The sequence below is a fragment of the Nocardioides alkalitolerans genome (genome assembly GCA_038184435.1).
Taxonomy (GTDB): domain Bacteria; phylum Actinomycetota; class Actinomycetes; order Propionibacteriales; family Nocardioidaceae; genus Nocardioides; species Nocardioides alkalitolerans_A.
On sequence record CP116227.1, the window covers coordinates 622938 to 678945 of the forward strand.

Annotated in this window: 57 protein-coding genes and 1 tRNA gene (2 of these 58 only partly in view); 41 read left to right on the forward strand and 17 right to left on the reverse strand. The window is 73.4% G+C overall.

Annotation, left to right across the window (positions count from 1 at the left end):
- The 4 genes from PIR53_03075 to PIR53_03090 form a co-directional block, all read left to right on the forward strand.
- Nucleotides 1-1187 carry the 3' portion of a protein meaA gene (locus PIR53_03075; GenBank protein WZH52981.1) on the forward strand. It extends 877 nt beyond the left edge of the window, so only the last 1187 of its 2064 coding nucleotides appear in the window; the start codon falls outside the window, past its left edge; it ends in the stop codon at nt 1185-1187.
- Between the two features lie 46 nt (nt 1188-1233).
- Nucleotides 1234-1425, forward strand: coding sequence for a hypothetical protein (locus PIR53_03080; GenBank protein WZH52982.1), 192 nt, complete (start codon nt 1234-1236; stop codon nt 1423-1425).
- 103 nt (nt 1426-1528) lie between these two features.
- Nucleotides 1529-2053, forward strand: coding sequence for a ferritin (locus PIR53_03085; protein ID WZH52983.1), 525 nt, complete (start codon nt 1529-1531; stop codon nt 2051-2053).
- Nucleotides 2054-2087: 34 nt separating this feature from the next.
- Nucleotides 2088-3005 (forward strand): FAD-dependent oxidoreductase, encoded by a 918-nt coding sequence (locus PIR53_03090; protein WZH52984.1) that lies wholly within the window; start codon nt 2088-2090, stop codon nt 3003-3005.
- A gap of 4 nt (nt 3006-3009) precedes the next feature.
- On the opposite strand, the gene PIR53_03095 is transcribed toward PIR53_03090, so the two are convergent.
- Together PIR53_03095 and PIR53_03100 are read right to left on the reverse strand one after the other, a co-directional pair.
- Nucleotides 3010-3333 (reverse strand): DUF952 domain-containing protein, encoded by a 324-nt coding sequence (locus PIR53_03095; protein WZH52985.1) that lies wholly within the window; start codon nt 3331-3333, stop codon nt 3010-3012.
- A complete protein-coding gene (locus PIR53_03100; protein WZH52986.1) occupies nt 3333-3791 on the reverse strand; it encodes a hypothetical protein in 459 nt (152 codons plus the stop codon). Before PIR53_03100 ends, PIR53_03095 begins: the two co-directional genes overlap by 1 nt.
- An 87-nt stretch (nt 3792-3878) precedes the next feature.
- Here PIR53_03100 and PIR53_03105 point away from each other — a divergent pair, with 87 nt between their 5' ends.
- The gene (locus tag PIR53_03105; GenBank protein WZH52987.1) at nt 3879-4199 is read left to right on the forward strand and encodes a hypothetical protein; all 321 of its coding nucleotides are present in this window, start codon (nt 3879-3881) and stop codon (nt 4197-4199) included.
- 19 nt (nt 4200-4218) lie between these two features.
- Here PIR53_03105 and nucS read toward each other — a convergent pair whose 3' ends face one another.
- Nucleotides 4219-4893 carry an endonuclease NucS gene (nucS, locus tag PIR53_03110; protein ID WZH52988.1) on the reverse strand — a complete coding sequence of 225 codons (675 nt, stop codon included), beginning with the start codon at nt 4891-4893 and terminating at the stop codon, nt 4219-4221.
- A gap of 134 nt (nt 4894-5027) precedes the next feature.
- Here nucS and PIR53_03115 point away from each other — a divergent pair, with 134 nt between their 5' ends.
- From PIR53_03115 to PIR53_03130, 4 genes are all read left to right on the forward strand, one after another.
- Nucleotides 5028-6248 (forward strand): 3-hydroxyacyl-CoA dehydrogenase NAD-binding domain-containing protein, encoded by a 1221-nt coding sequence (locus PIR53_03115; GenBank protein ID WZH52989.1) that lies wholly within the window; start codon nt 5028-5030, stop codon nt 6246-6248.
- Between the two features lie 94 nt (nt 6249-6342).
- On the forward strand, nt 6343-6867 hold the full coding sequence (locus tag PIR53_03120) for a hypothetical protein (GenBank protein ID WZH52990.1): 525 nt from the start codon (nt 6343-6345) through the stop codon (nt 6865-6867).
- Entirely contained in the window at nt 6867-7670 is an 804-nt protein-coding gene (locus PIR53_03125) for an endo alpha-1,4 polygalactosaminidase (GenBank protein ID WZH52991.1), read from the forward strand. Before PIR53_03120 ends, PIR53_03125 begins: the two co-directional genes overlap by 1 nt.
- A gap of 9 nt (nt 7671-7679) precedes the next feature.
- Entirely contained in the window at nt 7680-8492 is an 813-nt protein-coding gene (locus PIR53_03130) for an alpha/beta hydrolase (GenBank protein WZH52992.1), read from the forward strand.
- A gap of 4 nt (nt 8493-8496) precedes the next feature.
- On the opposite strand, the gene PIR53_03135 is transcribed toward PIR53_03130, so the two are convergent.
- A complete protein-coding gene (locus tag PIR53_03135) occupies nt 8497-9030 on the reverse strand; it encodes a CGNR zinc finger domain-containing protein (GenBank protein ID WZH52993.1) in 534 nt (177 codons plus the stop codon).
- 38 nt (nt 9031-9068) lie between these two features.
- Here PIR53_03135 and PIR53_03140 point away from each other — a divergent pair, with 38 nt between their 5' ends.
- A complete protein-coding gene (locus PIR53_03140) occupies nt 9069-10076 on the forward strand; it encodes an EamA family transporter (GenBank protein WZH52994.1) in 1008 nt (335 codons plus the stop codon).
- Nucleotides 10077-10301: 225 nt separating this feature from the next.
- On the opposite strand, the gene PIR53_03145 is transcribed toward PIR53_03140, so the two are convergent.
- On the reverse strand, nt 10302-11540 hold the full coding sequence (locus PIR53_03145; protein ID WZH52995.1) for a hypothetical protein: 1239 nt from the start codon (nt 11538-11540) through the stop codon (nt 10302-10304).
- Nucleotides 11541-11692: 152 nt separating this feature from the next.
- Between PIR53_03145 and PIR53_03150 the strand changes: the two genes are divergently transcribed.
- Genes PIR53_03150 through PIR53_03160 form a run of 3 tightly spaced genes read left to right on the forward strand, consistent with a single transcriptional unit; the run spans nt 11693 to nt 13988 of the window.
- The gene (locus tag PIR53_03150) at nt 11693-12457 is read left to right on the forward strand and encodes a LamB/YcsF family protein (GenBank protein ID WZH52996.1); all 765 of its coding nucleotides are present in this window, start codon (nt 11693-11695) and stop codon (nt 12455-12457) included.
- The gene (locus PIR53_03155; protein WZH52997.1) at nt 12454-13122 is read left to right on the forward strand and encodes an allophanate hydrolase subunit 1; all 669 of its coding nucleotides are present in this window, start codon (nt 12454-12456) and stop codon (nt 13120-13122) included. Before PIR53_03150 ends, PIR53_03155 begins: the two co-directional genes overlap by 4 nt.
- Complete coding sequence (locus tag PIR53_03160; GenBank protein WZH52998.1) at nt 13119-13988, forward strand: biotin-dependent carboxyltransferase family protein; 870 nt, start codon at nt 13119-13121, stop codon at nt 13986-13988. Before PIR53_03155 ends, PIR53_03160 begins: the two co-directional genes overlap by 4 nt.
- 28 nt (nt 13989-14016) lie before the next feature.
- On the opposite strand, the gene mce is transcribed toward PIR53_03160, so the two are convergent.
- Entirely contained in the window at nt 14017-14469 is a 453-nt protein-coding gene (gene mce / locus PIR53_03165) for a methylmalonyl-CoA epimerase (protein WZH52999.1), read from the reverse strand.
- Between the two features lie 168 nt (nt 14470-14637).
- Between mce and PIR53_03170 the strand changes: the two genes are divergently transcribed.
- The 6 genes from PIR53_03170 (at nt 14638) to PIR53_03195 (ending at nt 19420) form a co-directional block, all read left to right on the forward strand.
- Nucleotides 14638-15825, forward strand: coding sequence for an acetyl-CoA C-acetyltransferase (locus PIR53_03170; protein WZH53000.1), 1188 nt, complete (start codon nt 14638-14640; stop codon nt 15823-15825).
- Between the two features lie 7 nt (nt 15826-15832).
- The gene (meaB, locus tag PIR53_03175) at nt 15833-16843 is read left to right on the forward strand and encodes a methylmalonyl Co-A mutase-associated GTPase MeaB (GenBank protein WZH53001.1); all 1011 of its coding nucleotides are present in this window, start codon (nt 15833-15835) and stop codon (nt 16841-16843) included.
- A gap of 96 nt (nt 16844-16939) precedes the next feature.
- Nucleotides 16940-17104 (forward strand): hypothetical protein, encoded by a 165-nt coding sequence (locus PIR53_03180; protein WZH53002.1) that lies wholly within the window; start codon nt 16940-16942, stop codon nt 17102-17104.
- An 18-nt stretch (nt 17105-17122) separates the two neighbouring features.
- Nucleotides 17123-17647, forward strand: coding sequence for a PH domain-containing protein (locus PIR53_03185; GenBank protein ID WZH53003.1), 525 nt, complete (start codon nt 17123-17125; stop codon nt 17645-17647).
- Nucleotides 17647-18135 carry a MarR family transcriptional regulator gene (locus PIR53_03190; protein ID WZH53004.1) on the forward strand — a complete coding sequence of 163 codons (489 nt, stop codon included), beginning with the start codon at nt 17647-17649 and terminating at the stop codon, nt 18133-18135. Before PIR53_03185 ends, PIR53_03190 begins: the two co-directional genes overlap by 1 nt.
- Nucleotide 18136: 1 nt before the next feature.
- Entirely contained in the window at nt 18137-19420 is a 1284-nt protein-coding gene (locus PIR53_03195) for a hypothetical protein (GenBank protein WZH53005.1), read from the forward strand.
- Here the strand turns inward: PIR53_03195 and PIR53_03200 are convergent.
- Complete coding sequence (locus PIR53_03200) at nt 19399-20496, reverse strand: serine/threonine-protein kinase (protein WZH53006.1); 1098 nt, start codon at nt 20494-20496, stop codon at nt 19399-19401. The genes PIR53_03195 and PIR53_03200 overlap by 22 nt on opposite strands.
- 32 nt (nt 20497-20528) lie before the next feature.
- Nucleotides 20529-21269 (reverse strand): SDR family oxidoreductase, encoded by a 741-nt coding sequence (locus PIR53_03205; protein ID WZH53007.1) that lies wholly within the window; start codon nt 21267-21269, stop codon nt 20529-20531.
- A gap of 123 nt (nt 21270-21392) precedes the next feature.
- Between PIR53_03205 and PIR53_03210 the strand changes: the two genes are divergently transcribed.
- Nucleotides 21393-22385 carry a tetratricopeptide repeat protein gene (locus tag PIR53_03210; protein WZH53008.1) on the forward strand — a complete coding sequence of 331 codons (993 nt, stop codon included), beginning with the start codon at nt 21393-21395 and terminating at the stop codon, nt 22383-22385.
- Nucleotides 22386-22662: 277 nt separating this feature from the next.
- Here PIR53_03210 and PIR53_03215 read toward each other — a convergent pair whose 3' ends face one another.
- Nucleotides 22663-23568: a LysR family transcriptional regulator gene (locus tag PIR53_03215; GenBank protein ID WZH53009.1), complete on the reverse strand. Its 906-nt coding sequence runs from the start codon at nt 23566-23568 to the stop codon at nt 22663-22665.
- A 73-nt stretch (nt 23569-23641) separates the two neighbouring features.
- On the opposite strand from PIR53_03215, the gene PIR53_03220 reads away from it, so the two are divergent.
- A complete protein-coding gene (locus PIR53_03220; GenBank protein ID WZH53010.1) occupies nt 23642-24592 on the forward strand; it encodes an EamA family transporter in 951 nt (316 codons plus the stop codon).
- Here PIR53_03220 and PIR53_03225 read toward each other — a convergent pair.
- From PIR53_03225 to PIR53_03250, 6 genes are read right to left on the reverse strand one after another with little or no spacing between them, the layout of a single operon-like run.
- A complete protein-coding gene (locus PIR53_03225) occupies nt 24547-25359 on the reverse strand; it encodes an NUDIX hydrolase (GenBank protein WZH53011.1) in 813 nt (270 codons plus the stop codon). The genes PIR53_03220 and PIR53_03225 overlap by 46 nt on opposite strands.
- Nucleotides 25360-25390: 31 nt before the next feature.
- Nucleotides 25391-27583, reverse strand: a complete 2193-nt coding sequence (gene glgB, locus PIR53_03230; GenBank protein WZH53012.1) for a 1,4-alpha-glucan branching protein GlgB — start codon at nt 27581-27583, stop codon at nt 25391-25393.
- Nucleotides 27580-29094 (reverse strand): hypothetical protein, encoded by a 1515-nt coding sequence (locus PIR53_03235; GenBank protein ID WZH53013.1) that lies wholly within the window; start codon nt 29092-29094, stop codon nt 27580-27582. Before PIR53_03235 ends, glgB begins: the two co-directional genes overlap by 4 nt.
- Nucleotides 29091-30875 carry a maltose alpha-D-glucosyltransferase gene (treS, locus tag PIR53_03240; GenBank protein WZH53014.1) on the reverse strand — a complete coding sequence of 595 codons (1785 nt, stop codon included), beginning with the start codon at nt 30873-30875 and terminating at the stop codon, nt 29091-29093. The genes PIR53_03235 and treS overlap by 4 nt, the downstream gene beginning before the upstream one ends.
- Nucleotides 30872-32863 (reverse strand): alpha-1,4-glucan--maltose-1-phosphate maltosyltransferase, encoded by a 1992-nt coding sequence (locus tag PIR53_03245; GenBank protein WZH53015.1) that lies wholly within the window; start codon nt 32861-32863, stop codon nt 30872-30874. The genes treS and PIR53_03245 overlap by 4 nt, the downstream gene beginning before the upstream one ends.
- Nucleotides 32864-32894: 31 nt before the next feature.
- Nucleotides 32895-33521: an ion channel gene (locus PIR53_03250; protein ID WZH53016.1), complete on the reverse strand. Its 627-nt coding sequence runs from the start codon at nt 33519-33521 to the stop codon at nt 32895-32897.
- Between the two features lie 99 nt (nt 33522-33620).
- Here PIR53_03250 and PIR53_03255 point away from each other — a divergent pair, with 99 nt between their 5' ends.
- Entirely contained in the window at nt 33621-34301 is a 681-nt protein-coding gene (locus tag PIR53_03255) for a GNAT family protein (GenBank protein ID WZH53017.1), read from the forward strand.
- A gap of 18 nt (nt 34302-34319) precedes the next feature.
- On the opposite strand, the gene glgX is transcribed toward PIR53_03255, so the two are convergent.
- Nucleotides 34320-36488, reverse strand: a complete 2169-nt coding sequence (gene glgX / locus PIR53_03260) for a glycogen debranching protein GlgX (GenBank protein ID WZH53018.1) — start codon at nt 36486-36488, stop codon at nt 34320-34322.
- A 207-nt stretch (nt 36489-36695) separates the two neighbouring features.
- On the opposite strand from glgX, the gene PIR53_03265 reads away from it, so the two are divergent.
- The 14 genes from PIR53_03265 to PIR53_03330 all read left to right on the forward strand — a co-directional run bounded on the left by PIR53_03265 (nt 36696) and on the right by PIR53_03330 (nt 48146).
- Complete coding sequence (locus PIR53_03265) at nt 36696-37475, forward strand: enoyl-CoA hydratase-related protein (protein ID WZH53019.1); 780 nt, start codon at nt 36696-36698, stop codon at nt 37473-37475.
- Between the two features lie 111 nt (nt 37476-37586).
- Entirely contained in the window at nt 37587-38006 is a 420-nt protein-coding gene (locus PIR53_03270) for a hypothetical protein (protein WZH53020.1), read from the forward strand.
- A gap of 133 nt (nt 38007-38139) precedes the next feature.
- The gene (locus tag PIR53_03275; GenBank protein ID WZH53021.1) at nt 38140-38922 is read left to right on the forward strand and encodes an electron transfer flavoprotein subunit beta/FixA family protein; all 783 of its coding nucleotides are present in this window, start codon (nt 38140-38142) and stop codon (nt 38920-38922) included.
- 19 nt (nt 38923-38941) lie between these two features.
- Nucleotides 38942-39895, forward strand: coding sequence for an electron transfer flavoprotein subunit alpha/FixB family protein (locus PIR53_03280; GenBank protein WZH53022.1), 954 nt, complete (start codon nt 38942-38944; stop codon nt 39893-39895).
- A gap of 123 nt (nt 39896-40018) precedes the next feature.
- Complete coding sequence (locus tag PIR53_03285; GenBank protein ID WZH53023.1) at nt 40019-41266, forward strand: glutamate-5-semialdehyde dehydrogenase; 1248 nt, start codon at nt 40019-40021, stop codon at nt 41264-41266.
- A gap of 43 nt (nt 41267-41309) precedes the next feature.
- Complete coding sequence (locus tag PIR53_03290; GenBank protein WZH53024.1) at nt 41310-41462, forward strand: hypothetical protein; 153 nt, start codon at nt 41310-41312, stop codon at nt 41460-41462.
- A gap of 1 nt (nt 41463) precedes the next feature.
- A complete protein-coding gene (nadD, locus tag PIR53_03295) occupies nt 41464-42090 on the forward strand; it encodes a nicotinate-nucleotide adenylyltransferase (protein ID WZH53025.1) in 627 nt (208 codons plus the stop codon).
- Complete coding sequence (gene rsfS, locus PIR53_03300) at nt 42087-42482, forward strand: ribosome silencing factor (protein WZH53026.1); 396 nt, start codon at nt 42087-42089, stop codon at nt 42480-42482. Before nadD ends, rsfS begins: the two co-directional genes overlap by 4 nt.
- The gene (locus tag PIR53_03305; GenBank protein WZH53027.1) at nt 42479-43174 is read left to right on the forward strand and encodes a histidine phosphatase family protein; all 696 of its coding nucleotides are present in this window, start codon (nt 42479-42481) and stop codon (nt 43172-43174) included. The genes rsfS and PIR53_03305 overlap by 4 nt, the downstream gene beginning before the upstream one ends.
- Nucleotides 43175-43217: 43 nt before the next feature.
- Nucleotides 43218-43293 (forward strand) — tRNA-Ala (locus PIR53_03310).
- A 183-nt stretch (nt 43294-43476) separates the two neighbouring features.
- Nucleotides 43477-45021 carry a molybdopterin-dependent oxidoreductase gene (locus PIR53_03315; protein WZH53028.1) on the forward strand — a complete coding sequence of 515 codons (1545 nt, stop codon included), beginning with the start codon at nt 43477-43479 and terminating at the stop codon, nt 45019-45021.
- A 43-nt stretch (nt 45022-45064) separates the two neighbouring features.
- Nucleotides 45065-45526, forward strand: a complete 462-nt coding sequence (locus PIR53_03320) for a Fur family transcriptional regulator (protein ID WZH53029.1) — start codon at nt 45065-45067, stop codon at nt 45524-45526.
- A gap of 42 nt (nt 45527-45568) precedes the next feature.
- Nucleotides 45569-47821: a catalase/peroxidase HPI gene (gene katG / locus PIR53_03325; protein WZH53030.1), complete on the forward strand. Its 2253-nt coding sequence runs from the start codon at nt 45569-45571 to the stop codon at nt 47819-47821.
- 121 nt (nt 47822-47942) lie between these two features.
- Nucleotides 47943-48146, forward strand: a complete 204-nt coding sequence (locus PIR53_03330) for a DUF2945 domain-containing protein (protein ID WZH53031.1) — start codon at nt 47943-47945, stop codon at nt 48144-48146.
- An 83-nt stretch (nt 48147-48229) separates the two neighbouring features.
- Here the strand turns inward: PIR53_03330 and PIR53_03335 are convergent, their stop codons facing one another.
- Nucleotides 48230-49303, reverse strand: coding sequence for a mechanosensitive ion channel (locus PIR53_03335; protein WZH53032.1), 1074 nt, complete (start codon nt 49301-49303; stop codon nt 48230-48232).
- 172 nt (nt 49304-49475) lie between these two features.
- Here PIR53_03335 and PIR53_03340 point away from each other — a divergent pair, with 172 nt between their 5' ends.
- The 5 genes in view from PIR53_03340 to PIR53_03360 are tightly spaced (at most 27 nt apart) and all read left to right on the forward strand, a layout consistent with a single transcriptional unit that may run on beyond the window.
- Nucleotides 49476-49607: a hypothetical protein gene (locus PIR53_03340; protein WZH53033.1), complete on the forward strand. Its 132-nt coding sequence runs from the start codon at nt 49476-49478 to the stop codon at nt 49605-49607.
- Nucleotides 49604-51268 carry a potassium-transporting ATPase subunit KdpA gene (gene kdpA / locus PIR53_03345; GenBank protein WZH53034.1) on the forward strand — a complete coding sequence of 555 codons (1665 nt, stop codon included), beginning with the start codon at nt 49604-49606 and terminating at the stop codon, nt 51266-51268. The genes PIR53_03340 and kdpA overlap by 4 nt, the downstream gene beginning before the upstream one ends.
- A complete protein-coding gene (gene kdpB, locus PIR53_03350) occupies nt 51265-53277 on the forward strand; it encodes a potassium-transporting ATPase subunit KdpB (protein WZH53035.1) in 2013 nt (670 codons plus the stop codon). Before kdpA ends, kdpB begins: the two co-directional genes overlap by 4 nt.
- A gap of 27 nt (nt 53278-53304) precedes the next feature.
- Nucleotides 53305-53931, forward strand: a complete 627-nt coding sequence (gene kdpC / locus PIR53_03355; protein WZH53036.1) for a potassium-transporting ATPase subunit KdpC — start codon at nt 53305-53307, stop codon at nt 53929-53931.
- A gap of 10 nt (nt 53932-53941) precedes the next feature.
- A protein-coding gene (locus tag PIR53_03360; protein ID WZH53037.1) for a DUF4118 domain-containing protein crosses the window boundary here: on the forward strand, nt 53942-56008 show its 5' portion. It continues 453 nt past the right edge of the window; only the first 2067 of its 2520 coding nucleotides appear in the window; its start codon is at nt 53942-53944; its stop codon lies beyond the right edge, outside the window.

The window sequence follows — 56008 nt, forward strand, 5'->3', positions numbered from 1 at the left end:
TCACGGAGTCGCAGCCCGAGAACAACGTGCAGCGCATCGTCCTCGAGATGCTCGCGGTGACCCTCAGCAAGGACGCCCGCGCACGCGCCGTGCAGCTCCCGGCCTGGAACGAGGCGCTGGGCCTGCCGCGGCCGTGGGACCAGCAGTGGTCGCTGCGCCTGCAGCAGGTCCTGGCCTACGAGTCCGACCTGCTCGAGTACGCCGACATCTTCGACGGCAGCCACGTGATCGAGGCGAAGGTCAGCGAGCTGGTCGAGGGCGCCAAGGCCGAGATCGACCGCGTGCAGGCGATGGGCGGCGCGATCGCCGCTGTCGAGTCGGGTTACATGAAGCAGGCCCTGGTGTCGTCGCACGCGGCCCGCCGCGCGCGCATCGAGTCGGGCGACGAGGTCATCGTCGGCGTCAACAAGTTCACGACCACCGAGTCCTCGCCGCTGACGGCCGACCTCGACGGCGCGATCCAGACCGCCGACCCCGAGGCCGAGCGCTCGGCGATCGCCTCGGTCGAGGCCTGGAAGGCGCAGCGCGACGAGGTCGCGGTGACGGCGGCCCTCGCGAAGCTCGCCGAGGACGCGAAGGGCGACGCCAACCTCATGCACGCGACCCTGGCCGCCGCTCGGGCGGGGGCGACGACGGGGGAGTGGGCGGCCACCCTCCGCGAGGTGTTCGGCGAGTTCCGGGCGCCGACCGGTGTCTCCGGCGCCGTCGGCGTGGCCGAGGCCGGGGCCGAGCTCACGGCGGTGCGGGAGAAGGTCGCGGCCACCGGCGAGGAGCTGGGCGGTCGCCTGCGGCTGCTCGTCGGCAAGCCGGGCCTCGACGGTCACTCGAACGGCGCCGAGCAGGTGGCGGTGCGTGCCCGCGACGCCGGCTTCGAGGTCATCTACCAGGGCATCCGGCTGACGCCCGAGCAGATCGTGGCCGCGGCGGTCGCCGAGGACGTGCACTGCGTCGGTCTGTCGATCCTGTCGGGCTCGCACATGGAGCTGGTGCCCGACGTGCTCGACGGCCTCCGGGCCGCGGGCGCGGGCGACATCCCGGTCATCGTGGGCGGGATCATCCCCGACTCCGACGGCAAGCGCCTGCAGGAGCTCGGGGTGGCGGCGGTCTACACGCCCAAGGACTTCGGTCTCACGGAGATCATGGGCGGGATCGTCGACGTCATCCGCGCGGCCAACGGTCTCGACTGAGGCAAGGCTTCGCTCATCTTCGTCGCCGTCGCGTAGCATCCACGCCGTGGGCAAGTCCAAGGGGAAGAAGAAGCTTCCCAAGCTGAAGTGCTGCGAGTCGAAGTCGAAGTGCAGCCGTTGCCCCCTCCGCATGCTCAAGGAGGGGACGTTGCCGGACGGCTACACCGTCAAGCACCGTCACCTCGTGCGTGTCGACGGCAAGAAGGTCAGCAAGAAGAAGCTGCAGAAGGCCGCCTGAGCCCAGCCTCTCCTGGGATGCCGCGACGTCGCCGCTCTGGCAGGATCGTGACCGCCGTCGTCCCGCGACTGCATCCCGACGAGATCGACCAGGAGACGCCCTCATGCCCGCAGCCCGTTTCGCCGAGCAGCTCAACGTCCAGATCGGCAACGAGCTCGCCGCCCACAACCAGTACCTGGCCTGCGCGGTCTACTACGACGCCCTGACGATGCCGCAGATGGCGGCCTTCTTCTACGGCCAGGCGCTCGAGGAGCGCGAGCACGCGCTCATGATGGTGCAGTACCTCCTCGACACGGACGCCGACGTGACCATCCCGGGCGTCGAGGCCCCGACCTCGACCTTCGACGACGTCATCGCCCCCGTCGCGCTGGCGCTGGCGCAGGAGAAGCGGGTGACCGAGCAGATCAACGGTCTGCTGCGGATCGCGCGCGAGGAGTCCGACTACGCCTCCGAGCAGTTCATGCAGTGGTTCATCAAGGAGCAGGTCGAGGAGATCGCCACGATGAGCGACCTCCTGACGGTCGTCACCCGCAGCAAGGACGACGTCAACGACATCGAGGAGTACGTCGCCCGCGAGCAGGGCGGTGCTGGCGCCGACCCGACCGCTCCGCCCGTCGCGGGCGCCTGAGCCCGGACGCCCGGAGAGCAGGAGGAGCCCGCCGGTGAGCCGCGTCATCGTCGTCGGTGCCGGCGTCGTCGGTCTGACGGCGGCGGTGCGTCTGCTCGAGGCGGGCCACCGCGTCGACGTCGTCGCCCGGGACCTGCCGCTGGAGACGACGTCGGTCGTCGCCGGGGCGGTCTGGTACCCCTACCTCGCCTTTCCCCGCGCCCGCGTCGGTGACTGGGGGCGCACGTCGTACGCCGTCCTCGACGCCCTCAGCGACACCGATCCCGACGCCGGCGTGCGCATGCGCGAGGGCACCGAGGTGCACCGCACCCGCACGCCCGACCCGTGGTGGGCCGACGGCGGGCCGCCGATCGCGCGGGAGACGGCGCTGCCCCCGGGGTACGTCGACGGATGGACCTTCCGGGCGCCGGTGCTCGACATGCCGGTGCACCTGCGGTGGCTCGTGCGGCGCGTCGAGGAGCTGGGCGGCACGCTCACCCGGATGAACCTCTCGGCGCTCCCGTCCCACGCCGACGTGGTCGTCAACTGCTCCGGGATCGGGTCGCGGCTGCTGGCGGGGGACCGCACCCTCGTGCCCATCCGCGGCCAGGTCGTCGTGGTCGAGCAGGTCGGCCTCGAGCGCTGGTGGCTGGACGAGGGCGGTGACCACCCGACGTACGTGCTGCCCCGCGAGCGCGAGATCGTCGTGGGGGGCACCGCCGTCGAGGGGGAGTGGAGCCGCACGCCGTCGCCGGAGGCGGCCCGCGACATCCTCGAGCGCGCGGCGGTGCTCGTGCCGGCCCTGCGCGGCGCGAAGGTGCTGCGGCACAAGGTGGGTCTGCGACCGCTGCGGGCCGCGGTCCGCGTGGAGCGCCAGGGCGACGTGGTGCACTGCTACGGCCACGGTGGCGCCGGTGTCACCCTGGCCTGGGGGTGCGCGGAGGAGGTCACCCGCCTGGTGGGGACCGCCTGACCCGTCAGCCCGGCTCGATCGGCTCGACCGCCACGACGGCAGGGGGCGGGAGCGCGGCGTACACGTGGGGGAAGGTGTCGTCCCCGACGGGGTCCTCGCGCCACGGCACGCCGAGCTCGTCGAGGAGGTCGGTGTCGACGGTGAGCAGCACGAGCGGCTCCGTCACGTCGGCGTAGTAGCGCTCCAGCACCCCGGCGACCTGCTCCGGCCGCGCCGCGTGGAGGAAGCCCTCCTGGGCGAGCGTGCGGCCCCGGGTCGAGGTCTCGTAGGCGCCCGTGGCCTGGGCGGACGCCCAGTCGGCGGCGGTGGCGACGTGGTGGATCAGCATCAGCGCTCCGGGAAGGCATCGAGGTGGGCCGCCCACGCGTCGGCGGCGGCGTGCAGGTGGGCCGAGGGTACGACGAGGCCGATCGACCACGGCGCGTCGTGGTCGGGTCGTCCGGCCTCCGCGTCGAACGTCACGGTGAGCTGGACGGAGCCGCCCGCCTGGCGGCCGATCCGGAACGCCAGCAGCGGCTCGAGGAACCGGAGCGTCGCCGGTGCCCGGCCGTCCCCGGCGGCGCGGAGCCACCGGACCGTCTCCTGCGCTTCGTGCGTCTCCGTGCACGGGTGCGTGAATCCCCACCGGCGCGTTCCGTCATCGACCTCGCCGTGCAGGACCAGCCAGTTGGCGTCCCACTCCCACGAGTCCTCGGGCGGATCGGGGAACTCGTAGCGCAGGACGGCCAGGTCGAGTCCCCGTCCCGAGGCGTCGCGCAACCGCAGCCCGGACGCTTGCCGGCTCACCGGGTCCTCCGGTCTTCCGGGCTGCCGGCGAGGTCGGACCAGGCGGTTCCTCCTGCGCAGGGCCGGGTGCGGTGAGAGCGTGGGTGCATGTCGGACGCCCACGCTATCCCTCCGGAGTGGCTGGTGCCGACGCGTGCCGTGGTCCACTCCACCTTCGGCACCGGGACGGTCGGACGAGTCAGCGACTACAAGGGCGTGCCGACGGTGTGGATCGACTTCGACTACGGCGAGACGAAGGCGTTGTCGCTCCAGCACGGGCTGCAGCACCTGGCGCCACGGCCCCGGTGGGCCCGCCGGACGCCGCCGGACCGGACGCTTCGATGCGACGTCTGTGGTCAGCGTCCCCTGGTGATCAACACTGACGACCAGATGCTGTGCGAAGTCCACCGGTCACACTTCATGACATGAGCCGCCTCGCGCGAGCTGGTCAGAACAGCCGGTCCTCGGCGTCGTCCATGCCCCGCAGCGCGTCGTAGTCGACCACGGCGCACGTGATGCCGCGGTCGGTGGCGAGCACGCGGGCCTGGGGCTTGATCTCCTGCGCGGCGAAGATGCCGCGCACGGGGCGCAGGGCGGGGTCGCGGTTGAGCAGCTCGAGGTAGCGCGTCAGCTGCTCGACGCCGTCGATCTCGCCGCGCCGCTTGATCTCGACGGCCACCGCGGCGCCGGCGGCGTCACGGCACATGAGGTCGACCGGGCCGATGGCGGTGGGGAACTCGCGGCGCACGAGGGTGAGCCCGGCGGACAGCGTGCCGGGGTGCTCGGCGAGGAGCTCCTGGAGGTGCTTCTCGACGCCGTCCTTCTGGAGCCCGGGGTCGACGCCGAGGTCGTGGCGGGTGTCGGCGTGGATCTCCTCGATGAGGATGCGCAGCGTGTCGTCGGTCTTGCTCGTGACCGTCCACTCGACGGCGCCGTCCTCGGTGGTGCCCTCCCGCAGCGTGCACGGCGGGCTCATCCAGTTGAGCGGCTTGTAGGAGCCTCCGTCGGAGTGCACGAGGACCGAGCCGTCCGCCTTCACCATGATGACGCGGGTGGCCATCGGCAGGTGGGCGGTGAGGCGGCCCGCGTAGTCGACCTGGCAGCGCGCTACGACGAGTCTCACGTCGGCGCAATCTACCGGTCCGGGCGGGTGCGGCCGCACCCGACCGCCCGGGGGCGCGACCTACCCGATCGATCGCTCGGATCGCCCGGTCGGGCACTTACCCGGGGGTAGGCGGCGATGTCATCATCCCGGGCATGACCTCTACGAACGAGCAGATCAGCACCACGCTGGTCTACCCGTACCTGAACCACGCCGTGCGCATGTACGAGGAGAAGTACGCCTCGCGCGCCGACGTCGACGCAGGCATGCGGTTCGGCTGCGGCTACCCGGCCGGGCCCCTCGCCCAGGCCGACGCGATCGGTCTCGACGTGGTGCGCGACGCCCTGGCGGCGCGGTTCGCGGAGTCCGGCGACCCCCTGCACCGCCCCGCCGACCTCCTCGAGCGCCTGGTCGCCGAGGGTCGCACGGGGGTCGCGGCGGGCCGTGGCTTCTACACGTACGCCGACGGCGAGCCCGTCGCGGACGAGGAGACCCCGTCGGCGGACGACGCGCCGCAGCTGCGGCACGACGTCGCGCGCGTCGGCGTCGTCGGCACCGGCACCATGGCGGCCGGCATCGTGGAGGTGTTCGCCAAGGCCGGGTACGACGTCGTGTTCGTCGGCCGCAGCGAGGACAAGCTCGCCGGTGTCGTGCGCACCGTCACCAAGAACCAGGACCGCGCCATCGCGAAGGGCCGCGGCGACGAGGCCACCAAGGAGGCCGTGCTCGGTCGCCTCACCGGGGCGACGTCGCGTGAGGCCCTCGCCGACGTCGACCTCGTCGTGGAGGCCATCGCGGAGGACCTGGAGATCAAGCGCGAGCTGTTCGCCGACCTCGACCGGATCTGCAAGCCGGGCGCGATCCTCGCGACGACGACGTCCTCGCTGCCGATCCGTGAGTGCGCGGCCGCCACGTCGCGCCCCGAGGCCGTCATCGGCATGCACTTCTTCAACCCGGCGACCGTGATGAAGCTCGTCGAGGTCGTCACGACCCCGGAGACGTCCGCCGACGTCGACGAGACCGTGCGCGCCCTCTGCGCCCGCACCGGCAAGGTGGCGGTCTCGTGCGGCGACCGCGCGGGGTTCATCGTCAACGCGCTGTTGTTCCCCTACCTCAACGACGCGGTCAAGCTCTCCGAGGAGGGCACGCACTCGCTGACCGAGATCGACGCCGCCATCAAGGCGCAGGTCGCGCTTCCGATGGGACCGTTCGAGCTCCTCGACGTCGTGGGCAACGACGTCTCGCTCGCCATCCAGAAGGAGCTGCACGCCGAGTTCGGCGAGCCCGGCCTGGCCCCGGCGGTCACCCTGGAGAAGGTCGTGGCCGAGGGCCGCCTGGGGCGCAAGACGGGCGCCGGTTTCCACGACTACGCCTGATCGCCGCGGCCGTCCCCGCCTCCGTCGTGCCGCCGTCCCCGGGTGCATCCCGGGGACGGCGGCGGTGCTTGAGGCCGGGTGTTGACTCGGGGCCATGACCACCTCGACCCTCGCCGTACGCCGCGGCGCCGCCCTCGCCGTCACCGCCGTGCTGGCCGGAGCGGCGCTCTCCGCCTGCTCCGACAGCGACGACTCCTCGTCCCCGACCGTGACCGTCACGGAGACGGTCACGTCGTCGCCGACGCCCTCGACGGAGGCCACACCCACGGAGCAGCCCACCGCGACGTCCGACGACGCCTCGTCGGCGCCGACCTCGGGCAGCGCGACGGGGCCGCTGCCGACCGACGCCCAGGACTACGCGCAGGCGCTCATCGACGCCTGGCAGGCCGGCGACCGTGCCGCGGCCGAGCGGCTCGTGCGCGACCCCGACGAGGTCGACGACCTCTTCGACGAGGACGACCTGACGGGCGACCCCGTGTTCGCGATGTGCGAGGGCGCGGCGGGCTCGTCGTACTGCACCTGGAACGGCACGGGATATGACATCGTCGTGCGCGTCGCCAACGAGGCGGCGAGCGCCGGGCAGGAGGGCGCGATCAGCGAGGTCGACGTGGAGGACTGATGCGGCGAGCGGTCGTCGGGCTGGCGGTGGCGGGGCTGCTCCTCACGGGGTGCGCCGCCACCGAGGACACGTCGGACGACGGCGGGTCCGGCTCCGGCGGGGATTCCGCCGTGGTGCCGCCTCCGGCCGACGCGCGCTGGGACATCCAGCTGGGCGGTCCCCGCGACGTACCCGACGACGTGGCGATCGTCGAGCGGGACCGCACGGCGGAGCCGCTCGGCGGCTACGACATCTGCTACGTCAACGGCTTCCAGTCCCAGCCCGACGACGAGCGCTGGACCGACTCCGACCTCGTGCTGCGCGACGCGGCCGGTGAGCCGGTCATCGACGAGGTGTGGCAGGAGTACATCTTCGACATCTCCTCGGTCGACAAGCGCGACGCGCTCCTGGAGATCGTCGGACCCTGGATCGAGGGGTGTGCCGACGACGGCTTCGACGCCGTCGAGCTCGACAACCTCGACTCCTTCACGCGCAGCGACGGCCTCCTCGACGAGGAGGACGCCGACGCCTGGGCCGAGGCGCTCGTGGGCGTCGCCCACGACGCCGGGCTCGCGGCGGGCCAGAAGAACCGGGCGGGCTGGGACGGCACGAGCGTCGGCTACGACTTCGCCGTCGTCGAGGAGTGCGGCGCGTACGACGAGTGCGACGCCTACACGGAGTTCTTCGGCGACCACGTGCTGATCGTGGAGTACACGGAGGAGGGCTTCGCGGCGGCGTGCGACGCGCTCGGCGGCACGGTGCCCGTCGTCTACCGCGACGTGGACCTCGCGCCCGACGGCGAGCGGGCGTGGTGCGAGGACTAACCTCGCCGCGTGGGCCAGAAGATCCGTGCGAACTCCGTCCTCCCGGCACGCCGTGAGGAGCTGACCCTCCACACGGCCGACGGCCTCGACCTCGTGGGGGAGCTCGCGCTCCCCGAGGACCGCGACCCGGTCGCGACCATCATCTGCCTGCACCCGCTGCCGACCCACGGCGGCATGATGGACAGCCACGTGTTCCGCAAGGCCGCGTTCCGCCTACCGGCCCTCGCCGGCGTGGCCGTGCTGCGCTACAACTCCCGCGGCACCTGGAGCGAGCAGGGGACCAGTGACGGTGCCTTCGACAACGGCGTGGGGGAGCGGTTCGACGTCGCGGCGGCCATCGAGTTCGCCGAGTTCCACGACCTGCCGGACGTGTGGCTGGTCGGCTGGTCGTTCGGCACCGACGTCACGCTGATGCACGGCCTCGACCCGCTCGTCCGCGGCGCCATCCTGTTGAGCCCGCCGCTGCGCTACTCGCAGCCCGAGCACCTCGCCGCCTGGGCCGAGGCCGGGCGTCCCCTGACCGCGATCGTGCCCGAGCTCGACGACTACCTGCGTCCGGCCGAGGCCCGGGAGCGCTTCGCCGCGGTGCCGCAGGCGGAGGTCGTCGCGGTCGAGGGCGGCAAGCACCTGTGGGTCGGCCAGGCGGAGCGCGTCCTCGACGAGATCGTCGCGCGGGTCGCGCCGGAGGTCACCGTGCCGTTGCCGCGGGAGTGGGACGGCGCGATGGGCGCAGCCGACACCAGTGCCTACAACGCGCACAACCTGGCGGCGTACCGGGACGTGCCGGTGCCCGGCCCGGCCCAGCGCGACGCGGGCGACTGAGCCGTCAGGAGCCCTGCCGGGCGCGGTAGGCGGCGACCGCGGTGCGGTTGCCGCAGGTGGTCGAGCAGAACTTGCGGGAGCGGTTGCGCGAGAGGTCGAGCACGATGCCGTCGCAGTCGTCGGCCGCGCACGTGCCGAGGCGCGACATCTCGTCGGCGCGGATGACGTCGATCATCGCCATGGCGGTCTCGACCATGATGCGCTCCACGAGCGGGCGGTCGGAGTCGACGGCGTGGAGGTGCCAGTCCCAGCCGTCGTGGCGGGCCAGCTGGGGGAGCGCGCGGGCCTCGGCGAGCATCGCGTTCACGATCGCCACGGCCTCGTCGCGGGTGCCGGTGAGCAGCGTGCGCAGGCGCGGACGCAACGCCCGCACCTCGTCGAGCTCCGCGCGCGTGCGGTCGTGACGGCCCGTGTAGCCGTACTCGGTGTAGTGCGCGTCCAGGTCCGCCACCGTGGTCAGCGTGTCCGGCTCCTCTGCCGTGTTCGCGAGCTGGACCGCCGCCGCCAGCGAGACCTCGGTGTCATGCGTGAAAAGCATTTTGACACCTTACCAAACGGGTCGTAGTGTCATGACCCATGAGCACGTTGACTCCTGACACGCCGGTCGTGTCCTCCGCGCGCCCCCAGCTCGGCGCCGGTCTCCTCCTCGCGCTGGTCTCCGCGTCGGCGTTCGGTCTGTCGGGGTCGTTGGCACGCGGGCTGCTCGACGCGGGCTGGACCGCGGGCGCCGCCGTCACCGCCCGGGTCGCCCTCGCAGCGCTCGTGCTCGCCGTACCGGCCGCCCTCGCGATGCGCGGCAAGTGGGGCCTGCTGCTCGGTCAGCCGCGGAACGTCGGCACCGTCGCGCTCTACGGCGTGCTCGCGGTCGCGGGCGCCCAACTGTGCTACTTCTACGCTGTCTCCTACCTGCAGGTGGGCGTCGCGCTGCTCATCGAGTACACGGCGCCCGTCGCCGTCATCGTCTGGATGTGGCTGCGGCACGGCCAGCGGCCCGGCCGGGTCACCGTGCTCGGTGCCGCCGTCGCCGCGGTCGGTCTGGCCCTCGTGCTCGGTGTCGTCAGCGGCGTGAGCCTCAACGTCGTCGGCGTGCTGTGGGGCCTCGGCGCCATGGTCGGCGCGGCGTCGTACTTCGTCATCTCCGCCGACAACGACAACGGCCTGCCGGGCACAGCGCTGGCGGCCGGCGGCCTGACGGTCGGCGGCGTCGTGCTGGGCACCGCCGGGTTCGTGGGCGTCCTCCCGATGCGGGCGACGACCGCGGGCGTGGAGTACGCCGGTCACGAGGTCGCCTGGTGGGTCCCCGTGCTCGGCCTCGGACTGGTGACGGCGGCGCTGGCCTACGTCACGGGCATCGCCGCCTCGCGCCGGCTGGGTTCGCGCCTGGCGTCGTTCGTGGCGCTGGCGGAGGTCGTCATGGCGCTCGTCTTCGCCTGGCTGCTGCTGGACGAGCTGCCCGGCCCGCTCCAGCTCGCGGGCGGCCTGCTCATCCTCGCGGGCGTCGTGGTCGTGAAGCTGGGCGAGTCGGGCGTGCAGGACGTGCGCCTCGGCGAGCCCGAGGTGGCGGAGGTCGCAGAAGCGGCCTGAGCCCCTCACGGGACGTCATGCGTCCCGGTGGTGCCGGGCGACGGTTCGTATGACGTCCCGGGGGCGGCGGGGGCCGGATGAGACCCGGACCGGCCGAAACAATACGCGGACCGGTAGAAGAAAACGCGGACCGGTGAAGGAAAACGCGGACCGGGAGGAGCGACACGCCGAGCGTGCGCCCCTCCCGGTCCGCGTTTTCTTTCGCCTGAGGTGCCGCCCCGCCGATCAGGCCTGCGGCTTGTTCGCCTCGTCGTCGTCGGCGAAGCCCGCGACGACGTCGCGCAGCGCCCCGAGCTGGGCCGCGATGGCGTCGCGGCGCCGCGCCATCCGCTCGGCCTCCGCCTTGAGGGAGGCGAGCTCCCGGGCCGCCTCGGCGTGGCCGGAGGCGTTGATGGACTCCGACTGGGTGCGGGCGGAGGCGACGATCTGCTCCGCCTCGCGCCGGGCCCGGGAGATGAGGGCCTCGGCTTCGCGCTGGGCCTGCTCGCGCTGCGCGCTGCCCTGGGCGATGGCCTCACGGGCCCGCTCCTCGGCCGCGGCGGCCCGCTCCTCGGCCTCGGTGACGATCTGGTTGGTCTGGGCCATGGCGCTCGCGTGGTGGTCGGCCGCCTCGCGGGCGAGGCGCTCCTTCTCGACGGCGAGGGCGCGGCGGGCCTCCTGCACCTCGCGGTCGGCGCCGGCGCGCAGCTTCTCGACCTCGCGGGTCGTGCTGCTGCGCAGGTCGTTGACCTCCTGCTCGGCGGCGAGGCGCAGCTGGGCCGCCTCCCGCTTCGCCGAGGCGACGATGTCGGCTGCCTCGGAGCGGGCCAGGGTGCGCTCCTGCTCGGCGTCGGCGAGGATCCGGCCGCGCTGGTCCTCGAGGTCGCGCAGCTGGACGGCGCGCATGTCCTCGGCCTCGCGGGCAGCGTCGGCGCGGATGGCGCGCGCGTCGCGGTTCGCCTGGTCGAGGATCTCCCGGCTCTCCTCCTGCGCCGTGTGACGGACGTCGGCCGCCTCCTCCTCGGCGAGGCGCAGCATCTCGCTGGCCCGGCCGCCGAGGCCGGCGTACGTCGGGTTCTTGACCTCGGCGAGCTGCTGGCGCAGCGACTCGATCTCCGCCTGGAGGCCGCTGACCTGCTGCTCGGTCGCGTGGAGGTCGGCGGCGAGGCCGGCCTTCTCGTCGACGATCTGCTGCAGCGCGCGGTTGACCGCGATCTGGTCGTAGCCACCCCGGCGCACGACGGGCAGGGCCGGCACCACTCCGCGCTGCGCCGCGGCGGCCGCCGCCGCGGCCTGCGGGCCGGGGGTCGACTGCTGGGGGCGGGGCGGGACGCCGCCGCGACCCGCGTCGGGGCGGACCGCGGGCTGCCGCGCCGTGGTGGCGTCGGCGCCCACGGCCGGGATGGCCTGCGTCGACTGCTGGTCGGGGTTGCCGGAGCCCTTCGACGGCTCGTCGTCGAAGATCGACAGTCCCTTGTCGCTCATGGTGAAGAACTCCTCTACCGGTCGACGCGACGTTCGCGTCGCTGCTCTCGTCGGGGTGCGGGGACCAGTGTTGCGGATCGCTCCCGCGGATCACAGTGACGTGGCCGGGTCGCCTGCTGCGGTTCGGCTCACGGCGGGGGAGAATCCCGCGCATGGACGGACGGGCGGTCGACCTCAACAGCGACGTGGGCGAGTCGTTCGGGCGCTGGGTGCTCGGCGACGACGCCGCGGTGCTCGCCGAGGTGAGCAGCGCGAACGTCGCCTGCGGCTTCCACGCCGGCGACCCGTCGACGCTGCGCCGCACGTGCGCGCTGGCGGTGGAGCGGGACGTGGTGATCGGCGCGCAGGTCGGGTACCGCGACCTGGCCGGCTTCGGCCGCCGCTTCCTCGACGTCGCGCCCGACGAGCTGACCGACGACGTGCTCTACCAGCTCGGGGCGCTCGACGCGCTGGCGCACGCCACCGGCGGCCGGGTGGCCTACCTCAAGCCGCACGGCGCCCTCTACAACACGACCGTCCACCACGACGAGCAGGCTGCCGCGGTGGTCCGGGCCGTCCGCGAGCACGACCCGTCGCTGCCGGTGCTGGGGCTCCCGGGGTCGGCGCTCCTGGGACACGCCGAGGCCGCGGGGCTGCCCACCGTGGCGGAGGCGTTCGCGGACCGAGGCTACGAGCCCGACGGCACGCTGGTGCGGCGCGACCGCCCGGGCGCCCTCCTGCACGACCCCGCCGAGGTGGCGGCCCGCGTCGTCCGCCTCGTCACCGAGGGTGTCGTGACGGCGGTCGACGGCACCGACGTCGCGGTCCGGGCCGACTCGGTCTGCGTGCACGGCGACTCCCCGGGTGCCGTGGCGATGGCGCGCGCCGTGCGGGCGGCCCTGGACGCGGCCGGGATCGCGGTGCGGGCGTTCGCGTGAGGCTGCTGCCGTACGGCGATCGCGCGGTCCTCGTCGAGCTCGCCGACCCCGACGGGACCGACGGGACCGACCAGGCCGTCGCCTCCGCGCGCGTCGTCGCCTGGGTCGAGGCCGCGGCGACGGCCTGGCGCGACGTGCCGGTCGAGCTGGTGCCCGCCGCCACGACGGTGCTCGTCGCCCTGGCGCCCGGTGCTCCGCAGGACCTGGCGTGGCTGCGGGCCGCCGCCGCGGACGTCCGCCCCGAGCAGCCGGCCCGACGCGCGGAGGCCCCGCGCACGGTCGAGGTGCCGGTGACCTACGACGGGGCGGACCTCGCGGCCGTCGCGCGGCTGACGGGCCTCGACGAGGCGGACGTGGTCGCAGCCCACACCGGCACGCCGTGGCGGGTCGCCTTCGGCGGGTTCGCCCCCGGCTTCGCCTACCTCGTCGGCGGCGACCCGCGGCTGCGGTCCGTGCCGCGTCGTGCGGAGCCGCGCACCCGCGTCCCGGCGGGCTCGGTGGCCCTCGCGGGCGGGTTCTCGGGTGTCTACCCCCGCGTGTCGCCCGGCGGGTGGCAGCTCCTCGGGCGCACGGAGCTGGCGATGTGGGACCTCGACCGGGACCCGCCCGCCCTGCTCGCGGCGGGCACCACGGTGCGCTTCGTCGACGCCGGCGGCGTCCGGTGACCCGCCGCGCCCTCGTCGTCCGCGCAGTCGGCGGCCCGGTGCTGGTCCAGGACCTCGGCCGGCCGGGGCACGCGGCCGTCGGGGTCGGGCGCTCGGGGGCGGCCGACCGCGCGGCGTACCTGCTCGCGAACCGCGCCGTCGGCAACCGCCGCGGCGCCGCGGCGCTCGAGGTCACCCTCGGCGGCCTCGAGGTCGAGGTGCGTGGCGGCCCGCTCTGGTGCTGCCTGACGGGTGCACCCGCCGGCGTCGAGGCCGACGGACGCCTCCACCCGCCGGGGGCCGTGGTGGCGGTGCGGCACCGCCTGCGGATCGGTACGCCGCCGCGCGGCCTGCGCAGCTACCTCGCCGTGCGCGGCGGCATCGACGCGCGTGCGGTGCTCGGCTCGCGCAGCCGGGACGTGCTCGCCGGCCTCGGACCGGCCGCGCTCGACGCGGGGGACGTCGTCGGGATCGGCGACGACGCGGACGCGGGTGAGGCGGGCTGGCCGCGGCTCGACGCGGTGCCCGTGGACGCGCTCGCGGAACCGGCGCTGTTCCGCGTCGTACCGGGTCCGCGGGCGGACCTGATCGTCGAGCCGGACCGCCTCGTCACGGGGGAGTGGCGCGTGTCGGCGCACGCCGACCGGGTGGGGACGCGGCTGGAGGGCGGGGCGCCGCTGCTGCACCGCGACCCGGAGCGTCAGCTGCCGAGCGAGGGTGCCGTGCGGGGGGCGCTGCAGGTGCCGCCGTCGGGCGAGCCGGTGCTGTTCGGGCCCGACCACCCCGTCACCGGCGGCTACCCGGTCGTCGGCGTCGTGGTCGACGCCGACGTGGACCGGGCCGCCCAGCTGCGGCCGGGCGACCCGGTGGGGTTCCGCTGGGTGTGACCGGCGGAGCCCGTGCCAGGGGGCAGGATCAGTGGTGCGCGCCCTCCGCGGGCTGCACGAGCTCGACGAGCACGCCGCCCGCGTCCTTCGGGTGCACGAAGTTGATGCGCGAGTCCGACGTGCCGCGGCGGGGCGCGTCGTAGAGCAGGCGGACGCCGCGCTCACGGAGGATCGCGGAGACCTGCTCGACGTCGACGACGCGGTACGCCAGCTGCTGGAGGCCGGGGCCGGAGCGGTCGAGGAACTTGGCGATGGTCGACTCGGGCGTCAGGGGAGCGAGCAGCTGGATGAAGGAGCCGGAGTCGCCGACGGCCACCATCGCCTCGCGGACCCCCTGCTCCTCGTTGGTCTCGGTGTGGGCCACCTTCATGCCGAAGGTCGTCTCGTAGAACGCCACGGCCTCGTCGAGGTCGGGCACGGCGATGCCGACGTGGTCGATGGCGATGAACAGGTGCTCGGGGATCTCCAGCGCTGCAGACATGGGCGCATGGTACGAGGCCGATCCCCGTCGCGAGTGTGACGACCACGACACCGACCGAGCGCACGGTCGCCTCTCGCCAGAAAGGTGACGACTCGTTAACCTAGATCGTCGCTCGCGTCGCAGCGGCACGTTCCTCACGCAGCGAACCCACCTCTCAAGGAGGACCTCATGACCACGTCCGTCATCGTCGCCGGTGCGCGCACCCCCATCGGCCGACTCCTCGGTGGCCTCAAGTCGCTCACGGCGGCCGACCTGGGTGGCGTCGCCATCAAGGGCGCCCTCGAGAAGGCCGGCGTCGCGGGCGACGCGGTGGAGTACGTGATCATGGGCCAGGTCATCCAGGCCGGAGCCGGCCAGATCACCGCCCGCCAGGCCGCGGTCGCCGGTGGCATCCCCATGGACGTGCCCGCGCTGACGATCAACAAGGTCTGCCTGTCCGGCATCAACGCCATCGCCCTGGCCGACCAGCTGATCCGCGCCGGCGAGCACGAGATCGTCGTCGCCGGCGGCATGGAGTCGATGACCCAGGCGCCGCACCTGCTGCCGAAGTCCCGGGAGGGCTTCAAGTACGGCGACACCGCGCTGGTCGACTCGATGGCCTACGACGCGCTCTACGACCAGTTCACGAACCAGCCGATGGGCGGCCTCACGGAGGCCCGCAACGTCGAGGCCGAGAAGCTGAGCCGCGAGGAGCAGGACGCGTTCGCGGCCCGCTCCCACCAGCTGGCCGCCGCCGCGCAGAAGAACGGCGTCTTCGACGACGAGATCGTGCCGGTCTCCATCCCGCAGCGGAAGGGCGACCCGATCGTCGTCTCCGCCGACGAGGGCGTGCGGGGGGACACCACCACCGAGAGCCTCGCCAAGCTCCGCCCCGCGTTCAGCAAGGACGGCACGGTCACGGCCGGCTCGGCCTCGCAGATCTCCGACGGTGCCGCCGCCGTGGTCGTCATGTCGAAGGCCAAGGCCGAGGAGCTCGGTCTCTCCTGGATCGCCGAGATCGGCGCCTCGGGCCAGGTCGCCGGCCCCGACTCGACGCTGCAGGAGCAGCCGGCCAACGCGATCCTCAAGGCCGCGGAGAAGGAGGGCATCGCCGTCTCCGACATCGACCTGTTCGAGATGAACGAGGCCTTCGCGGCCGTGGGCATCGCGAGCGCTCGCAAGCTCGGCGTGTCGGAGGACAAGGTGAACGTCAACGGCGGCGCCATCGCGCTGGGCCACCCGGTCGGCATGTCGGGCGCCCGCATCGTGCTCCACCTCGCGCTGGAGCTGAAGCGGCGCGGTGGCGGCACCGGTGCGGCCGCCCTCTGCGGCGGTGGCGGCCAGGGCGACGCGCTCATCATCCGCGTCCCGGCGTGACGATCGCGTGATCGGAGGTCGCGCCGGCGCCACGCCGGTCGCGGAGCTCGTCGAGGCCGCGCGGGGCGGTTCGCCCCGCGCGGTCGCGCGTCTCGTGTCGCTCGTCGAGGACGGGGCCTCGCGCCCGGACCGCGACGACCTGGCGCAGCGGCTGCGCGAGGCCATGGCGCTGCTGGCGCCGCACACGGGCCGTGCCCACGTGGTCGGCCTGACGGGTGCCCCCGGCGTCGGGAAGTCGACGTCGACGTCCGCGCTCGTCACCGAGCTGCGGAGCCGGGGACGGCGGGTGGGCGTGCTCGCCGTCGACCCGTCCTCGCCGTTCTCGGGCGGCGCCCTCCTGGGTGACCGCATCCGGATGGGCGAGCACGCGACCGACGCCGACGTCTACATCCGCTCGATGGCGTCGCGCGGTCACCTGGGCGGCCTGGCGTGGAGCACCCCGCAGGCGCTGCGCGTGCTCGACGCCGCCGGCTTCGACGTCGTGCTCGTCGAGACGGTCGGCGTGGGCCAGAGCGAGGTCGAGATCGCGGGCCTCGCCGACACGACGGTCGTCCTCCTCGCCCCCGGCATGGGCGACGGCATCCAGGCAGCGAAGGCCGGCATCCTCGAGGTCGGCGACCTCTATGTCGTCAACAAGGCCGACCGCGACGGCGCCGACCAGGTGCGCCGGGAGCTGCGCGGCATGCTCAACCTCGCGGACCGCCCGGCCGACGCCTGGAAGCAGCCGATCCTCCCGACGGTCGCGCAGACCGGGGAGGGCGTCGCCGCCGTCGCCGCGAAGCTCGACGAGCACCGCGCCTGGCTCGCCGACACCGGCGCGCTGGAGCGCCGTCGCCGGCGCCGCGCCCGCGCGGAGGTCGAGGCGATCGCGATGACCGCGCTGCGGCGCACGTGGGCGGGGTTCGCCGGGGGCGCGGCTCTCGACCGGCTCGCCGACGACGTCGTGAGCGGCCGGCGCGACCCGTACGAGGCGGCCGACCGCCTCCTGGCCGCGACCGAGACGACCACCACCGCCTGAGGTTCGCGACCCTCCGGGCGCGCCTTCGCCGGTGACCGGTCCCGGCTTGGTAGAAACATGCCGGTCTGTGTCCGGGAACGAGAGGAGCTGTGTGCCGTGAAGAAGGTGATCCTTCTGCTGCTCGTCGTGTTCCTCGGCTTCTGGATGTTCACCGACCCGCAGGGTCTGGCGGCGACCGCCCGCGAGGGCGGCGACGGCGCGTGGGACGCGCTGGTGTCGGTCTTCGAGGCCACGATCCGCTTCCTCGGCGCCCTCTTCTGAGGGCGGGAGGGTGAGCGCGTGGGACTGCTGGCGGCCCTGACCGACCCCGACATCGGCAAGCACCTGCTCCGCGAGGAGGGCGAGGTGATCGTCGACGAGGTCCGCCACCACTGGGTGGCGTTCATCGTGCCGGGCCTCGTGCTGCTCGCCGCCCTGGCGCTGCTCGTCTCCGTGCCGTTCATCCCGCTCGACTGGGGCTGGTTCCCGCTGCTGCTGGCGCTCGGCGTCGCCGCGTACGGCGGGTACCGCGGCCTCGGCGTGCACATGGACCGCTTCGTCATCACCAACATGCGGGTCTTCCGGGTGCACGGCGTCTTCTCCCAGCAGCTCGCGACGATGCCCCTGACCCGCATCCTCGACATCACCGTCAAGAAGCCGTTCATCGGGCGGATCCTCGGCTACGGGCACTTCGTCTTCGAGTCGGCCGCCCAGGCGCAGGGCCTGCGCGACATCCGCACGGTGGCGCGGCCCGACGAGCGCGACATGGCGATCCAACGCGTCGTGCAGCGCTCCGGCGTGCGCGGCCGGCCCCAGGTGAACTGATGGCCCTGCCGTTCGATCCCATCGCCGAGGCGCGCCGTCAGTGGGACCTCCGCTGGACCGGGGGCGAGGCCATGCACGCCGTCACGTCGCTCATGCGGGTGCAGCAGCTCGTCATCGGCCGCCTGGACGCCCTGCTGAAGCCGCACGGCCTGACGTTCGCCCGCTACGAGGCGCTCGTGCTCCTCGTCTTCTCCTCCCGCGGGTCGCTACCGCTGGGCAAGATGGGGGAGCGGCTCCAGGTGCACCCCACCTCCGTCACGTCGATCATCAACCGCCTCGAGGCTGCCGGGCTGGTGGAGCGTCGTCCGCACCCCGACGACCGCCGCGCCACGCTCGCCGCCATCACCGACGAGGGGCGCGCGCTCGTCGAGCGCGCGACCGCGGACCTCCTCGCCGCGGACTTCGCACTGGGTGCCCTCGGCGGCGCGGAGCAGCGCGCCCTGTCGGACCTGTTGGCGCCCGTGCGCCGTGATGCCGGAGACTTCTGACGTGCGTCCCTCCCACACCGCTCGCCGCCTCCTGCTCGCCACCGCCCTCGTGCTGCCCGCGGCCGCCTCCGGAGCCGTGCTCGTCGGTCCCGCTGCCGCCGCCGAGGCGGACGTGCAGCTCGCGCTGCCTGAGGACGCACCCGCGGTGGACGGCACCGACGCCGGGGCGCCCACGACGCTGCCGCGGGGCTGGAGCCGCACGACGCTGGGGGGCGACGGGGCGACCGGCTACTTCCAGGTGCGCCGCGAGCAGGAGGGCAGCACGATCCACGTCGCGGCCGTCACCCCGGGCGCGAGCCCGGACAGCGCCGAGTCCCTCTCGGTCGAGGTGAGCACGGCCGACGAGGACTACTGCGTCCAGGCGTCGGGGTCGCGCACGGAGGACGAGCTCGGCCTGGTGACGGCGTCCACCCTCGTCGGTCCGGCGGACCCGGCGACCTCGTCCGGGACCCCCGCCGACGAGCCGTGCGTCGACGCCTCCACCCTCCAGGTCGAGCTGAGCCGCGGGGCCAGCGCGGGGTCCGCCTCGACCGAGGTGTGGTTCCGCGTGGTCGAGGAGTCGTCGGTCGAGGACGTCGACGCCCTGCCGGACCCGGCCGAGGCCGAGCGCGGGCAGGTCGACGCGTCCGGGGACCCCCGGGACCGGCCGGGTGGTCGGGACGTCGCCGACGCCCCGCTCGTCGGGGACGGGATCTGGCGCGGGACCGTGCCGGCGGGCGGTCAGGTCGCGTACCGCGTGGCCGTCGCGGAGGGCCAGACGCTGCGGGCCGAGGTGGTGAGCCCGGCGCTGTCCGCCGACGACGCCACGGAGCTCGGGTACGGCACCGACATCACCCTCACCCTGCGCGACCCGATGCTGTCCGCGGACCGCACGCTCGGCGACTACGGGTCCCTGGGCTCCGAGCCCGCGCGTGCCCAGGCGGTCGCCGGCCCGGTGTTGCACCGCAACCGCTTCGACTCGTTCAACGGTCCCTACCTGCCAGGGGAGTACCTGGTGGTCGTCTCGATGGACGCCGTCGACCTCGACGGGCTGGACGAGGTGCCCTACACGCTGCGCGTGGGCGTCGAGGGGGAGCCGACGACGGTCGAGCACACGACCGCGCCGCCGTTCCTCGCCGGCGCGGACGCGACCGACGCCGTACCGCTCGGCGCGCCGGTCGCCGCGGACGACGCGTCGTCGTCGACCGTGCAGTACGTCGCCGGTGGCGCGCTCGTCGCGGTGGGGCTCGTGCTCGCCGCCGGCGGGGGTCTCCTGGTGCGGCGTCAGGCCGTCAGCAGGAGGTAGAGCCCCGCGACGACCGCGAGCAGGCCGAGCACGAGCAGTGCGAGGCCGGGCACGGAGACGCCGCGGCGCGGCGCGGCTGCCGTGCGCTGGCCGCCGCGGTCCACCCGGGTGCCGCCGTCGACCCGGGTCGCGCCCGCGCCGTGGACCAGGGTGCCTCCGACCTGGGTCGGGGCGCCGTGGGCCGCCGTGACGTCGGTGGGGCCGGACGGCGCCGACCAGCTGACGCCCGCCGGTCCGGTGGTGTCGAGGGCGAGACGCTGCGGCACGACCACGGGCACGTCGCCGGCGGGCTGGTCGAGGAGCTGCAGCTCGCGGAGCGCGGCGCGCAGCGACCCCGCGTCCGGGTAGCGGTCGCCCGGCTCCTCGGCGGCGGCCCGCGCCAGCACCGTCACGAGGCGCTCGGCGACGTCCCGCGGCTCGGGGAGAGCGTCGCCGGCCACCGCGGTGCTGCCCTTCTCGGGGCGCACCCCGGTGAGCATCTCGAGGCCGACGCGGCCCACGGCGTACACGTCCTGGCGGGGGTCGGGGTCGCCCCCGTGCCACTGCTCGGGCGCCATGTATCCGGGGGACCCGACGGCCATCGGGCCGTGGGTGAGGCGCGGCTCGTCGACGGGCACGGCGATGCCGAAGTCGGTGAGGCGCAGGTGGGGCCACCCGGTGCCGGTGGGCTCGAGCAGCAGGTTGGCCGGCTTGACGTCACGGTGGACGACACCGGCGGCGTGGACGGCCTCGAGCGCCTCGAGCAGCTGGTCGAGCAGCACGCCCACCCACGGCAGCGGCAGCGCGCCCCGCTCCTTGAGGAGGTCGGCGACCGAACCGCCCGCCACGAGGGGCATCGTGAAGAGGACGCGGTCGTCCATGCCCGCCCACGACTCGGGCGTGACGACGTGGGGGTGGGCGATGCGCACCGACTGCTCCCGCACGAAGCGGAGCAGCGACGCGGCATCGGACTGGCGGAGGATCTTGGCCGCCTTGACGCGCCCGTCGGAGCGGTCGTGGACCGTCCAGACGGCACCCATGCCGCCCATGCCGATGGGCTCGATCAGCTCGTAACGCCCCGCGAAGACCTCACCCACGCGCCCAGCCTAGGCCGTGCGGGGCCTCCGGCTCAGCCGACCCGCAGCGTCTGCCCGGTCAGACCCGCCGCGCCGGCGCTCGCGAGGAACTGCACGAGATCGACGACGGCGGCGCGCGTGGCCTCGGTGAGGCTGCCGCGCACGCGGCGGGGCCGGGCCAGCAGCGTGCCCGAGGTGCGCGGGGCGTGGCGCTCGATCTGCACGTGGTACGCCGGACCCTGCGTCGGGGTGGCCAGGCACCCGTTCACCCGCACCCCGTGGCGCTCCATGCCGTCAGCGAGGTCACCGACCGCCCGCACGAACGTGTCCTCCGCCTCCGGGCCGTCCCCGCCGAGCGCCCACCACCGAGCGGCGGCGGGGGTGAGGACGACCGCGCCGCCGCCCTGCGCGGCGCTCGTCGACAGGGCCGGACGAAGGCGACGCACGGCCTGCGCGGGGCCGGCCAGGCCGAGCCGGCACGCCTCGACGACGAACTCGCGGTCCGCGTGCCCGAGGTGGCGCGGCAGCTCCGGCGCCGCGGCGACGACGAGCGCGTCCAGCCGGTCCGTGCCGGACGCGAAGTCGACGATCGCCTCCGGGTGGTCGAGCGCGAGGGGGCGGTAGCGGAACCGCGAGAGGTCGGCGTCGTAGAAGCCGGTGAGGTGCTGGGCGCCGGTGACGGTCACCTCGGCACCCGCGTCGGCGAAGGCGTGGGCGATCGCCAGGCCCGTGCCCTGGGTGCCGCCCAGGACGGCGACCCGGTGGCCGGAGTAGTCGTAGCGGGGGTAGTTCAACGCGGTCCCTGTCTTCCCGAGATGTCGACGAGGAGCGACCATCATGCACGACCCGCTCCGCGGTGGTCACCCTCCGGACGCCCTCCCGGCACGTCCGTCGGACGATCCGCCACAATGGCGCCCATGACGCAGCGACCGTTCTCCCGTCCTGGTGCGATCGACCTGTCGAGCCTCAAGCGTCCGGCGGGCGCCCCGGCCCCCGGATCCGCTCCGGGCGGGCCCGGCGGTGCTCCCGGCGGTGCTCCCGGTGGTGCTCCCGGTGGACCGTCCGGTGGCGAGGGCGGCGTGGTCGCGCCGTACGCGCTGACCGTCGACGAGCAGAACTTCCAGACGGTGCTGGAGTCGTCGCGCACCGCTCCCGTGCTGCTCGTCTTCTTCTCGCGCACGCGGATGCCGGAGAGCGGCCAGCTCGCCGACGACCTCGCCGCGCTGTCGAGCGAGTTCGAGGGCCGGTTCCTCCTCGGCCTCGTCGACATCGACGCGACGCCCCAGATCGCGCAGGCGATGCAGATCCCGTCGATCCCGCTCGTGGTCGCCGTGCTCGACGGGCGGCCGATGCCGCTGTTCCAGGACGTCGTGCCGCTCGAGGAGCTGCGGGCCGCGCTCACCCAGGTGATGCAGCAGCTGGTGGCCCAGGGCGTGACGAGCCGGCACCAGCCCCGCTCGGCCGCCCCGGTCGCCGACGGTGACGACGAGCCCGCCCTCGACCCGCGCTTCGCGGCTGCCGAGGACGCGATCGCGTCGGGCGACGCGGCGGCGGCGGTGGCGGAGTACGAGAAGCTCGTCGCCGCCAACCCCGCCGACGCCGAGGCGGCGGTCGGCCTCGCCCGCGCCAAGCTCCTGCAGCGCACGGCCGACGCCGACCTCAACGCCGCCCGCGCGGCGGCCGCCGCGGCGCCCGAGGACGTCGACGCCCAGCTCCTCGTCGCCGACCTCGACCTGCTCGGCGGGCACGTCGACGACGCGTTCGCCCGGCTCATCGACGTCGTGCGCCGCACGGCGGGTGACGAGCGTGAGCGCGCCCGGCAGCACCTCGTCGAGCTCTTCGGCGTCGTCGGCAACGGCGACCCGCGGGTGGCCCGGGGCCGCCAGCAGCTGGCGTCCGCACTGTTCTGATCGCTGGCCGGCGGGGCTCGCTCCCGGACGTCATGCGAACCGCCGGCTGGGGGCGCCGGGGCGCATGACGTCTCGAGTGGGGGACGGCGGCGGGCCGGGCGGTGGGCGCGGAAATGTGCGGTCGGGGGTGGTCCGGCTCGGTCGGGGGTGCACCAGGCGCACAGTTCGGAGAGTCTCCGGACGTCATGCAAGTCGCGGGCCGGGGGAGCCGGAGCGCATGACGTCTCGAGTGGGGGACGGCGGCGGGCCGGGCGCTGAGGTGGTCGGGCGCCGCGAGTCAGGTCCCGGCGGCCCAGCTGCGGCGCAGCTCGTCGACCACCGCGGCCACGGCGGGCGACCCGGCGAGGGTGCGCCGGTGCAGCACCGTGACGGTGCGGGTCGGTGCCGGGTCGGTGACGCCCAGCGCCACCAGGTCGTCGCCCAGCGGGGCCCGGCCGAGGCGGGGCACCAGCGCGGTGCCGAGCCCGGCGGAGACCAGCGCCAGGTGGCACTCGAACTCCCGTGACTGGTGGGCGATCCGCGGTCGCCGCCCGGTGCCGTCGTGCATGCGCTCGAGCCACTGGCGGCAGATGGTGCCGGGCGGGGTGGCGATCCACTCCTCGTCCGCGAGGTCGGCGGCGGTGACGCTGCCGCGCCCCGCGAGGGGGTGGTCGCGCCGCACGATGGCGTGCGCGGGGTCGTGGCCGAGCTCGGTGGCCACCACGTGCTCCGGGACCGCGAGCGCGACGTCGCCCCAGGCGTGGGCGACGGCGACCTCGACCCGGCCGCGGGCGACGAGGTCGACGGCGTCCCAGGGCTCCTCCTCGCTGAGCGTGATCCGCAGGTCGGGGTGGGCGTCGAGGAGACGCCGGGTCACCGGCGCGGCGAGGCCGCGCATCGCGGTGGAGAAGAAGGCGAGGCGCACGTGTCCCGCGACCGTGCGGGAGTAGGCGTGCAGGTCGGCCTCGACACGTTCGAGGTCGGCGAGCACGCGGGCGCCGTCGTCGACGAGGCGCCGCCCGGCTCCGGTGAGCAGCACCCCGCGGCCGACGCGCTCGAGCAACGCCACGCCGGCCTGCTTCTCGAGGCGCTTCACCTGCTGCGAGACCGCGCTGGGCGTGAAGCCGAGGGCGTCGGCCGCGGCGACGACCGAGCCGTGCTCGTCGACGGCGCGGAGGGACTGGAGTGCACCGAGGTCGATCATGAAGCGACCGTACAACGTTTCGTGCGTGATCATTCGCTGGTGCTGCACGGTCGGTCGCCCCGAGCATGGACCCATGAGCCGTCGTGACGCGCTGCTGGCGCTGCTGGTCGCCCTGCTGTGGGGCTTCAACTTCGTCGTCATCGAGTGGGGGATGGTCGGCATCCCGCCGCTGCTCTTCCTCGCGCTGCGCTTCACCGTCGTCGTCCTGCCCGCCGTGCTCCTCGTGCCGCGGCCCGACCTGCCCTGGACCGCCGTCGCCCGCGTCGGGCTGCTCATGTCCCTGGGCCAGTTCGGGTTCCTGTACGCCGCGATGCACGCCGGCATGCCGCCGGGCCTGGCCGCGCTCGTGCTCCAGGCCCAGGTGCTGCTCACGATCGTCATCGCGGCCGGCGTGCTGGGGGAGCGGCCCAGTGCCCGCCAGGGCGTCGGGGTGCTGGTCGGCAGCCTCGGCCTCGCGGTCGTCGCGGTCGGTCGCGACGTGACCACCCCGCTCCCGGCGCTGCTGCTGTGCCTCGCCGGCGCGCTGTCGTGGGCGGCGGGCAACGTGGCCGCCCGGGCGGCGGGCGCCTCCGGCGGTCTTTCCCTGACGGTGTGGTCGGCGCTCGTCGTACCCGTGCCGGCGCTGGGGCTGTCCCTCCTCCTCGACGGCCCCGCGGCGGTCGCGTCCGGCATCGCCGCGATCGGGGTGCCGGCGTTGCTGTCGACCCTCTACACGGCCGTGCTGTCCTCGCTCGTGGGCTACGGCATCTTCACCGCGCTGCTCGGTCGGTACCCCGCCGGGAAGGTCGTGCCGTGGATCCTGCTCGTGCCCCCGGTCGCCATGGGCTCGGCGTGGCTGCTGCTCGGCGACCGGCCGGCGTCGCTCGAGGTCGTCGGCGGGCTGGTGCTGCTCGCCGGTGCGGCGGTCGCGCTGCTCCCGACGCGGCGGCGCGGGACGGACCCCGTGCCCGTCCCGGCGGAGGGGGTGGCGCCGGTGCTTCAGCCCTCGGGGGAGTCGGTGCCGTGCCGTCCGGACTCGGTGTAGGCCGGCGCGCCGCCGCCCAGGTTCTCCAGCGCCGCGACGACGCGGCGGGCGGTGAAGTCGGCGCAGCGCTCGAGGACCTCCTCGGGCGTGCAGAAGGCGATCCCCTTGATCTCCTTCTCCTCCTTCACGACACGGGACACGAGGTCCGCGCCGTCGTGGACGCCGCCGTCGAACACGAGGGTCACGGCGTCGTCCCAGCCGCTCCACGGCGGCAGCCAGTCGGTGAGGAGCAGCCGGCCCGCCGGGATGTCCAGGGCCAGCTCCTCGCGCACCTCGCGCGAGGTCGCCAGCTGCGGTGACTCGTTGACCTCGACGACACCGCCGGGGAGGTCCCAGTCGCGCTTGTAGGTGAGCTGGCAGAGCAGCACCCGACCCTCGTGGTCGCGCACCAGCATCTGGCCGATCGCGCGCTTGCGGGGCAGGAACGAGTTCAGCAGCGCGCGGAAGCCCTCGGGTGCGTCGGCCGGCACGTCGTCGGCGAGGCGGGCGTAGAGCACGTGGTCGACCGGACCCTCCGGCAGCGGGATGCCGCGCAGCACGCCCTCGCGGCGCAGGCCCGACCAGGTGGCCACCCGCTGCCCGAGCGCGTCGTCGGCGCGCACCCGCGCCTCGACCCGCGCGTGGTCGACGAGCGCGGTCTCGACCGCGGTGCGCACGAGCCCGACGGCCGCGGTCCAGCCCTGGTCGGTGACGGAGGAGCCCCACGTGACGTGCGCGACGCCCGGCGAGAGCGTGGTGACCGACACGGGGGCGGGGGCGGCACTCACGGACGCCACCCTACCGACCTGGCGGAGGCGGTCAGACCTTCCGGAACCACACGCACGCCAGCGGCGGTACGACGATGTCGGCGTGGGCCGGCTGGCCGTGGTGGTCGCCCGCGACGGCCTCGACGGCGCCCAGGTTGCCGACCCCGGAGCCGGTGTAGCCCTCCGCGTCGGTGTTGAGCACCTCCTCCCAACGGCCCTCGCTCGGCAGGCCCAGCCGGAAGTCCCGGTGCGGCACGGCGGAGAAGTTGGCCACGCAGACGACGTCCGGTGCGCCCGGCGTGCGCCGCACGAAGGAGAACGTGTTGCGGGCCGCGTCGTTGGCGTCGATCCAGGAGAACCCCGACGGGTCGTTGTCGCTGCCGAACAGGGCGGGGGAGGCGGCGTACACGTGGTTGAGGTCGCGCACGAGCGACTGCACGCCGCGGTGCTCCGGGTGGTCGAGCAGCCACCAGTCGAGCTCCCGGGCCTCCGCCCACTCCGACTCCTGCCCCAGCTCGCAGCCCATGAAGAGCAGCTGCTTGCCCGGGTGGGCCCACATGAAGGCCAGGTAGGCCCGCAGGTTCGCGAGCTGGCGCCACCGGTCGCCCGGCATCTTGCGCAGCAGCGAGCCCTTCCCGTGCACGACCTCGTCGTGGCTGATCGGCAGCACGAAGTTCTCGGAGAAGGCGTAGACGAGCGAGAACGTCAGCTCGCCGTGGTGGTAGGACCGGTGCACCGGGTCGTGGGCCACGTAGCCCAGCGAGTCGTGCATCCACCCCATGTTCCACTTGAACCCGAAGCCGAGCCCGTCGCTGCTCGTCGGCTTCGTGACCCCCGGCCACGAGGTCGACTCCTCGGCGATCATGACCGCGCCGGGCACCCGCTTGTAGACGGTCGCGTTGGTCTCCTGCAGCAGTTGCACCGCCTCGAGGTTCTCGCGGCCGCCGTGGACGTTGGGCGTCCACTCGCCCTCCTCGCGCGAGTAGTCGAGGTAGAGCATCGAGGCCACCCCGTCGACGCGCAGGCCGTCGGCGTGGAACTCCTCGAGCCAGAAGAGCGCGTTCGCCACGAGGAAGTTGCGCACCTCGCGCCGACCGAAGTTGAAGATGTGGCTGCCCCACTCCTTGTGCCAGCCGCGCTGGGGGTTGGGGTCCTCGTACAGCGGCGTGCCGTCGAAGCGCGCCAGCGCCCACTCGTCGGTGGCGAAGTGGCCGGGCACCCAGTCGAGGATGACGCCGATCCCGGCCTGGTGCAGCCGGTCGACGAGGCGCTTGAAGCCGTCGGGGTCGCCGAAGCGCGCGTCCGTCGCGTAGTACGACGTCACGTGGTAGCCCCACGAGCCGCCGAACGGGTGCTGCATGACGGGCATCAGCTCGACGTGCGTGAACCCGAGGTCGGCCAGGTAGGGCACCAGCTCGTCGGCCAGCTCGTCGTAGGACCGCCCGCGGCGCCACGAGGCCAGGTGGAGCTCGTAGATCGACATGGCCTCCTCGACCGGCTGCTTGCCGGCGCGGGCCGTCATCCACTCGTCGTCGTGCCACTCGTGGTGCGAGGTGTGCACGACCGACGCGGTGCGGGGGGCGACCTCGGTGTGGAACGCCAGCGGGTCCGCCTTCTCCCGCCACACGCCGTCGGCCCCGAGCACGTCGAGCTTGTAGCGCGCACCGGCGCCGACGCCCGGCAGGAACAGCTCCCACACCCCGGACACGCCGAGCTGGCGCATCGGCAGCTCCCGCGAGTCCCAGGACGAGAAGTCGCCCTTGACCCGTACGGCGCGGGCCTGGGGCGCCCAGACCGCGAACGACGTGCCGTGCACGTCGCCGAGCGCGCCGGGGTAGTGGCGCACGTGGGCGCCGAGCACCGTCCAGAGCTGCTCGTGCCGGCCCTCGTTGACGAGGTGGAGGTCCGTCTCGCCGAGCGTGGGGAGGAACCGGTAGGGGTCGTCGACCTCGACGGGCTCCTCCTCGCCGTACGCGATGCGGAGGCGGTAGTCGGGCACGTCGGCGACGGGCAGCACGCCGACCCAGATCCCGCCCCGCTCGTGGGTGAGCGGCACGCGGCCGCCGGCGTGGACGACCTCGACGGCGGTGGCGAGGTGCCGGAGCACCCGCACCGTCACCGCGCCGTCGTGCACGTGGGGGCCGAGCACGGTGTGCGGGTCTCCGTGCTCGCCGGCGACGAGGAGCTCCAGCTCCGCGACGTCGACGGGTGCGGGTCCCGGGGTCGGGCTCGAGGGGGAGGTCATGCGGCTCCGATCCGTGCGATCGCGGCCAGGGGGATGCCCACCCAGCCGGGGCGGTTGCGGGTCTCGTAGACGGTCTCGTAGACCGCCTTGTCCGCGACGTACGCGCTGAGGAGGACCTCCTCGGCGGGGGTCAGTCCCCGTCCGGCGTAGCTCGTGAGGAAGGCGCGGCGGTTGTGCCCGGCCCACTCCTCGGCGCGGTGGTGGCGCTGGCGGGCCGTCGCCTCGTCGGGCGCCTCCAGGGTGCGGGCGGCGACCCGGGGGGCGTAGTCGAACGACCGCAGCATCCCGGCGACGTCGCGCCAGACGGAGTCGGGGCGCACGCGCTCGGCCAGCGGCTTGGCCGGCTCGCCCTCGAAGTCGACGATCTTCCAGCCCTTGGTGGTGCGCAGCGTCTGCCCCAGGTGGAGGTCGCCGTGCACGCGCTGCACGGGCACCTCGTCGAGCTGGGCGACCCGTGCGAACAGGCGGCGCAGGCCCTCGGCGTGCGGCTCCAGCTCCGGCACCACCGCGAGGGCGGCCTCGAGGCGGGAGGTCATCGCGGCGGCCAGCCCGGCGGTGGCGTCGCCGCGCCGTACCTCGACGGGGAAGTGCTGGGCGAGCGCCGCGTGCGTCTCGGCCAGGGCGACGCCCAGGCGGGCGGCCTCGCCGGCGAAGTCGCCGCCGACCTCGTCGGCGTGCAGGTCGGCCTCGGCGAAGAGGTTGCGCACCGAGGCCTGGGCGAGGTCCCACCCGTCGCTGGCCGTGCGCAGGAACTGCTGCAGCATCGCGAGCTGCACGACGCCGCCCTCGACGGCGACGTCGAGCCAGCCGAATAGCTCGGCGGCGTGGGGGGAGCCGGCGCGCGTGAGCACCTCGTGCACCTCGACGTCGGGGTTCACGCCCGGCGTGACCTTGCGGAAGATCTTCATGAGCGCGTCCTCGCCGAACATCACCGACGAGTTGGACTGCTCGCCGCTGAAGAGGCTCGCGCGGGCGTCGACCTCGAGGTCGTGGCCGGGCAGGCGGTGGAAGTCGAGGCCCCCGACCCGCCAGGCGCCCCCAGCCGCGCCGTTCCCCGCCCGGTCGAAGGCGGCGAGCCAGGCGTGGAGGGCGACGCGGTCGTGGGCCGCGTCGTAGACGTGGGCGTACGACGCCGAGCCGTCCTCGTCGGCCGGGAGGCCCGGCACGTCCCACCACCCGACGAAGGCGTGGTCGAGGCGCTCCTGGTGGTCGCGGTAGCAGGCGAGCGGCACCTGGTAGAGCTCCGTCGCCGCCTCGGTGCCGCCCGTGCCCCCGGCGTCGTCGGTGTAGGTCACCTCGACGAGCTCGACGACCACCAGCGGGTCCTCGGCGCCGCCGGTGCCGCCGAGGTCACCGACGCGGTGCACGTCGGAGACCGTGAACGGGCGTCCCTTGCCGCCGAACCAGCGGGCGCGGGCGAGCAGCTCGGTCAGCCGCTCCTCGACGGTGTGGGCGTCGTCGCCCGGCGGGCCGGTCGGCGGGGTGCTCGTCGGGTCGGGCGTCTCGCTCATGCGGATCCTCCGGTGGTGGCGGAGTCGGGGGGCGTGATGCGGAACCAGTAGAAGCCGTAGCCGCCGAGGGTGAGCAGGTACGGCAGCTCGCCGATGCGGGGGAACGGCACGCCGCCGAGGGTCTCGACGAGGTCGCAGCCCTCGAAGCGGCGCAGGTCGAGCTCCACCGGCTGGGGGAAGCGCGACAGGTTGTTGACGCACAGCACCACGTCGCGCTGCCCGTCGGGACCGACGTGCTCACGCACGAACGACAGCACGCTCGGGTTGGAGCCGCCGAGGTCGTGGAACTCGCCGAGGCCGAACGCCGGGTGGCCGCGCCGCACCTGGAGCAGGCGCCGCGTCCAGTGCAGCAGGGACGAGGAGTTCTCGAGCTGCGACTCGACGTTGACGCTCTGGTAGCCGTAGACCGGGTCCTGCACCAGCGGCAGGAAGAGCTTGCCGGGGTTGGCGACCGAGAAGCCGGCGTTGCGGTCGGGGGTCCACTGCATCGGCGTGCGCACGCCGTCGCGGTCACCGAGCCAGATGTTGTCGCCCATGCCGATCTCGTCGCCGTAGTAGAGCACCGGCGAGCCGGGCAGGGAGAGCAGCAGCGCGTTGAACAGCTCGAGGCGGTTGATGTCGTTGTCGAGCAGCGGCGCCAACCGCCGCCGGATGCCGATGTTGGCCTTCATGCGCGGGTCCTGCGCGTACTCGGCCCACATGTAGTCGCGGTCCTCGTCGGTCACCATCTCGAGCGTCAGCTCGTCGTGGTTGCGCAGGAAGATGCCCCACTGGCAGTTGTCGGGGATCGCCGGCGTCTGCTCGAGGATCTCCGAGATCGGGAACCGCGACTCGCGCCGCACCGCCATGAAGATGCGCGGCATGACGGGGAAGTGGAACGCCATGTGGCACTCGTCGCCGCCGGACTCGAAGTCCCCGAAGTACTCCACGACGTCGGCGGGCCACTGGTTGGCCTCGCACAGCAGCACCCGGCCCGGGTAGTTCTCGTCGACGAACTTCCGCACCCGCTTGAGCACGCCGTGGGTCTCCGGGAGGTTCTCGCCGTTGGTGCCCTCGCGCTCGAACAGGTACGGCACGGCGTCGAGGCGGAAGCCGTCCATGCCCATGTCGAGCCAGAACGCCATCGCCTCGATCATCGCCTCCTCGACCTTGGGGTTGTCGAAGTTGAGGTCGGGCTGGTGCGAGAAGAAGCGGTGCCAGAAGTACTGCTGGCGCACCGGGTCCCACGTCCAGTTCGAGGGCTCGGTGTCGACGAAGATGATGCGGGCCTCGTTGTAGAGGTCGTCGTTGTCCGACCAGACGTAGAAGTCGCCGTACGGGCCGTCCGGGTCGGAGCGCGACGCCTGGAACCACGGGTGCGCGTCGCTCGTGTGGTTCATGACGAAGTCGATGATCACGCGGATGCCGCGCTTGTGCGCCTCGTCGAGGAAGTGCCGGAAGTCCTCGATCGTGCCGATCTCGGGATGGACGCCCGTGTAGTCGGCGACGTCGTAGCCGCCGTCGCGCAGCGGCGAGGGGAAGAACGGCGGGATCCACAGGCAGTCGACGCCCAGCCACGCCAGGTAGTCCAGCTTCTCCACGAGTCCGCGGAAGTCGCCGGTGCCGTCGCCGTTGGAGTCCTTGAACGAGCGCACGAGCACCTCGTAGAACACCGCCGTCTTGAACCACTCGGGCTCGATGTTGGCGATCGGCTCGGCGGGCTCGACGTCGGGGGCGTCCGGCACCTCGGGCACCTCGGTGGACAGGGGGCCGTGGGGGAGCGGGTCGTCGTGGGCGGTCATCGCAGGCTCCTGAGGGTCAGCACGTGGGCCGGCTCGTGGCCCGGGTCGAGACGGACGTAGTTGTGCTCGCGCCAGGTCCACGTGTCGCCGGTGAAGACGTCGGTGACCTCGTAGGCGTCTCCCCAGTCGAGACCGAGCGAGGGCATGTCCAGGTGGACGGTGGTCTCCCGCGTGGCGTGCGGGTCCAGGTTGATCACCACGATCACGACGTCGTCTGCTCCATCAGGCCCGGCGGTACCCGTGGCGCGCTTGGAGTAGACCAGCACGTTCTCGTCGTCGCTGTGGTGGATCGTGAGGTTGCGGAGCAGCTGCAGGGCGCGGTGCTCGCGCCGTACCTCGTTGAGGCGGGTGAGGTACGGCGTCAGCGTGCGTCCCTCGGCCTCCGCGGTCTCCCAGTCGCGGATGCGCACCTGGTACTTCTCCGAGTCGAGGTACTCCTCGCTGCCGGGCTTCACCGCGACGTGCTCGAACAGCTCGTAGCCCGCGTAGACCCCGTAGGTCGGGGAGCTGGTGGCGGCGAGGGCCGCACGGATCTTGAAGACCGGGGGCCCGCCGTACTGCAGCGACGCGTGGAGGATGTCGGGGGTGTTGACGAAGAAGTTCGGCCGCATCAGGTGGTCCGTCTCCGAGGTCAGCTCCCGGAGGTACTCCTCGATCTCCCACTTCGCGGTGCGCCAGGTGAAGTAGGTGTAGGACTGGTGGAACCCGATCGCCCCCAGGCCCCGCATCATCGCCGGCTTCGTGAAGGCCTCGGCGAGGAAGATGACGTCGGGGTCGGTGCGGCGGACCTCGCGCAGCAGCCACTCCCAGAAGGCGACCGGCTTCGTGTGGGGGTTGTCGACCCGGAAGATCCGCACCCCGTGGCTCATCCAGAGCTTGACGACGCGGAGCACCTCGCGGCAGATGCCGGTCGGGTCGTTGTCGAAGTTGATCGGGTAGATGTCCTGGTACTTCTTCGGCGGGTTCTCCGCGTAGGCGATCGTGCCGTCCGCTCGCGTCGTGAACCACTCCGGGTTGCTGGTGACCCAGGGGTGGTCGGGCGCGGCCTGGAGCGCCAGGTCGAGGGCGACCTCGAGGCCCAGCTCGCCGGCGCGCGCGACGAACGCGTCGAAGTCGGCGAAGGTGCCGAGGTCGGGGTGGATGGCGTCGTGGCCGCCGTCCTTCGACCCGATGGCCCACGGCGAGCCCGGGTCGTCGGGGCCGGGCGTGAGGGTGTTGTTGGGGCCCTTGCGGTTGACCTCGCCGATCGGGTGGATCGGCGGCAGGTAGACCACGTCGAAGCCGGCGGCGGCCACGGCGTCGAGGCGCTTCGCCGCGGTGCGGAACGTGCCGGACACGACCTTGCCGTCGCTGTCGATGCGGGCGCCCTCGGAGCGGGGGAAGAACTCGTACCAGCTGCCGAAGAGGGCGCGCGGGCGGTCGGCGTAGAACGGGTAGGGGCCCTCGAGCGTCAGCAGCTCGCGCAGCGGGTGGGCTGCCAGCACGGCGGTGAGGGCGGGGTCCTGCAGCGCGGCGAGGCGGGCCCCGGCCGGGTCGCCGGTCGCGGAGGCGGCCTCGAGGCCGGTCGTGACGACGGCCGTCTCCTCGGCGCTCAGGTCGCCCGCCGCGAGGACGCGCTCGAGCAGCAGGCGGCCCTCGAGGAAGGTGAGCTCCACGTCGACACCGGCCGGGACCTTCAGCCCGGCCGCGTGCTGCCACGTGGCGATCGGGTCCGACCACGACTGCACCGTGAACGTCCACGCCCCCTCGACGTCGGGGGTGACGGTCGCGGCGTACTCGTTGGGCTCGGTGGGGTGGAGCTCCATGCGGACCGGGGGGCGCTGCACGCCCGCGGGGTCCGTGAGCACCACCTCGGCGCCCAGCTTGTCGTGACCCTCCCGGAAGACGGTGGCGGTCACGCGGAAGGGTTCGTCCCGGGTCGCCTTGGCCGGTTGGCGGCCGAGGTCGACGACGGGCGCGACGTTCATGACGGGGATGCGTCCGACCATGGTCCCGAACCTAGTGGGTGGGGCCAGACGATCAGGGGGAGCGACGCGCCTTCCGGGCGCTCAGGAGAGCCATGACACGCGCGATCACCAGCGCGATGTAGAGCATCCCGGCGATCTGCTCGAGCATGACCACCGACCGGGCGTGGGGGAGCACGGGCACGACGTCGGACAGGCCGGTGCTCGTCAGCGTCGTGACGGAGAGGAAGAGCAGCTCGACCCAGCTCCGCTGCTGCTCGGCGTCGACCGCCGCGGTGAACGACCCCGGCCAGACGACCTGCACCGCGACGTAGAGGTAGGCGAAGCCCCAGGCCACGACGGTGAAGGTCGCCCCCGTCGCCCAGATCTCGTCGTTGGTGACCTCGTCGTCGTGGAACATGTAACGGATCAGCGCCCACGCCGTGTAGAAGTAGAAGACCGCGTGGAGCAGCGAGGAGCCGACCACGATCGCCCCGTTGTCGGGGCGCATCGCCTCGAGCACCGTGAGCACCACGAGGGGTCCACCCAGCACGAGCGACACCCAGGTCAGCGCCTCCGTGGCGCGCACCGCGAAGACCGCCAGCACCAGCACGACCAGGCCGATCGTGCCGAAGGCACCACGGCCCGTGGCGGAGTCGCCGAGGAACGGGTAGACGAGGATGCCGCCCAGCTGGGTCAGCATGAGCACCGCCGACGGGTGCGCGCGCAGCCAGGCCCAGGAGCCCCGGAGCGGGGAGTAATGCGGTTGTCCGGCCGAGGTCGCCACGGCGAGGATGCTGCCATGTCCGACCGCCCCGCCCCGGCCGACGCCGCCGACAGCCTCGTGCCCGGTGCCGGTCTCGTCGTGCGCGCGGGTCGCCTCGAGCTGCGCGCGGTGACCGACGACCTCCTGGCGCCGCTCGGAGCGCTCGCGGCCGGCGGGATCCACGCTCCCGACGGGATGCCGTTCGCCAGCCCGTGGTCGCTGGCCCCGGCGGACGAGCTGCCGTTCCGGGTGGCGCAGTACCACTGGGGCGTCCGGTCGCGCTTCTCGCCGCAGGCCTGGACCCTGGAGCTCGCGGCCCTGTGGGACGGCGAGCCCGTCGGCGTGCAGGCCGTCGCGACGCGCGACTACCTGCTCACCCGCACCGGCGAGACCGGGTCGTGGCTGGGGGCCGCTCACCAGGGTCGCGGCATCGGCACGGCGATGCGCCGGGCCCTCTGCGTCCTCCTCGTCGACCACCTCGACGCCGCGGAGGTCACCTCGACGGCGTACGCCGACAGCGCCGCGTCCCTCGCGGTCAGCCGGAAGGTGGGCTACGTCCACGACGGCACCTCCCGCGACGTCCGCACCCGGGAGGGTCGGCAGGAGCCGGTGCTGCTCCACCGGCTCGTGCTGCGGCCGGAGGCGCTCGTGCGGGGCGACGTGCCCGTCGAGGTGCGGGGCGTGGCCCCGTTCCGTCGCCTGGTCGGGCTCGACTGAGCGCGCACCGGGGGCGGCTCAGGTCGCCTGGATCACCAGCACCGAGCGGCTGCGCACCTCGAAGTGGTCCCCGGCCTTCACCGGCGTGCCCGGCGGCAGCTCACCGTCGGTCGACAGCACGACCGCGCCCTTCTGCACCCAGTCGTTCTCCGGCAGCAGGATGTGGACGGGCTCGTGGCCGGCGTTGAACCAGATGACGAACGACGCATCCACCTGCTGCTCGCCGCACGGCCCGGGGGCGCGGAGCGGAGCGCCGGAGACGAACATGCCCACCGCGCGCAGGTTGCCGTCGTGCCAGTCCTCGGCCCGCATCTCGCGGCCCGTGGGGTGCAGCCAGGCCAGGTCCTTGGGGCCGCCCTTGATGGTGGGCCGGCCCTCGAACCAGTGTCGCTGCCGCAGCGCCGGGTGCTCCCGCCGCAGCCGGAGGGCGGCCTTGGTGACCTCGTAGACGTCCAGCCACGCGTCGTCGGGGCTCCAGTCGATCCACGACGTGGGGTTGTCCTGGCAGTAGGCGTTGTTGTTGCCGCGCTGCGTGCGCCCCCGCTCGTCACCCGCGGTGATCATCGGGACGCCGTTGGACAGGCACAGGGTGGCCATCATGTTCGCGGCCTGGCGGCGGCGCCGCTCGAGGATCCGGGCGTCGTCGGTCTCGCCCTCGACCCCGTGGTTCCACGACCGGTTGTTGTCGGTCCCGTCCCGGTTGTCCTCGCCGTTGGCCTCGTTGTGCTTGCGGTCGTAGGACACGAGGTCCCGCAGCGTGAAGCCGTCGTGGGCGGTCACGAAGTTGACGGAGTTGTACGCCGAGCGTCCGTCGTCGGCGTACAGGTCGCTGCTGCCGGCGAGCCGCGTCGCGACCTCGTGGAGGCCGGGCGTCTGCCCGCGCCAGAAGTCCCGGGTGCTGTCGCGGTACTGGTCGTTCCACTCCACCCACGGCGGCGGCAGCTCGCCGACCAGGTAGCCGTCCATCGAGGCGTCCCAGGGCTCGGCGATCAGCTTGACGTGGCGCAGCACCGGGTCCTGGCCGATCGCCACGAGCAGGTCGCTCTTCATGTCGACGCGCGAGCCCGTGCGCGTCAGCGCCGACATGAGGTCGAAGCGGAAGCCGTCCACGTGCATCTCGGTGACCCAGTAGCGCAGCGAGTCGAGGATCATCCGCAGCGCCAGCGGGTCCTCGCTGTTGACCGTGTTGCCGCAGCCCGTCACGTCCCAGTAGGTGTCGTCGAAGCGGCCGGACGGGCCCTCGGGCGCGGTCTCGCCCCGCTGCACACGGCGGTAGAACCCCCGGTCGTCGAGTCCGCGGAAGGACAGCGTCGGGCCGAGCGGGCCGGCCTCGGCCGTGTGGTTGTAGACGACGTCGAGGATGACCTCGATGCCGGCGCGGTGGAGGTCCTTGACCATCTGCTTGAACTCGACGACCTGCTGGCCCCGGTCGCCGGCGGCGCTGTAGGCGTTGTGCGGCGCGAAGTAGCCGATCGAGTTGTAGCCCCAGTAGTTGACCGCGCCCCGTTCGGTGAGCCCGGGCTCCGAGAAGAACTGGTGGACGGGGAGCAGCTCGACGGCGGTGACGCCGAGGTCGCGCAGGTAGTCGGTGACCGCCGGCGTCCCGAGGCCCGCGTAGGTGCCCCGCAGGTGCTCCGGCACCCGGTCGTGCAGGGCGGTGAAGCCCTTGACGTGCAGCTCGTAGATGACGGTGTCGCGCCACCGCCGCTTCATCGGCTGCTCGCCCTCCCAGTCGAAGGAGGGGTCGACGACCACGCTCCGCGCGGCGTACGGCGCGGAGTCGTCGTCGTTGCGGAGCGCCGGGTCGTCGAAGCGGTAGCCGAACAGGGCGGGCTGGGGGTCGATCGTGCCGCTGATCGCCTGGGCGTAGGGGTCGAGGAGGAGCTTGGCGGGGTTGAAGCGGAGGCCCTGGGCGGGGTCCCACGGCCCGTCGACGCGGTAGCCGTAGCGCGTTCCGGGGGCGATGTCGGGCAGCGCGCCGTGCCAGATGCCCAGCGAGCGCTCCGTGAGGGCGTGCCGGGTCTCGACGCCCTCGTCGTCGAACACGCACAGCCAGCAAGCGGTCGCGTGGGGTGCGTAGACGGCGAAGTTGGTCGAGGCGGGCGACCAGGTCGCACCGAGCGGCCAGTTGCGACCGGGCCACACGGGGGAGACCTGGCCCTCGAAGCTCCAGAGACCGGGAGTCATGGGCGCCATTGTGGTGGACCGGGGCCGTGGACGTGGCGGTACACCCCTTCTGCCCCCGTCCGGATCGTGGTCCCGGTCACCCGGTACGCCGTACCGTCGGCCGACACGGCACAATGCCGACCGAGCGCTCGGGGAACCGGCCCCACCGGCCGGTCCTGGGCGTACGACCGACACACCGTCAGATCGACAGACGAAAGCGGGAGCGGCATGGGTGAGCACGTCCGACTGGAGGTGGCCGACGGCGTCGGCACCATCCGCCTGGACCGTCCGAAGATGAACGCCATCAGCTTCGCCGTGCAGGCCGAGCTCCGCGAGGTGGCCCGGGAGGCGACCGAACGCGACGACGTGCGTGCGGTGGTCATCTGGGGCGGCGAGCGCGTCTTCGCCGCGGGCAACGACGTCAAGGAGATGGCCGAGGTCTCCTACACGGGCATGGTCGACAAGGCCGGCTCGGTGCAGTCGGCCGTGACGGCGATCGCCGCGATCCCGAAGCCCGTCGTCGCGGCGATCAACGGCTACGCGCTGGGCGGCGGCTGCGAGCTGGCGCTCGCGGCGGACGTGCGCATCGCGGCCGACAACGCGATGCTCGGCCAGCCCGAGATCCTGCTCGGCATCATCCCCGGCGCGGGTGGCACCCAGCGGCTCTCCCGGCTCGTCGGGCCGTCGAAGGCCAAGGACCTCATGTTCACGGGGCGCTTCGTGAAGGCCGACGAGGCGCTCGCGATCGGGCTCGTCGAACGGGTCGTCCCCGCGGCGGAGGTGTACGACGCGGCGCTCGCCTGGGCCGGGCAGTTCACCCAGGCCGCCGCGTTCGCGCTCCGCGCCGTCAAGGAGTCGGTCGACCAGGGCCTCGAGGTCGACCTGGCGACGGGCCTGGCCATCGAGCGCACCCAGTTCGCCGCGGTCTTCGCGACCGAGGACGCCGAGATCGGTCTCCGGTCGTTCGTCGAGAACGGGCCGGGCAAGGCACGGTTCGTCGGCCGATGAGACGCGCGCCGACGCGGCGGTGCGGACCGCGCCGCACGAGCCCCGCCGGACGCCGAGACGTGTGCCACACTGGCGCGCGACGGCTTCCCCCGACGACACCGAGGACGTGACGTGGCCGGAATCTTCAAGCGCGGCGCCGAGACGCCGGCGAGCGACACCACCGCGACGACGAGCACCAGCGCGTCGCCCGACCCGGGCGCGACCACCACCCGGACCCGGCCCTCGGTCTCGGTCGACCAGGTGCGCACCCGCGTCGCCCAGGTGCTGTGGGCGCTGTGCCTGATCGCGGCCACGCTGCTCGCCGTGGCCGCGCTCTGCATCGCGGTGGACGCCAACCAGCAGAACGCGCTCGTCGAGCGCGTCCTCGAGCTCGCGAAGGTCGTCGACCTGAACGTGTTCACCCTCGACGACGGCATCATGGCGTTCACCGGCGACAACGCCGAGACCAAGAACGCCCTCGTCAACTACGGCCTCGGGGCCGCGTTCTACCTGGTGGTGGGCCGGGTCCTGGAGCGGCTCGTCCGCCCCTGACGCCCGTCACCACCACCACAGCGCGGTGAGACGCACGACACGTCGATCCTGCGTTACCTGCTAGTAGCCTCAGCAACACATCCGAGTCACAGGAGGGGCCGCGAGGCCACACGCCATGAACATTGTTGTCTGTGTGAAGCATGTCCCGGACGCCACGGCGGACCGGAAGTTCGAGTCCGACAACACGGTGGACCGGGCGGGCGTCGACGGTCTGCTGTCGGAGCTCGACGAGTACGCCGTGGAGCAGGCCCTGCAGCTCCGCGAGAGCCGCGAGGGCGAGGAGATCGAGATCACCGCGCTGACGGTGGGTCCCGAGAAGGCGCTCGACGCCGTGCGCAAGGCGCTGCAGATGGGTGTCGACAAGGGCGTCCACGTCAGCGACGAGGCCATCGCCGGGTCCGACTACCTCGGCACCTCGCTGGTGCTCGCGAAGGCGATCGAGAAGCTGGGCGCGGAGAAGCCGGTCGACATCGTCTTCTTCGGCATGGCCTCCACCGACGCCTCCGGCGGCGTGGTGCCGGCGATGGTGGCCGAGCGCCTCAACCTCCCGCAGGTCACGCTCGCCGCCCTCGTGCAGTCGCAGGGCGACCAGGTCCGGATCAAGCGCGACGGCGACACCGCGACCGAGGTCATCGGCGCGACCCTGCCGATCGTGCTCTCGGTGACGGACCAGTCCGGCGAGGCGCGCTACCCCTCGTTCAAGGGGATCATGGCCGCCAAGAAGAAGCCGGTGGAGACCTACTCCCTGGCCGACCTGGGCGTCGACCCGAGCGAGGTCGGTGCCGGTGCGGCCACGACCACGGTCGAGGACACCTCCGCCCGCCCGCCGCGCACGGCCGGCGAGATCGTGACCGACGAGGACGGCTCCGGCGCCGAGGCGCTCGCCGGTTTCCTCGCGTCCAAGAAGTTCATCTGAGAAGGGTTGGGGACGAGTCATGTCTGAGGTTCTGGTCCTCGTCGACCACGTCGACGGAGCGGTCCGCAAGCCGACCTTCGAGCTGCTGGCGATCGCGAAGAAGCTGGGCACGCCCGCTGCCGTGTTCATCGGCGGCGCCGGCGAGGCCGCCGACGCGGCCGCGGCCGTGAAGAAGTACGGCGCGGAGAAGGTGTACGTCGTCGACGACGCCGAGATCAAGGGTTACCTGGTGGCCCCGAAGGCCGAGGCGCTCGCGCAGCTGGTGGAGAAGACCTCCCCGGCCGCCGTGCTCATCGTGTCGGGTGCGGAGGGCAAGGAGGTCGGCGCCCGCCTCGCGGTCAAGACCGGCTCCGGTCTCATCACCGACGCCGTCGACGTGGCCGAGGACGGCACGGCGACCCAGTCGGTCTTCGCGGGCAACTACACGCTGACCGGCAAGGTCACGAAGGGCACGCCGATCATCACCGTCAAGCCGAACTCCGCCAGCGCGGAGGAGGGCGAGGGTGCCGGCACGGTCGAGGAGGTCGCGGTGACGATCTCCGACGCCGCCAAGACGGCGCAGATCGTGGCCTCGCAGCCGCGGCAGGCGTCGGGTCGCCCCGAGCTCACCGAGGCCGCCATCGTCGTCTCCGGCGGCCGTGGCACCGGCGGCGACTTCGCGCCGGTCGAGAAGCTGGCGGACGCGCTCGGCGCGGCCGTCGGTGCCTCGCGCGCCGCGGTGGACTCCGGCTGGATCCCCCACACCTTCCAGGTGGGGCAGACCGGCAAGACCGTCTCGCCGCAGCTGTACGTCGCGAACGGCATCTCGGGCGCCATCCAGCACCGAGCCGGCATGCAGACGTCGAAGACGATCGTCGCGGTCAACAAGGACGAGGAGGCGCCGATCTTCGAGCTCGTCGACTTCGGCGTCGTGGGCGACCTGCACAGCGTCCTGCCGGCCCTGGCCGACGCCGTCGAGGCCCGCAAGGGCTGAGGCCCCGGCAGCACCCGCTAGCACCCGCAGCACCAGCACCACCTGCACCACCGACCGCGGTGGGAGCGCCCGTTCGACGGGACGCTCCCACCGCGGTCGCGTTTCCGCCGTACCCTCGTCGGCATGAGCACCGAGGAGGTCCTGGCCGCAGCGACGCGGGCCCGGGAGGCGGCGTACGAGCTGGCCACCGCGACCCGCGCGACGAAGGACGCGGCGCTGGAGGCCATGGCGACGGCCCTCGCCGGGCACGAGCCGGCCATCCTGGCCGCCAACGCCGTGGACGTGGAGCGGGCCGAGGAGAACGGCACCGCGCCCAACATCGTCGACCGCCTGCGGCTGACGCCCGACCGGCTCGCGCAGATGGCCCAGGGCCTGCGCGAGGTCGCGGCGCTGCCGGACCCGGTGGGGGAGGTGGTCCGTGGTGGCGCCCTGCCCAACGGGCTCGAGCTGCGCCAGGTGCGCGTGCCCTTCGGTGTCGTCGGCATGATCTACGAGGCCCGTCCCAACGTCACCGCCGACGCGGCCGGCATCTGCCTCAAGTCGGGCAACGCGGTGCTCCTGCGTGGCTCCTCGAGCGCTCGCTCCAGCAACGCGGCGATCGTGGCGGCCCTCCGTGAGGCCGTCGTCGACGCCGGCCTGCCCGCCGACGTCGTCCAGCTGGTGCCCGGGGACACCCACGAGAGCGTCAAGGCCCTCATGCGGGCCCGCGGCCTCGTCGACGTGCTCATCCCGCGCGGCGGTGCCGGTCTCATCCGGTCGGTGGTCGAGGAGTCGACGGTGCCCGTGATCGAGACGGGCGTGGGCAACTGCCACGTGTACGTCGACGCCTCGGCCGACCTCGAGAAGGCGCTGGCCATCGTGGTCAACGCGAAGACCCAGCGCACGTCGGTCTGCAACGCCGCCGAGTCGCTGCTGGTGCACGCCGACGTGGCCGACGACTTCCTCCCGCTCGTCATCGACGCGCTCGCGGAGCGCGGGGTGCGGATCCACGGCGACGCCCGCTTCGGCGAGTACGACGGCATCGAGCCCGCCACCGAGGAGGACTACGCGACCGAGTACCTCTCGCTCGACATCGCCGCCGCCGTCGTGGACGACCTGGAGGCCGCGATCGCCCACATCCGGCGCTACTCCTCGGGCCACTCCGACGCGATCGTCACCGAGTCGCAGTCGGCGGCGCGTCGCTTCGTCGCGGCCGTCGACTCCGCGGCGGTGCTCGTCAACGCGTCGACGCGGTTCACGGACGGCGGCGAGTTCGGCTTCGGCGCGGAGATCGGGATCAGCACCCAGAAGCTGCACGCGCGCGGGCCGATGGGCCTGCCCGAGATGACGTCCACGAAGTACGTCGTCACCGGCGACGGGCACGTGCGGTGACCCGTGGCGGCAACGCGACCCGGTGGGCACTAGGATCACCCGCATGTCGCTGAGTGAGTTCGCCGTGGTCGCCTCCGAGGCCGGTGGCGAGGGCCACAGCCCCTGGCCCTACGTCGTGGGCGGGGTCGTCCTGCTGATCTTCCTCCTCCTGCTGGCCGGTCTGCTCGCCTTCGCCGGTGGTCGCGAGCACAGCTGAGGTGCCGCCTCTTGCCACGGGGCGCCGCATCGGGGTGATGGGCGGAACCTTCGACCCCATCCACCACGGCCACCTCGTGGCGGCCTCCGAGGTGCAGTCGTTCTTCGACCTCGACGAGGTCGTGTTCGTGCCCACGGGCGACCCCTGGCAGAAGTCCGACCGGCGGGTCTCCCCGGCGGAGCACCGCTACCTCATGACGGTCATCGCGACCGCGTCGAACCCGCGCTTCCGGGTCTCGCGCGTCGACATCGACCGGGGCGGTCCGACGTACACCGTCGACACGCTCCGCGACCTGCGCGACCAGCTGCCGGGCGCCGAGCTGTTCTTCATCACCGGCGCCGACGCGCTGGCCAACATCTTCACGTGGCGCGACACCTCCGAGATGTTCGACCTGGCCCAGTTCGTCGGGGTGACCCGGCCCGGCTACGCGATGGACGCCGCGTCGCTGGCGTCGATCCCCGACCGCCGCGTCACCATGTTGGAGATCCCCGCCCTGGCGATCTCCTCGACCGACTGCCGCGAGCGCACGGAGCGGGGCGAGCCGGTGTGGTACCTGGTGCCCGACGGCGTCGTGCAGTACATCGGCAAGCACCACCTCTACGAGTCCTCCACGAAAGGCCCCGCATGACCGCCACCGACCGAGCCGTCGAGCTGGTGCACGCCGCTGCGCGCGCCGCCTCCGACAAGCTCGCGACCGACCTCCTCGCCTTCGACGTGAGCGAGCAGCTCGCGATCACCGACGCGTTCCTGCTCGCCTCCGCCTCCAACGAGCGCCAGGTCAAGGCCGTCGTCGACGAGGTCGAGGACAAGCTGCGCGAGATCGGCGCGAAGCCGGTCCGCCGCGAGGGCGAGCGTGACGGCCGCTGGGTGCTCATCGACTACGGCGACGTGGTCGTGCACGTGCAGCACGAGGAGGAGCGCCGCTTCTACGCCCTCGAGCGCCTCTGGCGCGACTGTCCGACGATCGGCCTGCCCGCCGACGTCACGGGCCCCGCGGGCGCCCCGTCCGCCGAGGCGTGAACGACCTCCGCGCCGGTCTCCGCACGCTCGTGCTGCTGCGGCACGGCCAGACGACCTGGAACGCGGAGCACCGCATCCAGGGTCAGGTCGACGCCGAGCTGAGCGCGACCGGGCGGGCGCAGGCGGCGCGGGTCGCGCCGTACGTCGCCTCCCTGGGCCCCGTCGCGATCTGGAGCTCCGACCTGCAGCGTGCGGCGGTGACGGCGTCGCACGTCGCCGAGGCCGCCGGCCTGACGGTGCGCACCGACGCGCGCCTGCGTGAGTTCGGCCTGGGGGAGCGGGAGGGCGTGACGCACGCGGAGTACGGCGCGGCCCACCCCGCCGAGTACGAGGACTTCGTCACCGGGCGGTGGAGCTCGGTGCCTGGCGCGGAGACGCTGACCGCGGTGCGGTCCCGGCTGGAGGCGTGCCTCGACGAGCTGGCCGACGCGGTCGCGCCGGGCGGGACCGCGGTGGCCGTGTCCCACGGGGCCGCGCTGCGCGTCGCCGTGGAGGCGCTGGTGGCCGGGACGCAGACCGAGCCGTCGGCGTACGGGGGGATGCACAACTGCGGCGTCGCCATGCTCCAGGAGCGTCCGCTGCGGCGTGACGGCGAGCCGCGGTGGCGGCTCGTGGCCTACAACCGCACGGTCGAGGAGCTCTCCGCCACGCAGGGGGACCCCCGATTCGCGTCGGTGCGGGCGACAGGCTAATCTTCCTTCTCGTTGCTCAGCGGGAGACCGCAGGGAAACGGATGGGGCTGTGGCGCAGCTGGTAGCGCATCTGCATGGCATGCAGAGGGTCAGGGGTTCGAGTCCCCTCAGCTCCACCATCATCGACGAAGCGCCCCGGGATCACCCGGGGCGCTTCGTCGTTCTCCTGGCTCCTGCCCGGGACGTCATGCGGAGTGGCGCCCCGGGCGACCGCGGCGCATGACGTCCCGGGCAGGAGCCGAGGGCGACGGACCCCTGAGCGTCCTCAGGGTCCTCTGTGGTCCGGCGCGCACACTGGGCCCGTGAGCACGGGTACCGATCGGGTGGCGCGGGTCGCGCCGTACGTCGCGGGGATGGTCGCCGGCGCGGCGATGCTGGCGGTGGGCGAGGCCCTGGCCGCGCTCCTGCGCCAACGGACGGGGCCGGTGGCCGCCGTCGCCGAGCTGGTCCGCGACCTGACGCCCGCGGGGCTCGTCAAGGGGTTCATCGAGCTGGTCGGCACCGCCGACAAGCCGATCCTGGTCGCCGTCGTGACGGTGGGCGCCCTCGCGCTGTGCGCGCTGGCGGGCCGCTGGCGCTTCGGCTGGGTCGTGCTCGTCGGCCTCGGCGTGCTGGCGAGCGTCGCCGTCCTCGTGAACCCGGGGGAGAGCGGGGTGGGGGCGGCCCAGGCGGCCCTCGTCGTGCCGCCGGGCCTGGCGACCTGCGTCGGCGTCGCGTGCCTGGCGGTGCTGCAGGACGCGGACCGTGCTGCCGCGCGCCAGGAGCGGGACGGCACGGGCGGTGCCGGCCGGCGTCGCTTCCTCGTCATCGCCGGCGGGGTCGCCGTGACCGCCGTCGTCCTGGGAGCGGCCGGTCGGTTCGCCGGGCGCTCGCGCCGCACGGTCGAGGCGGCACGGGCGGCGCTGCTCGACCGCCTCCGCGCGACGCCGGGCGAGGTGCCCGCGGGTGCCCAGCTGGACGTGCCGGGGGTGGGGCGGTGGCAGGTGCCGGGGGAGCAGTTCTACCGCATCGACACCGCGTTCGCGGTGCCGCTGGTCGACCCCGACGCGTGGCGCCTCCGGATCCACGGCATGGTGGAGAAGGAGCTGGAGCTGTCGTTCGCCGACCTGCTCGACCGGCCCGCCACCGAGGCGTGGACCACCCTGTGCTGCGTGTCCAACCCGGTGGGCGGCGACCTCATCGGCAACGCCTGGTGGACGGGGGTGCGGATCGCCCCGCTACTCGCGGAGGCGGGGGTGAAGGCCGGGGCCGACGCCGTGCTCCAGACCTCGGAGGACGGGTGGACCTGCGGCACCCCGCTCGGCGTGCTCACCGACGACCGTGACGCGATGCTCGCCTACGCGATGAACGGCGAGCCGCTGCCCATCGAGCACGGCTTCCCGGTGCGGGTCGTCGTGCCGGGTCTCTACGGGTACGTGTCGGCCACCAAGTGGGTGGTCGACCTCGAGGTCACCACGTTCGACGCCTTCGAGGCCTACTGGACGCAGCGCGGCTGGGCCGAGGAGGGGCCGGTCAAGACGCAGTCGCGCGTCCTCGTGCCGCGCAACGGCGCCGACGTGCGTGCCGGGGAGATCGACATCGCCGGCGACGCCTGGGCGCAGCACCGGGGGATCCAGAAGGTCGAGGTGCAGGTCGACGGCGGCCCCTGGACGACGTGCGATCTCGGGACCGTGCCGAGCGCCGACACCTGGGTGCAGTGGTCCACCCGGGTCTCCTGCGGGCCCGGCGACCACACCGTCGTGGTGCGGGCCACCGACGGTGACGGGGAGACCCAGACGTCGGTGCGCACCGACGTGGTGCCCGACGGCGCGAGCGGGTGGCACGAGGTGCGGTTCACCGCGGGGTGAGTCTTTCTTGACTCGATCAAGAAAACGCGGCAGGGTGGTCGTCATGACCCTGGCACCCGACCTCCAGCAGATGCTGCGCGGTGCCGCCCTCCGCGTGACGCGTCCGCGGCTGGCGGTGCTGGGCGCGGTCCACGCCCACCCCCACGCCGACACCGACACCGTGATCGGCGCCGTGCGGCGCGACCTGCCGTCGGTCTCGCACCAGGCGGTCTACGACTGCCTGAGCGCGCTGACCACCGCCGGGCTCGTGCGCCGGATCCAGCCGGCCGGCTCCGTCGCGCGCTACGAGGCGCGGATCGGTGACAACCACCACCACGTGGTGTGCCGCAGCTGCGGTGCGGTGGCCGACGTCGACTGTGCCGTCGGGCACGCCCCCTGCCTGACGGCCGAGGACGACCACGGCTTCGCCATCGACGAGGCCGAGGTCATCTACTGGGGCACGTGCCCCACCTGCGCCGCGACCGACGTGGCGGCGGGTGCCGCCTCCGTCGTCGCGAGCCCCTGAGACTCCCCTGCTCTCCAGTCCGCAACCACCGGAAGGAACTTGATGTCCACCGAGCCCACTCCTGGCAACGAGCACGGCCAGATCACGACCGACGAGCCCGTACCGGCGCCCGGCGAGGCGTCGGGCTGCCCCGTCGCGCACGGCGACGTGCTTCCCCACCCGACGCAGGGTGAGCCGAACCGCGTGTGGTGGCCCAACCGCCTGAACGTCGACATCCTGGCCAAGCACGCCCCGGCCAAGGACCCGATGGACCCCGACTTCGACTACGCCGCGGAGTTCCAGACGCTCGACCTCGCGGCGCTGAAGCAGGACATCGCCCACGTCCTCACCGACTCGCAGCCCTGGTGGCCGGCCGACTTCGGCACCTACGGCCCCTTCATGATCCGCATGGCGTGGCACTCGGCGGGCACCTACCGCGTCTTCGACGGCCGCGGTGGCGCCGGCGCCGGCATGCAGCGGTTCGCGCCGCTCAACAGCTGGCCCGACAACGTCAACCTCGACAAGGCCCGGCGCCTGCTCTGGCCGGTCAAGAAGAAGTACGGCAAGAAGATCTCGTGGGCCGACCTCATGGTGCTCACGGGCAACGTGGCGCTCGAGGAGATGGGCTTCACGACCTTCGGCTTCGCCGGCGGTCGTGCCGACGTCTGGGAGCCGGACGACGACGTCTACTGGGGCGCCGAGACCGAGTGGCTCGGCACCGACAAGCGCTACTCGGGTGACCGCGAGCTGGAGAAGCCGCTCGGCGCGACCACCATGGGTCTCATCTACGTGAACCCCGAGGGCCCCGAGGGTCAGCCCGACCCGCTGGCCGCCGCCCGCGACATCCGCGAGACGTTCGGCCGCATGGCGATGAACGACGAGGAGACCGTCGCCCTCATCGCCGGTGGTCACACCTTCGGCAAGACGCACGGCGCTCACCAGGACGACAAGCTCGGCCCGGACCCGGAGGCCGCGCCCCTGGAGAACCAGGGCATCGGCTGGAAGAACGGCTACGGCGCCGGCAACGGTGCGGACACGGTCACCAGCGGTCTGGAGGTCACCTGGACCTACCACCCGACCCGCTGGGACAACGAGTTCTTCCACATCCTCTTCGCCTACGAGTGGGAGCTCTTCCAGAGCCCCGCGGGCGCGAACCAGTGGCGGCCGAAGAACGGCGCCGGCGCCGACATGGTGCCGCACGCCCACGGCGAGGGCCGGCAGGAGCCGCGCATGCTCACCACCGACCTGGCGCTGCGCTTCGACCCGGTCTACGAGCAGATCTCGCGCAAGTTCAAGGACGACCCGGTCGCCTTCGGCGACGCGTTCGCCCGCGCCTGGTTCAAGCTCACCCACCGCGACATGGGCCCGATCCAGCGCTACCTCGGTCCCGAGGTCCCGACCGAGACCCTCATCTGGCAGGACCCCGTCCCGGCGGCGGACTACGAGGCGATCGACGGCGAGGACATCGCGTTCCTCAAGAGCGAGGTCCTCAGCTCGGGCCTGTCCGTCGGCGAGCTCGCCGGTACGGCGTGGGCGTCGGCCTCGACGTACCGCTCCAGCGACAAGCGGGGCGGCGCCAACGGTGCGCGCATCCGCCTGGAGCCCCAGAAGGGCTGGGAGGTCAACAACCCCGACCAGCTCGCCCGGGTGCTGGGCGTGCTCGAGGGCATCGCGGACCGCTTCAACGCCCAGGCCGGCGACAAGCGCGTCTCCCTGGCCGACCTGATCGTGCTCGCGGGCTCCGCGGCGGTCGAGCAGGCGGCGAAGGAGGGCGGCGTCGACATCGAGGTGCCGTTCACCCCGGGTCGCACCGACGCCACGCTCGAGCAGACCGACGTCGAGTCGTTCAGCCACCTCGAGCCCGTCGCCGACGGCTTCCGCAACTGGCTGGGCAAGGGCAACCGCCTCCCGGCGGAGTTCCTGTTCATCGACCGCGCCAACCTGCTGGGCCTCACCGCCCCGGAGGCGACCGTGCTCGTCGGCGGCCTGCGGGTGCTCGGCACGAACACCGATGGCTCCAGCACCGGCGTGTTCACGGACAAGGTCGGCACCCTGTCGAACGACTTCTTCGTGAACCTGCTCGAGCTCGGCACCGAGTGGGCGCCGACCGACGACACCAAGGAGACCTACACGGGCACGACGGCCACCGGCGAGACCCTCGTCGGCAGCCGGGTGGACCTGGTCTTCGGTGCGAACTCCGAGCTGCGCGCGCTGGCGGAGGTCTACGCCAGCGACGACGCGAAGGAGAAGTTCGTGCGCGACTTCGTCGCCGCGTGGACGAAGGTCATGAACGCGGACCGGTTCGACCTGGCCTGAGCGACCCAGCACGACCCAGCACCACCCCGGCACGGGGCTCGCGGCACACGCCGCGGGCCCCGTTGCCGTCGGGGGCCGCCTCGCGGCGTACGGGCTTGATCGGGCGCACTAGCGTCACGACATGGCGATCAGCAAGGGTGACACGGTCCACTGGAACACCTCGCAGGGCGAGACGACGGGAACGGCGAAGGAGAAGAAGACCAAGCCGTTCCAGCACGACAAGCAGGACTTCAAGGCGAGCGAGGACGAGCCGTACTGGATCGTCGAGTCGGAGAAGACCGGCGCCACGGCCGCCCACAAGGAGTCGAGCCTCCGCAAGGGCTGACCCCTCCCGGAGACGAACCGGGTCGTGGCCCCAGCGCTACGTAAAACGGTGCGCTGGGGCCACGACCCGGGTGACGACGGGGATCAGGCCGCGCCCGGCTTGAACAGCGCGCTGGGGGCGGCCTGCTCGCCCACGACCTCGAACCGCTGGCGGGGCAGCGCGTCGGGGTTGTGGGCCTGCACCCAGCCGACGAGCCGCTCGCGCACGAAGCAGCGCAGGTCGAAGAGCGTGCCGGGGTCGTCGGCGGTGACGCTGGCGCGCACCTGCACGAAGCCCTGCACGGCGCTGGTGACGACGAGACCGCTGGAGCGGCCGTTGTAGAGCGACGTCTCGCCGAGGCAGCGCTCGAACTCCGCCCGGAGCCCCTGGAGGTCGATGCGCCAGTCGAGGTCGAGCTCGACGGTGCCCATCATCTCGGAGTCCTTGCGGGTCCAGTTCTGGAAGGGCGTGTTGGTGAAGTAGGTGCAGGGGAGCACCAGGCGGCGGTCGTCCCAGAGCTTCACCACGACGTACGACAGCGTGATCTCCTCGATCGTGCCGTACTCGTCCTCCACGATGACGACGTCGTCGATGCGGATCGCGTCGCTGAAGGCCAGCTGCATCCCGGCGAACAGGTTGCCCAGCGTCGACTGGGCGGCGAGGGCCGCGACGACGGAGACGAGACCGGCCGAGGCGAGCAGGCTCGCGCCGACGGCGCGCACGCCGTCGAAGCTGAGCAGCACGGCGCCGAAGGCGAGCACCACGATCGCGACCACCACGACGCGGCGCGCGACCTGCACCTGCGTGCGGATGCGCTTGGCGTTGCGGGGGTCCAGCTCGAGGTCGGCGCGGCGCAGGGCTGCGTCGACCACGAAGAGCACGACGACGGCGAGCAGCCAGGCGCCGTTGACGATGACGAGGATGCGCAGCCCGAGGGCGAGGGTGTCCCACATCTCGGCGCCGTCGCCGCGCGGTCGGTTGGCGGCCACGACGGCGTTGAGGCCGACGACGAGCACCAGCACCCGGAAGGGGAAGCGGGCGGCGCGGACGAGGGCCTCTGCGGGGGGCCAGCGGCGTCCTAGGCGCTTGACGGCAGCGGGCACGGCGAACCCCAGCGCGACGGCCACGGCGACGACGATCCCCGTGGACACGAGCAGGTCGGTGATTCCTGAGGGCATCACCCCACGGTGGCAAAGACCCGGGGGGTCAGCCAAGTGAGACGCCTCGCACCCCGGTGAGAAAGCACTGAGAAGTCGGACCGTCAGGGTCCCGTCAGCGCGCGCGCCACCGGCGTCAAGGAACCGTCAAGGCGGGTGGGGCGCGCCCTCGCCCGGGAGCACGATCCGGGGCGTGAACGACGTCCTCTACGTGGCGCTCACCCTCGGGGTGATCGCCCTCCTCACGCTGCTCGTCGGCGTGCTCGACCGGGACCGGTCGGCCGTCCCGCCCCCCGGACCCTCCGACGGCGGTGCCGGCCGGTGAGCGAGCTCCTCCCCGCCATCGGCCAGGTGCTCGCCCTCGTGGTGGTGCTGGTCCTGGCCGTGCCGCTCCTCGGGCGTCACCTGGCCCACACCTACACCGCGCCCGGCCACCTCGCCGTCGAGCGGGGCGCCTACCGCCTCCTGCGGATCGACCCCGACGCCGACCAGCACTGGCGCACCTACGCGCTGTCGGTGCTCGGCTTCTCCCTGGTGGGCGTCCTCGCCCTGTACGCCGTGCTCCGGCTCCAGCAGCACCTGCCGCTCTCGCTCGGCTTCGGGGCGCTCCCCGCGGACGGCGCCTGGAACACCGCCGTGAGCTTCGTGACCAACACGAACTGGCAGTGGTACGCGGGCGAGGCCACGCTCGGTCACCTCGCGCAGGCGTCGGGCCTGACGGTGCAGAACTTCGTCTCGGCGGCCACCGGCATGGCCGTGGCGGCCGCCTTCGCCCGCGCCCTGTCCCGCAGCGGCGCCGGCGGCCGGATCGGCAACTTCTGGACGGACCTCGTGCGGGGCACCGTCCGGGTGCTCCTGCCGATGGCCTTCGTCGCCGCGGTGCTCCTGGCGCTCCTCGGCGTGGTGCAGAACCTGGCGGGGGCCCGCACGGTCTCCACCCTGACCGGCGGCGAGCAGTCGGTCCCCGGCGGCCCCGTGGCCAGCCAGGAGGCGATCAAGCAGCTCGGCACGAACGGCGGCGGGTTCTTCAACGCGAACTCGGCCCACCCGTTCGAGAACCCGACCCCGCTGACGAACCTGGTCGCGATCGTGCTGATGCTGCTCCTCCCGTTCGCGATGGCGTGGGCCTTCGGCCTCATCGTGGGTGACCGTCGCCAGGGCGCGGCCGTGCTGGCCGCGATGGGCCTGCTCCTCGTCGTGGGGATCGTCCTGCTCACCTGGGCGGAGATGGCCGGCCCGGGCACCGTGCCGCACGCCGCGGGCGGCGCGCTGGAGGGCAAGGAGACACGCTTCGGCACGGCGGGGTCGGCCCTCTTCGCCGCGGTGACCACCGGCACCTCGACCGGCGCGGTGAACTCCCTGCACGACTCGTTCACCGCGCCCGGCGGCGGCGTCGCCATGGTCGGCATGCTCCTCGGCGAGGTCTCGCCCGGCGGCGTCGGCTCCGGTCTCTACGGCATGCTCGTGCTCGCGGTCGTGACAGTGTTCATCGCGGGCCTCATGGTGGGGCGCACACCGGAGTACCTCGGCAAGAAGATCGGCCAGCGCGAGATCGTGCTCGTGGCGATCTACGTGCTCGCCTCGCCGTTCCTCGTGCTCGTCGGGCTCGCCGTGGCGCTCAGCGTCCCGGCCGGCGTGGCGGGGCTGCAGGAGGACGGCGCGCACGGGCTCAGCGAGGCGCTCTACGCCCTCGCCTCGGCCTCCAACAACAACGGCAGCGCCTTCGGCGGCCTGACGTCGGGCACCCCCTTCTGGAACACCCTGCTCGGTCTGGCCATGTTCCTCGGCCGGTTCCTGCCGCTCGTGCTGGTGCTCGCGCTGGCCGGTCGGTTCGCCACTGCGCAGCGCGTGCCCGCCGGGCCCGGCACCCTGCCGACCCACCGTCCCCTCTTCGTCACCCTCCTCGTGGGCGTCGCGCTGGTCGTGGTCGGTCTGACCTTCGTGCCCGTGCTCGTCCTCGGCCCGATCGTGGAGTCCCTCTCGTGAACGCACTGCTGGATCCCGCGCAGCTCGCCACCGCCCTGCCCGGTGCCCTGCGCAAGCTCGACCCGCGGGCCCTGCTCGCCACGCCCGTCATGCTCGTCGTCGAGGTCGGCGCCGTGCTCACCACGGTCATCGCGGCGCTCGACCCGAGCGTGCTCGGCTGGTCGGTCACCGTCTGGCTCTGGCTCACCGTCCTCTTCGGCAACCTCGCCGAGTCGGTCGCCGAGGGCCGGGGCAAGGCGCAGGCGGCGAGCCTGCGGGCGCTGCAGTCGGAGACGACGGCGCGGCGCCGTACGGCGGGTGGTCACCTCGAGGAGGTCCCCAGCACCGCGCTGCGCGTGGGTGACCTGGTGGTCGTCGAGGCGGGGGAGCGGATCCCCGGCGACGGTGACGTCGTCGAGGGTGTCGCGTCCGTCGACGAGTCGGCGGTGACGGGCGAGTCCGCTCCGGTCATCCGCGAGTCGGGGGGTGACCGGTGCGCCGTGACGGGCGGCACGACGGTGCTGTCGGACCGCATCGTCGTGCGGATCACGTCGAACCCGGGGCAGTCGTTCGTCGACCGGATGATCGGCCTCGTCGAGGGCTCGGAGCGGCAGCGCACCCCCAACGAGATCGCACTCAACGTGCTGCTCGGCGCGCTCACCGCGGTGTTCGTGGTGGTCTGCGTGACGCTGTGGTTCGTCGCCGACTTCGCCGGGGCCCGCGTCCCGGTGCTCGTGCTGGCCGCCCTGCTCGTCTGCCTCATCCCCACCACCATCGGCGCGCTCCTCTCCGCCATCGGCATCGCGGGCATGGACCGGCTCGTGCGCCGCAAAGTGCTCGCCATGTCGGGCCGTGCGGTCGAGGCGGCGGGCGACGTCGACGTGCTGCTGCTCGACAAGACCGGCACGATCACCTACGGCAACCGTCGCGCCCACGAGGTGCTCGAGGTGCCCGGGGTGCCGCGCGCCGACCTGGTCGAGGCCGCGCTCCTCGCCTCGCTGGCCGACGAGACGCCCGAGGGGCGCAGCATCGTCGAGCTGCTCACGCCCGAGCAGCCCGGCGCCGCGCTCCCCGTCGGCGCCGTGCTGGTGCCGTTCAGCGCCACGACCCGGTCGAGCGGGTTCGACGCGGGCCCGCGCCAGGTCCGCAAGGGCGCCGCGTCCGCCGTCGGCGGATGGGTGCGGGAGTCCGGCGGAACCGAGCCGCCCGCGCTGCTCGCCGCGGTCGACGAGGTGAGCGCCTCCGGTGGCACCCCGCTGGTGGTCGCCGAGCGTGTCGGCGACGCCCCGGCACGGCTCCTCGGCGTCATCCACCTCAAGGACGTCGTCAAGGAGGGCATGCGGGAGCGCTTCGACGAGCTGCGGGCGATGGGCATCCGCACCGTGATGGTGACGGGCGACAACGCGGTGACCGCCGCGGCGATCGCTGCGGAGGCGGGCGTCGACGACGTCCTCGCCGAGGCCACGCCGGAGGACAAGATGCGCCTCATCCGTCGGGAGCAGGCCGGCGGCCGGATGGTGGCGATGTGCGGCGACGGCACCAACGACGCCCCGGCGCTCGCGCAGGCCGACGTGGGCGTCGCCATGAACACGGGCACGACCGCGGCCAAGGAGGCCGGCAACATGGTCGACCTCGACTCCGACCCGACGAAGCTCATCGAGGTCGTCGAGATCGGCAAGCAGCTGCTCATCACCCGCGGCGCGCTGACGACCTTCTCCGTGGCCAACGACGTGGCGAAGTACTTCGCCATCCTCCCGGCCCTCTTCGTCGTCGCGTTCCCGCAGCTCGACGTGCTCAACGTGATGCGGCTGTCGTCGCCGGAGTCCGCGATCCTCTCGGCCGTCGTGTTCAACGCGCTCGTCATCGTCGCGCTCATCCCGCTGGCGCTGCGCGGTGTCGCCTACCGGCCGGGCCCGGCCGACGCGCTGCTGCGCCGCAACCTGCTCGTCTACGGGGTCGGCGGGCTCGTCGCACCGTTCGTCGGCATCAAGCTCCTCGACCTCGTCGTCTCCCTGCTGCCCGGTCTGTGACCGGCCATCCACCCGAAGGACACCGAAGTGAGAGACCTCCTCGCCCTGCTCCGCCAGAGCCTGGCCGGGCTGCGGGTGCTCGTCGCCGCGACCGTGCTGCTCGGCGTCGCCTACCCCCTCGTCGTCACCGGCATCGCGCAGGTCGCCGTGCCGTGGCAGGCGAACGGCTCCCTCCTCACCGAGGCGGGGGAGCGCACGACGGACGCCGACGCTGCCATCGGCTCCGCGCTCCTCGGCCAGGCGACCGACGACGACACCCTCTTCCAGCCGCGGCCCTCGGCGGCCGGCGACGGCTGGGACGGGCTCGCCAGCGGCGGCTCGAACCTGGGACCGGAGAGCCCCGAGCTCCTCGCGCTCGTCGAGGAGCGACGGGCCGAGGTCGCCGCCCGGGAGGGCGTGGACCCCGCCGACGTGCCGCCCGACGCGCTCACCGCCTCCGGATCGGGGCTCGACCCGCAGATCTCGCCGGCGTACGCCGCGCTGCAGGTGCCCCGCGTCGCCGCGGCCAACGGGCTGGACGAGGCCGCCGTGCGCGACCTCGTGGCCGAGCACACCGCGGGTCGGACGCTGGGGGTCCTCGGCGAGCCGCGGGTGGACGTGCTCGAGCTCAACATCGCGGTGCGCGCCGCCCGTGACGCCGGTGCGGGCGACTAGGTTGGCGTCCATGACGGCCGAGCCCCCCGCGCGCGGACGCCTCACCGTCTACCTCGGCGCCGCCCCCGGCGTCGGCAAGACCTACGCGATGCTGGGCGAGGCGCACCGTCGGCGCGCGCGGGGTACGGACGTGGTCGTCGGGTACGTCGAGACCCATGGCCGGCCCTTCACCGTCGCGCAGCTCGATGGCCTCGAGGTGCTCCCGCGTCGTACGGTCTCCTACCGCGGAGCCACCCTCACCGAGATGGACACCGACGCGGTGATCGCGCGACGGCCCGCCGTCGTGCTCGTCGACGAGCTGGCGCACACGAACGCGCCGGGCTCGCGCCACGAGAAGCGGGCGGCCGACGTGGAGGCGATCCGGGCCGCCGGGATCGACGTGGTGACGACGGTCAACATCCAGCACCTGGAGTCGCTCAACGACGAGGTGGAGCGGATCACCGGGGTGCGGCAGCGGGAGACCGTGCCCGACGAGGTCGTGCGGTCCGCCGAGCAGATCCAGCTCGTCGACATGGCCCCCGACGCCCTGCGGCGGCGGATGGCGCACGGCAACGTCTACCGGCCGGAGAACGTCGACGCGTCCTTGACGTCGTACTTCCGCGTCGGCAACCTCACCGCCCTCCGCGAGCTGGCCCTGCTCTGGCTCGCGGACCGGGTCGACGCGGCGCTGGGCGACTACCGGCGGGAGCACCGCATCTCGACACCCTGGCCCGCGAAGGAGCGGATCGTGGTCGCGGTGACGGGTGGTCCCGAGAGCGAGACCCTGCTGCGGCGCGGTGCCCGGCTGGCGCAGCGGGCCGCGGGCGCGGAGCTGCTCGCCCTCCACGTCATCGCGACGGACGGGCTGCGGGGCGCGCCCGCGGGCAGCGTCGAGCGCTCGGAGCAGCTGGTCGCCTCCCTCGGCGGGACCTTCCACACGGTCGCCGCCGACGACGTGCCGAGCGCCGTCGTCGACTTCGCCGTCGGGGTGAACGCGACGATGGTCGTCGTCGGGGTGTCCCGGCACGGCCGGCTCCGGCGGCTCGTGGCCGGCACGACGGGGGACCGGATCGCGTCGCTGGCGGGGGCGATCGACGTCCACCTCGTCACCCACGACAACGTGGCGCGTCTCGCCCGCGCGCGGTCGGCGCCCAGCCCGCTGAGCGCGGCGCGTCAGGTGCTGGGGTGGGTGCTGGCCCTGGTGCTGCCCCTCGGCTTCGGGGCGGTGCTGCACGAGGTCACCGTCACCGACGACCTGCCGCTGGCGAGCCTGCTCCTGCTGGCGACCACGGTGCTGGTCGCCCTCGTCGGCGGCCTCCTGCCGTCCCTGCTCGCGGCGCTCCTCGGCTTCGTGGCGCTCAACCTGTGGTTCACGCAGCCGGTCGGCAACCTGACCGTCGCCGAGCCGCGCAACGCCCTGACCCTCGCGGTGTTCCTGGCCGTGGCCGCTGCGGTCGCCTCCGTGGTGGACCGGGCGTCGCGACGGGCCGCGGAGTCGTTGCGGGCCCGCACCGAGGCCGCGACGACGGCGGCCCTCTCCCGCTCCGTCCTGACCGGTCAGGACACCGCGGAGGCCGTCGTGCTCCGCGTGCGGGAGGTGTTCGGGCAGGAGGGAGTCGCCCTCCTGGCCCGCGACGGCGCCACGTGGCGGACGGTCGCCGCGACGGGCGACGCCGCCGTCGAGCCGTCCGGGGGCGCGACGCGGGCCCAGGTCGACGACGACCACGTCCTGGTGCTGTGCGGCGAGCCGCTGCGGGTGCAGGACCGCCGCGTGCTGGAGGCGTTCGCCGTGCAGGCCGGTCTCGTGCTCGAGTACCGCCGCCTCCGCGCCCGCGAGGAGCGCGCCGCCGCGCTCGAGAGCGCGGAGTCCACGACGACCGCCATCCTGCGGGCGGTGTCGCACGACCTCCGCACCCCGCTCGCGACGATGCGGGCGAGCGTGGACGGCCTCGTCGCCGAGGCGACCGGCTCGGCGGGCACGCTCACGGCGGAGGACCGGGCCGCCCTCGTGGAGTCGGTCGACGACGCCACCGACCAGCTCGAGCGCCTCATCGACAACCTGCTGGACCTGTCCCGCCTCCAGACCGGGGTGCTGCAC

Coding starts and splice junctions, on each gene's coding strand:
- PIR53_03085 (WZH52983.1), top strand. CDS start 1,529: ATGCCCGCAGCCCGTTTCGCCGAGCAGCTCAACGTCCAGATCGGCAAC.
- PIR53_03095 (WZH52985.1), bottom strand. CDS start 3,333: ATGCTGATCCACCACGTCGCCACCGCCGCCGACTGGGCGTCCGCCCAG.
- PIR53_03105 (WZH52987.1), top strand. CDS start 3,879: ATGTCGGACGCCCACGCTATCCCTCCGGAGTGGCTGGTGCCGACGCGT.
- PIR53_03115 (WZH52989.1), top strand. CDS start 5,028: ATGACCTCTACGAACGAGCAGATCAGCACCACGCTGGTCTACCCGTAC.
- PIR53_03120 (WZH52990.1), top strand. CDS start 6,343: ATGACCACCTCGACCCTCGCCGTACGCCGCGGCGCCGCCCTCGCCGTC.
- PIR53_03125 (WZH52991.1), top strand. CDS start 6,867: ATGCGGCGAGCGGTCGTCGGGCTGGCGGTGGCGGGGCTGCTCCTCACG.
- PIR53_03135 (WZH52993.1), bottom strand. CDS start 9,030: ATGCTTTTCACGCATGACACCGAGGTCTCGCTGGCGGCGGCGGTCCAG.
- PIR53_03140 (WZH52994.1), top strand. CDS start 9,069: ATGAGCACGTTGACTCCTGACACGCCGGTCGTGTCCTCCGCGCGCCCC.
- PIR53_03145 (WZH52995.1), bottom strand. CDS start 11,540: ATGAGCGACAAGGGACTGTCGATCTTCGACGACGAGCCGTCGAAGGGC.
- PIR53_03150 (WZH52996.1), top strand. CDS start 11,693: ATGGACGGACGGGCGGTCGACCTCAACAGCGACGTGGGCGAGTCGTTC.
- mce (WZH52999.1), bottom strand. CDS start 14,469: ATGTCTGCAGCGCTGGAGATCCCCGAGCACCTGTTCATCGCCATCGAC.
- PIR53_03170 (WZH53000.1), top strand. CDS start 14,638: ATGACCACGTCCGTCATCGTCGCCGGTGCGCGCACCCCCATCGGCCGA.
- PIR53_03190 (WZH53004.1), top strand. CDS start 17,647: ATGGCCCTGCCGTTCGATCCCATCGCCGAGGCGCGCCGTCAGTGGGAC.
- PIR53_03210 (WZH53008.1), top strand. CDS start 21,393: ATGACGCAGCGACCGTTCTCCCGTCCTGGTGCGATCGACCTGTCGAGC.
- PIR53_03215 (WZH53009.1), bottom strand. CDS start 23,568: ATGATCGACCTCGGTGCACTCCAGTCCCTCCGCGCCGTCGACGAGCAC.
- PIR53_03220 (WZH53010.1), top strand. CDS start 23,642: ATGAGCCGTCGTGACGCGCTGCTGGCGCTGCTGGTCGCCCTGCTGTGG.
- glgB (WZH53012.1), bottom strand. CDS start 27,583: ATGACCTCCCCCTCGAGCCCGACCCCGGGACCCGCACCCGTCGACGTC.
- PIR53_03235 (WZH53013.1), bottom strand. CDS start 29,094: ATGAGCGAGACGCCCGACCCGACGAGCACCCCGCCGACCGGCCCGCCG.
- treS (WZH53014.1), bottom strand. CDS start 30,875: ATGACCGCCCACGACGACCCGCTCCCCCACGGCCCCCTGTCCACCGAG.
- PIR53_03245 (WZH53015.1), bottom strand. CDS start 32,863: ATGGTCGGACGCATCCCCGTCATGAACGTCGCGCCCGTCGTCGACCTC.
- PIR53_03250 (WZH53016.1), bottom strand. CDS start 33,521: ATGCTGACCCAGCTGGGCGGCATCCTCGTCTACCCGTTCCTCGGCGAC.
- PIR53_03255 (WZH53017.1), top strand. CDS start 33,621: ATGTCCGACCGCCCCGCCCCGGCCGACGCCGCCGACAGCCTCGTGCCC.
- glgX (WZH53018.1), bottom strand. CDS start 36,488: ATGACTCCCGGTCTCTGGAGCTTCGAGGGCCAGGTCTCCCCCGTGTGG.
- PIR53_03265 (WZH53019.1), top strand. CDS start 36,696: ATGGGTGAGCACGTCCGACTGGAGGTGGCCGACGGCGTCGGCACCATC.
- PIR53_03280 (WZH53022.1), top strand. CDS start 38,942: ATGTCTGAGGTTCTGGTCCTCGTCGACCACGTCGACGGAGCGGTCCGC.
- PIR53_03285 (WZH53023.1), top strand. CDS start 40,019: ATGAGCACCGAGGAGGTCCTGGCCGCAGCGACGCGGGCCCGGGAGGCG.
- PIR53_03290 (WZH53024.1), top strand. CDS start 41,310: ATGTCGCTGAGTGAGTTCGCCGTGGTCGCCTCCGAGGCCGGTGGCGAG.
- rsfS (WZH53026.1), top strand. CDS start 42,087: ATGACCGCCACCGACCGAGCCGTCGAGCTGGTGCACGCCGCTGCGCGC.
- PIR53_03320 (WZH53029.1), top strand. CDS start 45,065: ATGACCCTGGCACCCGACCTCCAGCAGATGCTGCGCGGTGCCGCCCTC.
- katG (WZH53030.1), top strand. CDS start 45,569: ATGTCCACCGAGCCCACTCCTGGCAACGAGCACGGCCAGATCACGACC.
- PIR53_03330 (WZH53031.1), top strand. CDS start 47,943: ATGGCGATCAGCAAGGGTGACACGGTCCACTGGAACACCTCGCAGGGC.
- PIR53_03335 (WZH53032.1), bottom strand. CDS start 49,303: ATGCCCTCAGGAATCACCGACCTGCTCGTGTCCACGGGGATCGTCGTC.